Source organism: Streptomyces sp. Q6 (assembly GCF_036967205.1).
GTDB lineage: Bacteria > Actinomycetota > Actinomycetes > Streptomycetales > Streptomycetaceae > Streptomyces > Streptomyces citrinus.
In genome coordinates this window covers 6,829,135-6,886,439 of sequence record NZ_CP146022.1, presented here as the reverse complement: position 1 = coordinate 6,886,439, position 57,305 = coordinate 6,829,135, and the positions used below count along the sequence as shown (strand labels likewise).

The following is a 57,305-nucleotide window of genomic DNA, read 5'->3' as shown; positions in this document are numbered from 1 at the left end:
CGCGGGGCCGGTCGCGGCCGCCGCCGGTGACGACGAGCCGAAGGCGCCGACCGAGGCAGGGACGTCGTTCCGTACGGCGGCGGCGTTCGAGCAGGGGCAGAAGGCGACGGCGAGCGCCTCGACCGGCGACTACCTGTACTGGTCGTTCCCGGCCGACTCCGGGCAGCGGCCGACCGTGCGGGCGAGCGTCGACCTGCCCGAGGCGCAGGCCCGGCACGGCGCGCAGACCTGGCGAATCGACGTGTACGACGGCCTGCGGCGCCGCCAGTCGTGCCAGTACGGGACGCAGGCGCGCACGGTGGCGGCGGACGCGGCCCGGGTCGACCTGGCGTGCACGCTGCGTACGGTGCGGGCCTGGTCGGAGCCGTGGGCCGACGATCCGCTGCCCGGCACGTACTACGTCCGGCTGACGGTGACCTCGCTGGACGACGCGGACCTGGGGCTGCCGGTGTCCGCGTCCGCGGAGGCGACCTCGAAGGAGATCGGCGGCGCGGCGGCGGTCGACGGTTCGCTGTCGACGCCGCTGACCGCCACCACGGCGTCCGATGACCACGACTGGTCGTCGGGCTGGTGGACGAGCCGCTGGCTGTGGACCGGGGCGGGTGCCGTGCTGGCGGCGCTGGCGGGGATCGGCGGTTACGCCCTGACGCGCGGCGCGGGCAGGCCCGCGCGGGTCTGACAGGGCCGCGGGTGCGCCCCGTCGGGCGCGCGGGGAACCGCGCGAGCGACCACGGCGACGGCGCACCCGCGTCTCGTCCCTCGGCCCTTCCGGCATGAAGCCTCGGGGCTCCGCCCCGGCCCCGCTCCTCAATCGCCGGAGGGGCTGGAAGCGCCGGAGGGATTCGAGATGCCGGCGAGGTTCGCGACACCGGAGAAGTTCGCGATACCGGAGAGGTTCACGGCACCGGCGGGATTCGCGACACCGGAGAGGTTCGCGGTGTCCGCGCCTTCGCGGAGGTCGAGCCGCGCGTCCGGCTCCCCCGCGAACTCCCCGTCCCCGTAGACCGGTTCGCCGCCGCCCACTCGGACGTGGAACACCCCTTCGTCGACCCGCACCTCGACGACGCCGGTCACGCCACCGCGCTCCAGCTCGCGGAGCACCGGCAACGCCATCCAGTGCGCCCGGACCGCGTCCGTCGGCCGCCGCTCGGCCAGCTCGGGCGCGCCCCACTCCCCCAGCGCCTGCAAGACGGGCAGCAACGCGCGTCCGCGCGGGGTGAGTTCATACACGTACGCCGAAGCGGGCGCGGGCAGCCGCCGCCGCACGGCGAGCCCGTCGCGTTCCATGTCCTTCAGGCGCGTGGCCAGCATGTCCGTGCTGACGCCGGGCAGATCGGCGTGCAGGTCGGTGTAGCGGCGCGGACCGGCGAGGAGTTCGCGCACGATCAGGAGCGTCCAGCGGTCCCCGACGAGGTCGAGGGCGCGGGCGGCGGCGCAGTACTGGTCGTAGCTTCGGCGTGGCATGGCTCGCAGTCTATGCAACTTGTTGGACTTTCCAAGCTCCCGCTTGGTAAAACCAAGTACCCCAGCAAGGAGGAACGCACATGGAGTTCCGGCAGTCGAGCAAGCTGAGCGAGGTCTGCTACGAGATCCGCGGCCCGGTGATCGAGCATGCGAACGCGCTCGAGGAGGCCGGCCACAGTGTGCTGCGCCTGAACACCGGCAACCCGGCCCTGTTCGGCTTCGAGGCGCCGGAGGAGATCGTCCAGGACATGATCCGGATGCTTCCCCAGGCGCACGGCTACACGGACTCGCGCGGCGTCCTCTCCGCCCGCCGCGCCGTCGCCCAGCGCTACCAGAGCCTCGGCCTGGAGGTGGGCGTCGACGACGTGTTCCTCGGCAACGGCGTCTCCGAGCTGATCACCATGGCCGTCCAGGCGCTCCTGGAGGACGGGGACGAAGTCCTCATCCCCGCACCGGACTTCCCGCTGTGGACGGCCGTCACCACGCTCGCCGGCGGCCGGGCCGTCCACTACATGTGCGACGAACAGGCCGACTGGAACCCGGATCTGGCCGACATGGAGGCCAAGATCACGGACCGGACGAAGGCCGTCGTCATCATCAACCCGAACAACCCGACAGGCGCCGTCTACCCGAAGGAGATCGTCGAGGGCATCCTCGACCTCGCCCGACGGCACGGCCTGATGGTGCTCGCCGACGAGATCTACGACCAGATCCTGTACGACGACGCCGTCCACCACAGCGCCGCCGCCCTCGCTCCCGACCTGGTCGTCCTCACGTTCTGCGGCCTGTCGAAGACGTACCGGGTCGCCGGGTTCCGCTCCGGCTGGCTGGTGGTCACGGGCCCGCGACAGCACGCCAGGAACTACCTGGAGGGGCTCACGATGCTGGCCTCCATGCGGCTGTGCGCCAACGCCCCCGCCCAGTACGCCATCCAGGCCGCGCTCGGCGGCCGCCAGTCCATCCATGAACTCACCGCGCCCGGCGGGCGGTTGCACGAGCAGCGCGACAAGGCGTGGGAGAAGCTGAACGAGATCCCGGGCGTCAGCTGTGTGAAACCGAAGGGCGCGCTGTACGCCTTCCCGCGCATCGACCCGGCCGTGCACAAGATCGTCGACGACGAGAAGTTCGTCCTCGACCTGCTGCTGCGCGAGAAGATCCAGGTCGTGCAGGGCACCGGCTTCAACTGGCCGCGCCCCGACCACTTCCGCATCCTCACACTCCCGCACGCCGACGACCTGGACGCCGCGATCAGCCGGATCGGCCGCTTCCTGAGCGGCTATCGTCAGTGACCGACCGACCGTCGGCGCCGCACCGGGAGCATCCGTGACGTCCAGCTCGACCCGCACCGCCTGCACCAGCTGCACCTTTCCCAGTCATACGCAGTTCGCCTCGGCCGAGCTGGTCGGGGCGATCGTGGCGGGCGAGTTCGACCGGGCGCAGGACCCGGCGTGGCAGGAGTCCGGCGCGGCGACGGTCGAGGACTACGCCCGCTGGTGCGGGCACCTGTGCGGCGCGACCTGTCTGCGGATGGCCCTCGGCGGATCCGGGGCCGAGGCGCCCTCGCTGTTCGAACTCCGCGACGGCGCGCTGAAGTTCGGCGCGTACACGGTGGACGCCGAGGGCGAGATCCACGGCATGATCTACGCCCCCGCGGTCGAGTACGTGCGGGAGGCGCACGGCGTCGACGCCCAGGTGCACCGTGAGCTCACGGTCGAGGAGACCGGCGCGCTGCTCGACGCGGGCCGGGTCGTCATCGCCTCCGTCCACTACGCGATCCGCCGCCCGCACGATCCGGCGCCCGAGCGGAAGGGCGGGCACCTGGTGCTCGTCACGGCCCGCACGCCGGACGGCGCGGGGTTCCACTTCCACAACCCGTCGGGCACGGACGCGGCGACCCGCACGGCGGATCTGCCGGTGACCCGGTTCGCGGACTACTTCGCCGGGCGTGGCATGTCGCTCACGCCGAAGGGCTGACCGGTGGACGCCGCCCTCATAGCCGTACTCGGCACGCTCCTCGGCTCGGTCGTCACGCACTACTTCCAGGGCCGTGCGACGGTGCGCGGCGCGGAACTGGCCCGCGCCGAACAGCTGCGCCAGGAGCGGATCTCCAGCTACAGCGCGTTCGCCGGTGCCGTGCACGACTACCGGCGCGGGCAGAACGACCGGTGGTTCCGGGCCCACGAGAACGCCCCGGACGCCGTGGCCGAGGCATCCCGCTTCGCCTCGTACGAGGCACGCATCACGGCCCGTGCCGCGCTGGTCCGGGTCCAGCTGGTCTGCGACGACCCGCGGCTGCGCCACCTCGCCGACCATGCCTTCGAGTTGACGCACTGCCTGCACGAGGCCACCGACGAGACCGACCGCGACGAGCGGTCCCGGCGCGCGAAGGACGCCCTGAACGCCTTCGTGGCGGCGGTCGCACCGACCGTGCGCTAGGCCCCCTGGCAGGGCCCCGACCGGAGGCCGGAAGACCCCCTGACGGGCCCTAGCCGAACTCGGGGCTGTCCAGGAGCGAGTCGAGGGCCGCCACCGGGTCGGGGCTCGGGTCGCCACGCGGCCACCAGTCGTCGCGGCCCGGGTCCGACTCGTAGCCGTACCACAACCCGTCGCGGCCAAGACGGAGTTGGAACGCCGCGGTGGACAGGTGGTTGCGACGGGGGCGGAACTCGGGAAAGCCCGCGGCGATCAGGGACGGGCGGGCGCGGTCGAAGGGTCCGGCCGGCGGGTCCCACTCCTCCTCCAGGACCGAGAGGCCGTCGAGTCCGCCCTGGCACCCGCCTCTCGCCTCCCAGCGCCCTTCCGGGGACGTCGCTCCGCTGCCTTGTCTCCAGGCCGCGACCGCGCGGGCGAGGTCGCCGGGGGTGCGCCCGGTCCCGCGGGACAGCGAGGCGTACAGGGCGCGGGTCGCCGCGGTGAGCCCGGAGCCGGGGTGCGCCGCGGCGAGGCGGACCGCGTCCTGCCAGGGGTGAGGCCCGCGATCGGGTCGGCCCCCGTGGTCAGCAGGGTATGGGCGCGGGCCGCCGCCTCCGTCGCCAGGAGGTCGAGGGCGAGCGGATCGGGGGCGCCGGGTGCCTGCGGGTACGACGGCGGGCGCTCGGGGTGCTCGGGGGCCGGGAACTCCGGCGGCGGATACGGCAGTCGGTTCGTCGACGCGAAGGCCTCGCGCGCGGGCACCGTGTCCAGGGCGGGGCCCGCCGCCTCGGTCCGCTCGGCCGCCGCGTGCGTCGCGTTGCGCCGGGTCAGGTCCGCGAGCAGCTCCTGCTCGCCGCGGCCGCGCAGCAGGAACAGGAGGAACGGGTCCTCGTCGATGAGCCGCGCCGTCTGGTAGCAGAGCGCCGCCGCGTGCTTGCAGGGCTCGGCGCGGTCCGGGCAGCTGCACTCGGGGACGAGGTCGTCGACCACGGGCAGCAGGTCGACGGCGGCGGCGAGCGCGTGCGGCACATCCTTGTCGAGCAGCGCCGCCATGTGCTCGGGGCGGGCCGCCGCCAGCTCCAGGAAGCGGTCCCAGTCGCCGTCCGACAGGGGGCGCAGCCGCAGTTCGGCCCGGTAGGGGCGGGGCCGGGAGCCGTGGACGTAGGCGACGGCACGGCCCGGGGTGACGGTGATCGCGTCGACATGGCCGCGGTCCGCGTAGGCCCGGCCGCGCGCGAGGCGGGCCGGGTCGAGGGCGGTGTCCTCCAGGGCGTCCACCCACGCGTTCCCCCACCAGGTCAGGGCGAAGGTGCCGCCCGGCTCGGCGCGCGGCGGCAGCGGCGGAAACGTGCGGCGGGTGTCGAGGTGCCGGGCCCGCGCCTGCTCCCCCGACCCGGCGCGGCCGGGGATGTGGGGCCTTCGCTGAGAGCCGCTCATCGGGTCGCCTCCCTGCGCAGCGCCACCAGGTCGGACAGGTCGCGGTCGGAGAGCTCGGTGAGCGCGGCCTCACCGGAGCCGAGCACCGCGTCGGCCAACGCCCGCTTGGTGGCGAGCAGTTCGGCGATGCGGTCCTCGACGGTGCCCTCGGTGATGAGCCGGTGCACCTGGACGGGCTGGGTCTGGCCGATGCGGTACGCGCGGTCGGTGGCCTGCTCCTCGACCGCCGGGTTCCACCAGCGGTCGAAGTGCACGACGTGGCCCGCTCGCGTGAGGTTGAGACCGGTGCCGGCCGCCTTCAGGGACAGCAGGAACACGGGGACCTCACCGGACTGGAAGCGGTCGACCATGCGCTCGCGCTCGGCGACCGGGGTGCCGCCGTGCAGCAGGAGGTGCGGGACGGAGCGGGTGTCCAGGTGGGTGGAGAGGAGCTTGGCCATGGACACGTACTGGGTGAAGACGAGGACCGAACCCGCCGATCCGCCCGCCCGTCGCGCGCCGCCGTCCGTCGAGGGCGGTTCCGCTCCCTCGTAGAACTCGGCGACGATGGTGTCGAGGAGCTCGTCCAGGAGGGCGAGCTTGCCGGAGCGGCCGAGCAGCCGGGGGCGGGTCTGCTCGCCCTCCTTCAGGTACTGCGCCGGGTGGTTGCAGATCTGCTTGAGGGAGGTGAGCAGCTTCATGATGAGGCCGCGCCGCCCGATGCCCTCCGCCGCCTCGATCTGCGCCATCGACTCGCGCACCACGGCCTCGTACAGCGACGCCTGTTCGCGGGTGAGGGGCACGGGGTGGTCGGACTCGGTCTTGGGCGGCAGCTCGGGCACGATGCCGGGGTCGGACTTCTTGCGGCGCAGGATGAAGGGCCGCACGAGCCGGGAGAGCCGCTCGATCGCCTCCGGGTTGACCCCGCCCTGTCCCTGGAGGGGGACCTCGCCCTCGACCGCGCGCGCGTACCGGGCGCGGAACGCCTTGAGGGGGCCGAGGAGTCCGGGGGTCGTCCAGTCGAGCAGGGCCCACAGCTCGGACAGGTTGTTCTCCACGGGTGTGCCGGTGAGCGCCACGCGCGCGGGGGCGTCGATCGTGCGCAGGGCCTTCGCCGTCGCGGAGTTGGGGTTCTTCACGTGCTGCGCCTCGTCGGCGACGACCATGCCCCAGGTGTGCCCCGCGAGCTCGGCGGCGCGGGTGCGCAGCGTGCCGTACGTGGTCAGGACGAAACCGGCGCCCGCGTCCTCCAGGGTGCGGTCGGCGCCGTGGAAGCGGCGCACCGGGACACCGGGCGCGAACCGCTCGATCTCCCGCTGCCAGTTGCCGAGCAGCGAGGCCGGGCAGACGACGAGGGTGGGGGCGGGCCGGTCGCGGCGCAGGTGCAGGGCGATGAGGGTGACGGTCTTGCCGAGGCCCATGTCGTCGGCGAGGCAGCCGCCGAGGCCGAGGGAGGTCATGAGGTCCAGCCAGGCCAGGCCGCGCAGTTGGTAGTCGCGCAGCGTCGCGCGCAGGCCCGCGGGCTGCTCGACGGTGTCGATGCCGCGGGTGAGGCGGTCGCGCAGCTCGGCGAGGCGTCCGGTGGGCACGGCGGCGACCCGCTCGCCGTCCACCTCGGCCTCCCCGGTGAGGGCGACGGCCAGCGCGTCGACGGGCTCCAGCAGCCCCAGCTCCCGCTTGCGGGCCTTGCGCACGAGGTCGGGGTCGACGACGACCCACTGGTCGCGCAGCCGGACCACCGCGCGGTGCGACTCGGCGAGGACGTCCATCTCGCGCTCGGTCAGCGGGTCGCCGTCGAGTGCCAGCTGCCAGTTGAACTTCAGCAGCTCCTCGCTGTCGAAGAACGTCGTGCCGTCGGTGGCCGAGCCGGGCGCGGCCTGTGCCCGTACGACGGCGGTCGCGGTGAGCGAGCGGGCCAGCTCGCGCGGCCAGTGCACGGTGACGCCGGCCTTGGCGAGCCGGGCCGCGCCGGGGCCGAGCAGGTCGATCAGCTCGCTCTCGGCGAGCGCCAGGACGTCCGGCACGTCCTGCTCCAGGAGGCGGCCGAGCGGGGGCCAGGCGGCGACGGCGCGGCGCACCGCGAGCACCGCGTCGATCCGGGCGCGCGGCCCGAAGTGGTCGTCGGCCTCCCCGCCCACAGCCGGCCGGCGTCGACCACGCGCGTGGGGTCGGCGAGGCTGTGCACCTGGACGACCGCGGCCCCGGCGCGCCGGGCCCCGGGTCGTCCGCGGACCCGCTCTCCTCGCCGCCGTCGAACAGCTGGTGCTGGGCCAGGTCGAGCCGGAGCGAGATCCGCACGCCCGCGTCCAGACCGGCCGCCGCCTCGACGGCCCACGGGCGGGCGTGCGGGATGTGCTGGGCCGCGGCGGCGGCGAACGGGGCGCCCGCGGCGTGGGCGGCGGCCGGGGTGCGCGGCAGCGCGTCGGCGACCGCGTCCAGGAACGCGCGGACCAGCGCCTCGGGCTGCGGCAGACACAGCGGTCTGCGGCCCGGCACCGGCGTCGCGTACCCTCGGGCGGCAGGGCCGCGGTGATACCGCGGATCTGCGCGATGTCGTCCTCGTCGAGCGGGCCCGCGCGCCAGGCGTCGTGGTCGGTGGCGGTGAGGCCGGGCAGCAGCCGGCCGCGAGCGACGAGCAGCAGGGCGTGCGCGGCGGCGGCGCCCCAGGCGGCCGTGGCGGGGTGGGCGCCCCGGGTGCGGCGGGCCCGTACGAGCAGCGGCAGCGCGTCCACGACGGGCAGCACGAGCGCGGGCACGGTGCGGCTGCGCACGCCGGTGCCGTGCGGCCGAACGACGGTGATCTCCTGGTCGGCGCCGGGGAACGCGCCGCCCTCGGGCGACCAGAACGCGACGCGGCCCTCGCGCGGCAGCGCGGCGGGCAGGAACACGGCGGCGGCGCTCGGCGCGACGCCCGGCAGCTCGGCCACGGCACCTCCCCTCCGACCCGGTGAACTCGGTGGCCCCGCACTCGCGGGACGTCCACGACCTTACGGGGCAGGTCTGACAATCCCTGATCCGCGGCTCGGGGGACAATGATCACGGCCCTGACCGCATCCTCATGAATTGGCGTGAACCTTGGGAGATCTCCTTCTCGTCCGGCACGGCGAGACCGCATGGGCACTGACCGGTCAGCACACCGGCCTGACCGACATCCCGCTCACCGAGAACGGGAAGGAGGAGGCGCGCCGGGTCGCGCCGCTCGTCGGCAGCTATCACATCGGAGCGGTGTTCGTGAGCCCGCTCCAGCGCACCCGTGAGACCGCCGAGCTGGCCGGGCTGGAGCGGTACACGGAGGATCCGGACCTGCGCGAGTGGGACTACGGCGCCTACGAGGGCGTGACCACGCGGGAGATCCAGCGCACGCGCCCCGACTGGTACCTGTTCGACGACGGGGTGCCGCCGGGGCCGCCCGAGCACCCCGGCGAGTCGCCGGAGGAGGTGGGCGCGCGGGCCGACCGGATGCTGTCCAAGGTCGACGCGGCGCTCTCGAACAACGAGGGCAGCGTCGTCCTCGTCTCGCACGGTCACTTCCTGCGGGTGCTCACCGCGCGGCGGCTCGGGCTGCCGCCGTCGGGCGGCGCCCACTTCCTGCTGGCGACCGGCACGGTGAGCCGGCTGAGCACGGAGCACGGCCGTCCGGTGATCTCGGGCTGGAACCTGCGGCCGTAGGAGCCGGTCACCGGGCTCCGGCCGCGGCCGCGTTGTCAGTGCCGTCGTGCACCATCGTCGGCAGGGGTTTCCACTGGTCCCACGAGACGGGGGTGTCCGATGACCAGACCACCGACCGCCGTGCAGCGGCGCATCATCGAGGCCGCGGATCCGGAGACGGGCCGGATCCGCGGCAGCGAGACCCAGCTCGCGCGGCTCGTGACCCTGAAGCTGGCCTTCCGCCATCCCCGGCCGCCGCACGACCACTTCCTGACACCCGAGGGGCACCGGATCCGCGAGGCGGAGCCGGAGCAGGCGCCGCCCGAGCAGCCCGCCCCGGCCGCGCCCGGCGGGGTGTTCACGGCACGGCTCGGCGGTGAACCGGGTGCCGTCGCCTCGCCCGCGCGGACCCGCGAGGTGCGGACCGCCTGGCAGGGGCTGCTCGAGATACGCCGGATGACGAATCCGGACGGCGCGACGGACCGGCCGTGCGCCTGGGAGCGGGGCCGTCTCGCGCACGCGGCGGCGCTCGCCCTGGAGGCGGCGGGCCGCACCCCGGCGAGCGGCGACGCCCCCGGTTACCGGGTGGGCGAGACCCCGCAGCCCGAGGCGGTCGCCGTCCGGCACCCGGACCCCGGCGAGCTGGCGGCCTGCGCCGAGGCGCTGCGGGCGGCGGGGTGGCAGGTGAGCGAGCACGGCGAGCACAAGGAGACGCGGGGCGGCGGCCGGTACCTGCTGGCGTCCCCCCGCCGGACGTGAACCACCGGCCGGCGCGGCACCCGGTCCGCACGAGCAGCACACCGTACGCGGCACCAGAGCACGCAGCACACGCAGTACACGCAGCAGCACACGTCGACCATCCGTGACTGTCGAAGGGAATGTCGTGGAAGAGCCGTTCTCCGTGCGGATAGAGGTCCGCGGATACGAGACCGACACGCAGGGGCACCTCAACCAGGCGGTGTATCTCCAGTACGCCGAGCACGCCCGCTGGTCGATCCTGCGGCGCGGCGGCATCGAGCAGCAGGACCTCCTCGCCCGAGGCGTGGGGCCGGTCGCCCTGGAGACGAACATCCGCTACCTGCGGGAGCTGCGCGCCGGTGACGAGATGGACGTGGAGTGCGTCTTCGAGTGGAGCGAGGGGAAGGTGTTCCGCATCCGGCAGACGATCCGCAAGACCGACGGCACGGTGTCGGCCGAAGTGACCGCCGTGGGCGGCCTGTTGGACCTGAGCGAGCGCAAGCTCCTCAAGGACCCCAGGGAGGTCTTCGAGGAGCTGGCGTCGGACCCGTCCGTCTTCGGCCTCTAGGGCGAGCTCGGCCCCCGGAACCGGCTGGTCGGTCAGGCGAACGCGTCGCGGTGGTCGCGGGCCCAGTCCTCGAAGGCGCGCGGCGCGCGGCCGAGGATCTGTTCGACGTCGTCCGTGGCGGTCGTGTTCCCGCCCGTCCGTACGAAGTCGAGACCCTCCAGGACACCGTCCGCGAACTCCTCCGGGATGCCGCTCGCGACGAGGAACTCCCGTGACTCCGCGCGGGTCAGGTCGCGCACCGTGAGGTCGCGGCCGATCACCTTCCCGACGATCGCCGTCATCTCCGCCACAGACAGCGGTTCCGGCCCGGTCAGCGTGTACGTGCGGCCGTGGTGGCCGTCCCCGAGGAGCGCCTCGACGGCGACGGCGGCGATGTCCACGGGGTCGATCACGCTCTGCCGCCCGCCGCCGTACTGGTCGGGCACCGGGCGGGACTCCTTGATGTACGACGCCCACCACAGGAAGTTCGACGCGAACATGGTCGGGCGGAGCACCGTCCACTCCGGCGGACCGTCGCGCAGGGCCTGCTCGCCGGGGGCGTGCCAGCCGCTGAAGCTGCCGGAGCGCGGGTCACCGGTGCCGATGGCCGAGAGCTTCACCGCGCGGCGCACACCCGCCGCTTCGGCGGCCGCGAGGAGCGCCTTGTCGTGGACGCCGGGCGCGGCGGTGCCCGGCGCGTTGACCAGGAAGACGGCGTCGACGCCGGTGACAGCCGCCGTGAGCGAGCCGGGGTCGTCGTAGTCGCCGCGCACCACCTCCGTGCCGGGTCCGAACGTGGCGCGTGCCGGATCGCGGGTCATGGCCCGGTGCGGGACGCCGCGCGCGGCGAGGAGGCGGACGACTTCACTGCCGATGGTGCCCGTGGCACCGGTGATGAGGATCATGCGTGCCACGGTGCCGCCGCGCCCCGGGCGGCGGATAGGAAATTCCGGCACGCTTTCGCCGCCCCGAACGCCCGGCGGGCTGGTTACCGTGGGGCGGTGACCACGGTGACCGAGCCTTCCCGTACCGATCTCGCACGGCAGTTGGCGATCAGGACAGCGGCCGGGGCCTCCCAGGTGCCGACGCGTCTGGTCGAGCCGCCCGCCGCGCTGCGCCCGTGGATCAGTGACGTCGGGGTCACGGTGCCCACCGCGGAGGGGCCGCGTTCCGCGGCGCACATGCCGGACGCGGCGGTGCGGCTTGTGCTGCGCACGCGGCCGGGCGGCGGGAGCGACGTGATGGTGGTCGGGCCGCGGACCCGGGCCGTGTACAGCACCGGCAAGCGGCTGCCGCTCTGTCTGGACCTGCGGATCAGGCCCGGCGCCGCGCGGCCGCTGCTCGGGGTGCCGGCCCGTGAGGTCGTCGGCCGGACCGTGCCGCTCGCCGAGCTGCCGGGCCCGCTGACGGGCGGGATGTCCCGCGCGCTGGGTGACCTGGGAGGCGACGCGACGGAGGACGAGGTGCTCGCGGCGCTGGCGCGGCTGCTGCCCGGCGCGTTCGCGTCGCCCGCCCCGGTGGACCGCTCGCGCGGGGCACTGCTGCGTGCGGCGGTGGACGCCCTGTCGGCGCACCCGGACCGTCCGCGCCGGGCGACGGTCACCGAGGTGGCGCGTGAACTGGCGGTCAGCGAGCGTCAGTTGCGGAACCTGTTCACGGACGGCATCGGCGTCTCCCCCAAGCATTTCGCCCGGATCGAGCGGGCCAGGCAGCTGCTCGCGGGGGCCGTCGAGCGGGAGCCGGCGCAGGTGCCGTGGGCGGGCCTGGCCCAGGCCACCGGGTACTACGACCAGTCGCACATGGCGGCCGAGTTCCGCGCCCTGTTCGGCGTGGCCCCGACGGCGTTCGTCAGCGGCCGTCTGCCCGCGGCCACCCCGTGCACGGCGGGATCCGCACTCGACGCGACGTCCCGAGCGGTGAACGGTTCCTGAACGCTCGGTGCGGCACGGCTCCGCCGGCCGCCGCGCCGGGTATGCACGGACCATGCCCCTGGCTCGTCGCACATTCCTGACCGCGGTCGCCGGGTCGGCCGTGGTGTCCTGCGGCGCCGGTGGCGCCCCCGGCCGGAGGGACGACGCCGTGCCGGACCCTGCAGGCACCTCCGTCGCCTCGGCCGACGCGGCGCGCCGCCTGCTGGGCGACCGGGCCGACCAGCTGCGCTTCCGTACGCTGTCCGGTCCGCGCGACAGCTTCCGCGTCGACGGGCGGCCCGGCGCGATCCGTATCGCGGGGACGTCTCCGGCGGTCCAACTCGCCGGACTCCGCCAGTACTTGATGCGGGTCACGCACGCGAACATCTCCTGGGCCGGTGAGCAGCTGAACCTCCCGGCCACCCTGCCCGCACCGCCGCACCCGCTCATCGGCCGGGCGAACGTCCCGCACCGCTTCGTCCTGAACGACACCAACGACGGCTACACCGGCGCGTACCACGACTGGGCGTACTGGGAGCGCGAGCTGGACGTGCTCGCGCTGCACGGCTTCAACGAGGTGCTCGTGCACGTCGGCGCCGACGCGCTGTACCACCGGGTCCTGAGCCGATTCGGTTACGGGGACGAGGAGTTGCGGTCGTGGATCCCGCTTCCCGCGCATCAGCCGTGGTGGCTGCTCCAGAACATGGCGGGCCCGGCGGGCGGCCCGGTGCCGTCCGGCCTGCTCGCGGCGCGGGCCCGCCTGGGGCGTCGGATCGCGGACCGCGTACGAGAGTTGGGGATGGAGCCGGTGCTGCCCGGCTACCACGGGACGGTGCCGCCGGGCTTCGCCGCGCGCAACTCCGGCGCCCACGTGGTGAAGCAGGGCGACTGGTACGGGTACCGGCGACCGGACTGGCTCGACCCTCGTGGCTCGCACTTCGCGGAGGTCGCGGCGGTGTTCTACCGCGCGCAGGAGGAGATGTTCGGCCCGGCCCGGATGTTCCGGATGGACCTGCTGCACGAGGGCGGCGACCCGGGTGACGTACCGGTCGGCGACGCGGCGCGCGGTGTGGAGAAGGCGCTGCGCACCGCGCATCCGGACGCGCTCTGGGTGATCCTCGGCTGGCGCCGCAACCCGCCGAAGGCGCTCGTGGACGCCGTCGACCGGAGCCGGATGCTCGTCGTCGACGGCCTCTCGGACCGCTTCCCCACGGTGACGGACCGGGAGGCGGACTGGGACGGCACCCCGTACGCGTTCGGCTCCATCGGGAACTTCGGCGGCCACACGGCGCTCGGCGCGAACACCCCCGACTGGGCCGGGCTCTACCCCCGGTGGCGTACGAAGCCGGGCAGCGCCCTGCGCGGTACAGCGCTGCTCCCCGAGGCGGCCGACAACAACCCGGCCGCGTTCGAGCTGTTCTCCGAACTCGCTTGGCAGGAGGGCGCGTTGGATCTGACGAGCTGGTTCACGGACTGGTCCGTCGCACGGTACGGGGCCCACGACCGGCACGCCGTGGCCGCGTGGGACGTACTGCGGCGCACCGCGTACGGCACGACGCGGGCGGACTCCTGGGCGGAGGGCGCGGACGGCCTGTTCGGCGCCCGCCCTTCGCTGACCGCCCGCTCGGCCGCGACCTGGTCACCGAAGCGACTGCGGTACGACGGGAGCGAGTTCGAGAAGGCGCTCGGCCATCTCCTTTCGGTGCGCGGGGAGCTGCGGAACTCCTCCGCGTACCGCACGGACCTGCTCGACGTGGCCCGCCAGTGCCTCTCGAACCGCAGCCGGGCGCTCCTCCCCCGGATCAAGGGGGCGTACGACGCCGGGGACGCAGCCGGTCTCGACCGGCTGACCCGCGACTGGCTCGCCCTGATGGACCTCCTCGACCGGCTGCTGCGCACCGATCCCCGTCATCTGCTGGGGAGTTGGGTCGCGCAGGCGCGGGCCTGGGGTGCCGGTGACGCGGAGCGAGAGCGGCTCGCGTACGACCAGTTGTCCCTGGTGACGGTGTGGGGGACGCGGGCGGGCGCCGAGGCCGGGTTGCACGACTACGCGAACCGGGAGTGGGCGGGGCTCGTCGGCGGGCTGTACCGCAGGCGTTGGGAGACGTACTTCAGGGAGTTGCGTGCCGCGCTCGACGCGGGGCGCGCCCCGCATGTCCCGGACTGGTTCGCGCTGGAGGAGGCGTGGATCCGCCACCCAGGGACGCTGCCGGTCCGCGCGAGCGGCGACACGTACACCGTGGCCGCCGAGGTGCGCGACCGGCTGCACCGGGGGCCGGGCGCCGGTTGATCCCGCCGATGGCGCTGACGCGGTGGAACCGGTTCAGGCCCCCGCGGGCCGTACGCGCTCCAGCTCCTCCACCGACCCCGCCATGATCGACCGCAGGTGCTCGGTGATGGTCTCCAACGGCCAGTCCCACCAGGCCAGTTCGACGAGGCGGTCGACGACGGGCGGGTCGAAGCGGTGGCGGATCACGCGGGACGGGTTGCCGCCCACGATCGCGTAGGGCGGGACGTCCTCGGTGAGGACGGTGCCGGTGGCCACCACCGCGCCGTGGCCGACGGTGACGCCCGGCATGACCGTGACCCCGTTGCCGAACCAGACGTCGTGGCCGACGACCGTGTCGCCCCGCGACGGCAGCCCCGTGATCAGGTCGAAGTGCTCCGCCCAGGAGCCGCCCATGATGGGGAACGGGAACGTGGACGCGCCGTCCATCCGGTGGTTGGCGCCGTTCATGAGGAAGCGGACGCCGGTGCCGAACGCGCAGAAGCGGCCGATGCGGAGCTTCTCGGGGCCGTAGTGGTACAGGACGTTGCGGGTCTCGAACTCGGTGGCCGCGTCCGGATCGTCGTAGTACGAGAACTCGCCCACCTCGATGAGCTCCGAGGTGATCAGCGGCTTGAGGAGCACGACCCGCTCCTGGCCGGGCATGGGGTGCAGCACGGTCGGGTCGGGCAGGGTGGCGGGGGTGGCAGACATGTGGTCGATCTTGCCTCGGCACGCCGCCCGCCGCACTCCGATTCCCCCGGACCACATCGACACAGGCGGTCCGGAGGCGCCCCTGACCGCGCGGCATCGCCCTCCGCCGCCCGGGACAGGGCTCGACGGAGGGCGACAACTCGGTTGATCGGTCGAGGACTTGCGGGATGACGGCAGCGCCGTCACGAGACCTCAGTGCACGCCGGCGGCGGTCGATCCCACCCGCTGTTCCGCGATGGCGTCGCCCGACTCCATGGGAGAGGTGACGTCGTCGGCTTCCTTCGTGCGGCCGATGTGGTTGAACAGCAGGTTCAGGACGACCGCCGCCACACAACCGGTGGAGATGCCCGAGTCGAGGATGATCTTCGCGCGCTCCGGGAACGCGTGGTAGAACTCCGGCGCCGCGATCGGGATCAGGCCGACGGCGAGCGACACGGCCACGATCAGGACGTTGTTGTCCTTCTCCAGGTTCGCCTTGACCAGGGTCTGGATGCCGCTGGCAGCGACCGAGCCGAAGAGCACCACGCCCGCGCCGCCGAGCACCGGGCGCGGCACGACCGCGATCAGCGAGGCCGCCATCGGGCACAGGCCCATCAGGACGAGGAACCCGCCGCCGGCCGCCACGACGAAGCGGCTGCGGATCTTCGTCATCGCGACGAGCCCGATGTTCTGGGCGAACGCGCTGCACATGAAGCCGTTGAACAGCGGGCTGATCGCCGAGCCGAGGGTGTCGGCGCGCAGTCCGGCCGCGATGGTCTTCTCGTCGGCGGGGCGGTCGACGATCTCGCCGAGCGCGAGCATGTCGGCCGTCGACTCGGTCATCGAGACGACCATGACGACGATCATCGAGACGATGGCCGCGCCCGCGAACTGCGGGGCGCCGAAGTGGAACGGCGTCGGGAAGCCGACGATGTCCGCCTCACCGATCGGCGAGAAGTCCGTGACACCGAACGGGATCGCGACGACCGTACCGACGACCAGGCCGAGCAGGACGGCGATCTGCTTGACGAAGCCCGAGGTGAAGCGGCGTATCAGCAGCACGATGACGAGGGTGAGGCCGGCGAGCGCGAGGTTCTTCATCGAACCGTAGTCCGGCGCCTGGGTGTTGGGGCCCTGCGCCCAGCCGAACGCCACCGGCAGCAGCGAGACACCGATCAGGGTGATGACCGTGCCGGTGACCACCGGCGGGAAGAAGCGGACCAGTTTCGAGAAGAAGGGTGCGGCGATGAAGCCGAGCACACCCGCGACGATCACGGCGCCGAAGATGATCGGCAGCGCGTCGTCCTTGTCCTTCGTCGAGCCGACGACGGCGAGCATCGGGGCGACGCCCGCGAACGTCACGCCGTTCACGAAGGGCAGCCGGGCGCCGATCTTCCAGACGCCGAGAGTCTGGAGGAAGGTCGCGAGGCCGGCCGTGAACAGGCAGGCGCCGGTGAGGAACGTCAGTTCCTTGGCGCTCAGACCGATCGCGGCGCCGACGATGAGCGGGGGCGCGACCACACCCGCGTACATCGCCGCGACGTGCTGGAGGCCCGTCGTCGCCATCTTCAGCGGCGGCAGGGTCTCGTCGACCGGATGTTTGGTATGTCCCGTCGTGGCCTCTGCGGCCTCGGCGGGGGTGGTGCCTTGCTTGGTGAACCTGGGCGTCGTCGCCACGGCGGCTCCTCCGGTTGTTTTCCAGCCCCGGGCGGTCGCCGGCGCTTTTCGCTTCTGGGAGGTGGTGCAAGGTGCTGTGGTGCTCGGTGTTCAGTTGTTGTGCGCCCAGGTCGTGCTTCAGGTAGTACGCACCGCCCCGGGAACGTGAGGCTTTGGGCCACGTTCCGGGGCGGCACTCGAACTGCCCGCTCGGCAGCTCGAGTCCCCGGTCAGGGGCCGTCCCCCCTGACCGGAGATTTCGGGAATCAGTCCTGCGCGGCGATCCGCGCGAGGCGCTGCGCCTCGTCCCGCGTGGAGCGGGCGATGGCGTCCTCGTCGACGTGCAGGAGGCGGCTGTTCTCCACCACCGGCTTGCCGTTGACGAGGGAGAGGGTGACCGGTGCGGCCGCGCCGAAGACGAGCGCGGTCACCGGGTCGGCGATGGACGAGTGGGCCAGCGTGTCCAGCTTCCACAGGACGAGGTCGGCGAGCTTGCCGGCCTCCAGGGAACCGATCTCGCCCGCGCGGCCCAGGACCTGGGCGCCGCCGTACGTCCCGAGGCGCAGCGCCTGACGGGCGTTCAGGGCGGCTTCGCGGTGGGCGCCGAGGCGGTTGATGAGGAGCGCGTTGCGCAGCTCGGTGTGGAGTTCGCCCGACTCGTTGGAGGCGGTGCCGTCGACGCCGAGGCCGACCGGGACACCGGCGGCGAGCATGTCGGGGACGCGGGCGATGCCCGCCGCGAGACGGGCGTTGGAGGACGGGCAGTGGGCCACACCCGTCTTCGTCCGGCCGAACGCGGCGATGTCGGAGTCGTTCATGTGGACGCTGTGCGCCATCCACACGTCCTCGCCGAGCCAGCCCGTCGACTCGAAGTAGTCGGTCGGGCCCATGCCGAACAGTTCGTGGCAGAACTTCTCCTCCTCGACCGTCTCGCTGCCGTGGGTGTGCAGGCGCACACCGAGGCGGCGGGCCAACTCGGCCCCCTGCTTGAGGAGTTCGGTGGAGACGGAGAAGGGGGAGCACGGCGCGACGGCGATCTGCGTCATCGCGCCGAAGGAGGCGTCGTGGTGCTTCTTGACGGTCTCCTCGGTCGCGGCGAGGGCGCCTTCGAGGGTCTCGACGGCGAAGTCCGGGGGCAGTCCGCCGTCCTTCTCGCTGCGGTCCATGGAGCCGCGGGCCAGGGTGAAGCGCACGCCCATCTCGGAGGCGGCGCGGATGATCGACCCGGACAGGTCGCCCGACCCCTGCGGGAACACGTAGTGGTGGTCCATGGCGGTGGTGACGCCGCCGCGGACCATCATCGCGAGCGAGCCCTGCGCCGCCGCGTACGTCATCCGCTCGTCGATGCGCGCCCAGGTCGGGTACAGCGCCACCAGCCAGTTGAACAGGTTGTGGTCCGTGGCGAGGCCGCGGGTGATCCACTGGTAGAAGTGGTGGTGCGTGTTGACCAGGCCGGGTGTGGCGAGGTGTCCGGTGCCGTCGATACGGCGTACGACGTTCTCGAGTCCTTCGGGGGCCTTGCCCGCCCCGATGGACTCGATGGTGTTGTCGGCGACGACGATGTGTCCCGAGGCGTACTCGGTGTCGTGCGTGTCGACGGTCGCGATGGCGACGTTCTCGATGACGATGCGGGCTGCCGGAGAAGCCGTGGAACTAGCCGTAGAAGGTGCCATGGTGCTTCCTTCATTGCGTGAGTGGCGATTGGGCACGGCAGGACCCTAGGAGGATTTGAGTGCCGCGGCGGCGCCGGCGCTGCCACGGGTGCCGAGATGGTGGAAGAACAGGTTCAGCGATACGGCGACGAGCGCGCCGGCGCTGATGCCGGAGCCGAGCACGGTCTGCGCCCAGGCGGGGAAGTCGGCGTAGAAGGTGGGCGCGGCGAGCGGGATGATCCCCGCGCCGAGCGACACGGCCACCAGGATGATGTTGGAGCTGTCGTCGAGGCCGGCCTCGGAGAGCGTACGGATACCGCTCACCGCGATCGAGCCGAACAGGACGATGCCCGCGCCGCCCAGGACCGGCATCGGCACCATGGAGACGACCGCGCCGAGCACCGGGAACGCGCCGAGGACGATCAGGGTGGCGCCCGCGACGGCGACGACGTACCGGCTGCGTACCTTGGTGAGCGAGACGACGCCGACGTTCTGCGCGAAGGCGGAGGTCGGGAAGCCGCCGAAGACCGGGCCGAGGAAGGTGGCGATGCCGTCGGTGCGCAGGCCGCGGGTGATGGTCCGGCCGTCGCAGTCGCGCTCGCAGATCTCCCCGATGGCCAGCATGCCGGCGCTCGACTCGGTCATCAGGACGAGCATGACGAGGCAGAGCGAGATGATCGCGGCGGGCTGGAACTCCGGTGCGCCGAAGGCGAACGGCGTCGGGAGCGCGGCCACCGGCGCGGACCTCAGCGACGAGAAGTCGGCCATGCCGAACGGGATCGCGGCCAGCGTGCCGATCAACAGGCCGAAGAGCAGGGCGACTTGCTTGACGAAGCCGCGCCCGAAGCGCTGCATCAGGAGGATGACGACGAGGGTGAACCCGGCGAGCGCGAGGAAGCGCATGTCGCCGTAGTCGGTGGACGTCTTGTCACCGCCCTGCGCCCAGCCGACCGGCACGGGCATCAGCGTCACTCCGATGAGGGTGATGACGACACCGGTGACGAGCGGCGGGAAGAACCTCAGCAGCCGTCCGAAGAAGGGGCCGATGGCGAGGCAGAAGACGCCCGCGACCATCACCGCCCCGTAGATGGCGGGGAGTTGGTCGCCGCGCGCGTTCGTCTCGGCGATGGCGAGCATCGGCGCGATGCCCGCCGAGGACGCGGCGTTCACGAAGGGCAGCCGGTTGCCGACGAAGCCCTTCACGCCGAGCGTCTGGAGCAGGGTGGCCACGCCCGCGATGAGCAGCGAGGCGGCGATCAGCCGGGTCTGGCCCGCGGTGTCGAGGCGGACGGCCTGGCCGATGATGAGCGGAGGGGTGACGACGCCGGCGTACATGGCGGCGATGTGCTGGAGTGCGGCGGGGACGAGCCGCGATGCGTGGAGCTTTTCGTCCACCGGGTGCACCTGTCGCGAGGTGCTCCCCGCCGGGTCAGAAGAGTCAGAACACGGGCCCTCGGCTTCAGCCGGCCCCTTTGCTGGCACTGCCATTGCGATGTTCCCTCCGGTGCGGCGCACCCCCGCCGACTGCGGGTGGACGGGGGTGCGCTACCGCGTCAACTACGCCCGAGGCGTCAGAGGTTGGTCATGTCGACCGGGATGCGCTGCTCGGCGCCGTCCCGCAGGATGGTGGCCTCGATCAGGCCGTAGGGGCGGTCGGCGGCCCAGTACACGGCACCGTCCTTGGCCTCGTTCTCCAGGCCGAACGCCGACAGGTCCTGGCGGAAGTGGTGCTTGTTCGGCGCGGAGAAGCGGATCTCGTCGATCTCGCTGCGGTTGTTGATGACGCGCGAGCCCATCTGGAACAGGGTCTGCTGGAGCGACAGCGAGTACGTCTCCACGAAGGCCTGGAGGATGTGCTTCTTGGCCTGCTCGTACGACTTGTTCCACTGCGGCGGGCGCGCGCCGCCCTCTTCGGTCTCGCCGGTCCAGCTGTGCCGCCACCACGTGGAGAGCGACGTGGCGAGGATGCGGTCGTAGTCCTCCTGGAGCGTCGTGTACTTGTCCTTGATGAAGCCCCAGAACTCGGAGTTCGTGGTGTTCATCACGGTCAAGTCCTTGAGCCCGGACAGGACTTCGAACTTCGCCCCCTCCGCGCCTTCGGCGGAGTACGTGATCTGCGCCAGACGCGTCTCCTGCCCCTTGCGGACGAAGGAGTGCTTGACCTCGTCGGCGCCGATGAAGTTGGAGCCGGCGTCGGATCCGGCGATCCGCTCCCAGCTGTACTCCTCGATGCGGATGCGCGCCCGGTGGATGGACGGCTGGCTGTCGACGAAGTGCCGGGCGAGCGCGATGCCGTAGGCCTCGGCCGACTCGATGCCGTGCTCCTTGGCGAAGGCGAAGCAGGTGTTCTTGGTGGTGTCGGTCGGCAGGCAGTTGGCGTTCGACCCGGTGAGGTGGACGTCGTCGAGGTCACCGCTGAGGGCGACCGAGACGTTCAGGTCCTTGATGTGGTGGGTGTCGCCGTCCCGCGTGATCTTGACAACGCGGTTCTCCGCCTTGCCGTACTGGTTCTGTCCCAGGATCGTGGGCATGTCTGCTAGCTCCCTCGGTAAACGGAGTAGCCGAACGGGTTGAGCAGCAGCGGTACGTGGTAGTGCTCGCCCGGCGTGACGGCGAACGTGATCGCCACCTCCGGGAAGAACGCTCCGGTCGTGCCGCTGTCCCGATTCGCGGGGGCGTCCTGCTGCGCATCGGCTTGCTGGGTGTCGAAGTACGCCTCGGTCTCGAAGTCGAGGCGTACGTGGGTGGTTCCTTCCGGCAGCGCCGGAAGGTCCTTGCAGCGCCCGTCGGCGTCGGTGGCGCTGCCGCCGAGCGAGGCCCACGCGGCGCCCGAACCGGCGCGCGCCGCAAGGGAGATGGCGACGCCCTCGGCGGGGCGTCCGATGCTGGTGTCCAGGATGTGCGTGGACACCGACGCTGTGGTCTCGGTGCTCATCAGGCGTGGTCCCCTTCTTCTACGAGGCGGGTCAGGCGGATGCGGTTGATCTTGCCCAGTTCGGCGCGGACGATCTCCCGCTCCTGGTCGGGCGTGTTGCCGATCCGGCCCTGGAGCGCCGCGAGCATCTGCTCCCCGGTGGCGCCGGTGGCGCAGATGAGGAAGACGTGCCCGAACCGGTCCTGGTAGGCCAGGTTGAGTTCGAGCATCTGTGCCTTGAGCTCCTCGGAGGCCCCTGCCATGCCGCGCTGTTCGCGGGACGAGGTCGGGTCGCCGGGCTTCGGGCGGCCGATCGGCGGGTGTCCCGCCATCGCCTCGGCGAGGTCGTCGGCGGTCAGTTCGGCCATCGCGGCGTCACTGGCCTCGAAGAGGGACTCGCTGGTGGCGAAGGGGCGCTGGGCGAGGATCTTGCTCCCCCACGCCGATGAAGCACACACCTCGTGGAGTTCGGCCTGGGCCGCGCTCTCGTCCGAGGCGTTGAACCGGGTGAGCCCCCGATACGTGGCTGACGAACCTGAAGTCACGGGGTGCCTCCGTGGCCTTGTGCTGGACGGGCTGCGGATAGCTAACGCCCTCGGAAACACGGCGTCAACACTTTGTTGAAAACTTGGAGTGACAAAAACCGCCGCCCGGTGAACGGACGGCGGTTCGGGGGTGCGGAGGTTCGCCCAGGTCAGGGGGCCTTCTCACGATTCAGGTAGTTGTAGACGGTGAAGCGCGAAACGCCGAGGGCGCCGGCCACCGTCTCGACGCCGTGCCGCACGGAGAACGCGCCGCGCGCCTCCAGGACGCGGACGACCTCCTGCTTCTCCCTGCGGTCGAGCTCGGCGAGGGGCTTGCCCTCCTTGCGCTCCATGGCCGCCAGGATGTGATCGAGCGAGTCGGCCAGCTGGGGCAGCCGGACGGCTATCACGTCGACACCCTCCCAGCTCAGCACGACGTCGTCCTGGCCCGCCTCCCGCGGCGGCAGCATCTCGCCGCCCATGGCGTCGACCAGCGGCTTGACCGCCCTGACGAAGGGGTCGGAGGCGTCGGAAGCATTACCAACGGGCCCGGTCACTTATCGCCCTCCCCGGACTCGTCGCCGAGCACATTCACCTGGAGCGAGACCCGGGTGGCCCCGGCCGCGAGGGCCTTGCGCAGCAGCGCGTCGACCGCGGTGAGCACACCGTCGGCCTCGCCCTCGGCGGTGTTGCCGAAGGGGCCGACGTCCACCGCGTCGAGGTCTGCGCCCTGGATGACGTCCCGGGCGACCACCGCGTGCGGCGGTGCCTCGTCCAGGTCGAAGGGCTCGGTCGTGAACTCCACTCTCAATCGCACGCGCTCAACCTAATGCCGATCGGCGGTTTTCCGGCAGCCCCTCTTGACAGCTCCCCCGGACCGCAGGCAACCTTCCATCAAGCAGAAACGAACTTCCGTAATGCGGAAGCTCACCCGATCACATCCGACGAGACCACATCGGAAGGGAGCGCCGACCCCGATGCCCGTTTTCGGATCGAGCACAGCCGCAGACCACCGCTTCAACGTCAACCTGTCGATCCTCTTCACGGAACTCCCGCTCCTGGAGCGCCCCGCGGCCGCGGCCGCGGCGGGCTTCACGGCGGTCGAGCTGTGGTGGCCCTGGGTCGACGCCCCCGTACCCGAGCGGTCCGAGCTCGACGCCCTGCGCGACGCGATCAAGGACGCCGGCGTCCAGCTCACCGGCCTGAACTTCTACGCGGGACAGCTGCCGGGCCCGGACCGGGGCGCCCTGTCGATCCCCGGCGAGGAGAGCGAGAAGTTCCGCGCGAACCTCGACGTCGCGGCCGACTTCGCGCAGTCCCTCGGCTGCAAGGCGCTCAACGCGCTCTACGGCAACCGCGTCGACGGCGTGGACGAGGCCGTACAGGACGAACTCGCCCTGGAGAACCTGGTCCTTGCGGCCCGCGCGGCCGACCGCGTCGGCGCCGTGCTGCTCATCGAGGCCCTCAACAAGCCCGAGTCGCCGAAGTGCCCGATCGTGAGCGCCCCCAAGGCGATCGAGATCGTGGACAAGGTGAACGCGGCGACCGGCCTCGGCAACGCCAAGTTCCTGATGGACCTGTACCACCTGTCGATGAACGGCGAGGACCTGCCGCAGGTCATCAGCGCCTACGCCGACAAGACGGCGCACGTGCAGATCGCGGACAACCCGGGCCGCGGTGCGCCGGGCACCGGATCGCTGCCGCTGGACGAGCTGCTCGACCAGCTGAAGAAGGCCGGTTACGAGGGCTACGTGGGCCTGGAGTACAAGCCGGGCGACGCCCCGAGCGCCGAGTCCTTCGGCTGGCTGCCGCACGAGTTCCGCGCCGCCTGAGCCCGCACGGGGCCGTCAACTCATCGCCGTACCAACGCTTTTGGAGTCACCCTCATGAGCAACAACCTTCCCAAGGTCGCATGGATCGGTCTCGGCATCATGGGCTCGCCCATGTCGGAGAACCTGATCAAGGCCGGTTACGACGTCACGGGCTTCACCCTGGAGCAGGACAAGCTGGACCGGCTCGCCGCGGCCGGCGGCACCGCCGCGAAGTCGATCGCCGAGGCCGTCCGCGACGCCGATGTCATCGTGACGATGGTCCCCGCGTCGCCGCAGGTCGAGGCCATCGCGTACGGCCCCGACGGCATCCTGGAGAACGCGCGGTCCGGCGCGCTGATCGTCGACATGTCGTCGATCACCCCGCAGACCTCGGTCGACCTCGCGAAGGCCGCGAAGGACAAGGGCATCCGGGTCCTCGACGCCCCCGTCTCCGGTGGCGAGGCCGGCGCGATCGAGGCCGTCCTGTCCATCATGGTCGGCGGTGAGCAGGCCGACTTCGACGAGGCCGAGCCGCTGCTCGAGGCGCTCGGCAAGACCATCGTGCTGTGCGGTCCGCACGGCTCGGGCCAGACGGTGAAGGCCGCCAACCAGCTGATCGTCGCCGTGAACATCCAGGCGTGCGCCGAGGCCGTGGTCTTCCTGGAGAAGTCCGGCGTGGACCTCAAGGCCGCGCTCGACGTCCTCAACGGCGGCCTGGCCGGCTCGACCGTGCTGACCCGCAAGAAGGACAACTTCCTCAACCGGGACTTCAAGCCGGGCTTCCGCATCGACCTGCACCACAAGGACATGGGCATCGTCACCGACGCCGCCCGCAACGTGGGCGCGGCCCTGCCCGTCGGCGGCGTGGTCGCCCAGCTCGTCGCCTCGCTGCGCGCCCAGGGCGACGGCGGCCTCGACCACTCGGCCCTGCTGCGCTCCGTCGAGCGCCTCTCGGGCAACCAGGTCGCCTAGAGCGACCCCCACGACTCCGGGCCGCGGTGGCGCTGACACCTGTCCTGTCGCGCCCAGGCGTCGCCGCGGCCCGGAACCACCTCCCGACTCCCAACAACTTCAACAAACTGTTGACGTAGCAGTTCAGGGGTCCCTACGCTCCACTCCACTGCCTCTGTAGATGCCCCCATCGTCAGCAGCCACTGCACGGAAGGTCGCCTCCAAACAATGCCGAAGCGTGTGCTCACGACCGAGTCCGGCGCCCCTGTCGCCGACAACCAGAACTCCGCCACCGCCGGCAGCGGCGGCCCGCTCCTCCTCCAGGACCAGCACCTCCTGGAGAAGCTCGCCCGCTTCAACCGCGAGCGCATCCCGGAGCGCGTGGTGCACGCCCGCGGTTCCGGCGCGTACGGCTACTTCGAGGTGACGGACGACGTCACCGGCTACACGTACGCCGACTTCCTCTCCGCGATCGGCAAGCGCACCGAGCTCTTCCTGCGCTTCTCGACGGTGGCTGACAACCTCGGTGGCGCGGACGCCGTCCGTGACCCGCGCGGCTTCGCCGTGAAGTTCTACACCGAAGAGGGCAACTACGACCTCGTCGGCAACAACACCCCGGTCTTCTTCATCAAGGACCCGCTGAAGTTCCCCGACTTCATCCACTCTCAGAAGCGCGACCCGTTCACGGGCAAGCAGGAGCCGGAGAACGTCTGGGACTTCTGGGCGCACGCCCCCGAGGCGACGCACCAGGTGACCTGGCTGATGGGCGACCGCGGCATCCCGGCGTCGTACCGCCACATGAACGGCTACGGCTCGCACACCTACCAGTGGACGAACGAGCAGGGCGAAGCCTTCTTCGTGAAGTACCACTTCAAGACGAACCAGGGCATCCGCTCGCTCTCCGCCGAGCAGGGCGCCGAGCTCGCCGGCAAGGACGCCAACTCGCACCAGACGGACCTGTTGCAGGCCATCGAGCGCGGGGTGAACCCGTCCTGGACGCTGTACGTGCAGATCATGCCGGCGGCCGAGGCGGCCGAGTACCGCTTCAACCCGTTCGACCTGACCAAGGTGTGGCCGCACAAGGACTACCCGTTGCAGCGCGTGGGCCGCCTGGTCCTCGACCGCAACCCGGACAACGTCTTCGCCGAGGTCGAACAGGCCGCGTTCTCCCCGAACAACTTCGTTCCCGGCATCGGCCCCTCGCCGGACAAGATGCTCCAGGGCCGCCTGTTCGCGTACGCCGACGCGCAGCGCTACCGCCTGGGCGTCAACCACACCCAGCTGCCGGTGAACGCGCCGAAGGCGACCACGGCGAACAACTACGGCCGCGACGGTCTCATGGCGACCAACGCCTACGACCGCGCCCGCAAGAACTACGAGCCGAACTCGTACGACGGCCCCGCCGAGACCGGCCGCGCGCTCGCCGCGCCGCTCGCGGTCTCCGGCCACACGGGCACGCACGAGGCCCCGGCCCACACCAAGGACGACGACTTCTTCCAGGCGGGCGAGCTGTACCGCCTGATGTCCGAGGACGAGAAGGGACGCCTGGTCGCGAACATCGCGGGCGGCCTCTCCCAGGTCTCGCGCGACGACATCGTGGAGAAGAACCTCGCCCACTTCCACGCCGCCGACCCGGACTACGGCAAGCGCGTCGAGGAAGCGGTCCGCGCCCTGCGCGAGGACTGAACCCCTGGACCGTGTACGGGGCCTGACGGGAGGTCAGCTCCGTGCACGCAAGCCCGCACCGCCTGGACGACCCGGATGAGGGGTGGTCGCGCCAGGCGGTGACGGGAGACTGCGCCGGCCGAAGCCGCCGGCGCCGAGCGGGGACCGCGGCGGCAGGTGCGAGCCAGTGCGGTGGTGAAGGTACCGGGGTCGCTGTCGACCTGAGGCAGTACGCCCCCGGCAACCGTCGCCCCGCCGCCGCGGTCCCGGCCAACTCCCCCACGGGACAACGGACTCCGTCCGGTGGCGCGCATGCATGTTTCGCCAGTCGCGCGCCGTCGGACGGCACCACCCTCCCAGACAGAGCGCCGAGTTCGGACGGTCCCGAACTCGGCGCTCCTGTGTTCGCTCAGCCCCCGAGGGAGCGGTGGGCGTTGTCCAGGAGTTCCTTGTAGGTGAGCACCTCGACACGGGCGACACGGGCCTGGAACGTACGCAGGGCCTCGCCGATCTCGGCCTCCGGCACATCGGCCCCATCACGTAGCGTCCAGGGTGGTCCTCCGGCGCCTTGCGGGAACCGGGAGTCCCCGCCCCAGGAACTCCTGTGCGGCGGCCCCCCGGCATTCGCGCGCGGCTGCCGTCGAGCTCGCCAGGAAGTCGCGGCTTCGCTCCTTGCGCGCCCCGTCCCGGGAGATGCGGTAGCGCTCCTCGAACTCGCTCCTGAGGGATGCGCTCCTCGGAGTAGTCGATGGAGTCGTGGAGCCACCTCACGACCTTCCACCGCTCCGCGCGGGCCGCGGCCTCACGCGCCGCGCCCAGCAGGCGGACCCTCTCCTTGGCGCCCCGCCGCCTACCGCCGCGCCCACCCTGTATGGGGGGGCAACCACAGCGGACACCGCTTCGTCCACTCCCGCGACCGCTTCGTCCACTCCCGCGTCGGAAATGCCCTTGCGTACGTCCCGCAGCTGCCGGCCGAGCGTCATGTCCACTCGTGTCCGCGTGGGCCGCGTGGGCCGCATGGTGTCGCCCGGGTCTGACATCACGTCGAAGGGGCGGGTCACCGGTGCACCGGTGACCCGCCCCTTCGACGTGATGTCGAGTCCGCGTCAGACCTTCAACGGACGGATCGACGTGGGCGCGTGGCCCGGTTCCGTCGCGATCTCCTCGAACTCCTTGACCGCGCTGATGTCGGCCGTCGGGCTCATCGAGATGTTCGTGACGCGCTCCAGGATCGCCTCGACGACGACCGGGACCTGGTGCTCCTGGGCGAGCTTCTTGGCCTGCTCCAGGGCCTGGCCCAGCTCGTTCGGGTCGGTGACCCGGATCGCCTTGCAGCCCAGTCCCTCGGCGACCTTGACGTGGTCGACGCCGTAGACGCCGAGCTCGGGGCTGTTCTGGTTCTCGAACTCCAGGTTGACCTGGAAGTTGAGGTCGAGGCCGATCTGGGCCTGGCGGATCAGGCCCAGGTAGGCGTTGTTCACCAGGACATGGACGTACGGGATGCGGTGCTGCGCGCCGACCGCCAGCTCCTCGATCATGAACTGGAAGTCGTAGTCGCCGGAGAGCGCCACGACCTGCGCGTCCGGGTCGGCCTTGGCGACGCCGAGCGCGGCCGGGATGGTCCAGCCGAGCGGGCCCGCCTGGCCGCAGTTGATCCAGTGGCGCGGCTTGTAGACGTGCAGCATCTGGGCGCCCGCGATCTGCGACAGACCGATGGTCGTCACGTAGCGCGTGTCCTTGCCGAACGCCTTGTTCATCTCCTCGTAGACGCGCTGCGGCTTCATGGGGATGTCGTCGAAGTGCGTGCGGCGCAGGAGGGTCTCCTTGCGCTCCAGGTGCGAGGCGACCCACGCGGAGCGGTCCGGCAGCTCGCCCGCGGCCTTCAGCTCCTTCGCGACCTCGACGAAGAGGGTGAGCGCGGCCTTGGCGTCGGAGGTGATCCCGTAGTCCGGGGCGAAGATCTTGCCGATCTGGGTCGGCTCGATGTCGACGTGCACGAAGGTGCGGTCGCCGCGGTACACGTCGAGCTTGTAGCCGGTGTGGCGGTTGGCCCAGCGGTTGCCGATGCCGAGGACGAAGTCCGACTCCAGGAACGTGGCGTTGCCGTACCGGTGGCCGGTCTGCTGGCCGACCATGCCCGCGTTCAGCTCGTGGTCGTCGGGGATCGTGCCCCAGCCCATCAGCGTAGGAACGACGGGGGTGTCGGTGATCTCGGCGAACTCGACGAGCAGGTCGCTCGCGTCCGCGTTGATGATGCCGCCGCCGGCGACGATCAGCGGGCGCTCGGACTCCACGAGGAAGCGGATCGCCTTCTCGATCTGCGCGCGGGTCGCGGCCGGCTTGTAGACCGGCAGCGGCTCGTACGTCTCCGGGTCGAACTCGATCTCCGTCTGCTGGACGTCGATCGGCAGGTCGATCAGGACCGGTCCGGGACGGCCCGAGCGCATCAGGTGGAACGCCTGCTGGAAGACGCCGGGGACCTGCGCGGCCTCCAGGACCGTCACGGCCATCTTGGCGACCGGCTTGGCGATCGTGGCGATGTCGACGGCCTGGAAGTCCTCCTTGTGCAGCAGGTGGCTCGGGGCCTGGCCCGTGATGCACAGGATCGGGATGGAGTCGCCGATCGCGGAGTAGAGGCCGGTGATCATGTCGGTGCCGGCCGGGCCCGACGTACCGATGCAGACACCGATGTTGCCCGGGTTGGCGCGGGTGTAGCCCTCGGCCATGTGCGAGGCGCCCTCGACGTGGCGGGCGAGCGTGTGGTCGATGCCACCGCTCTCCTTGAGCTCCTTGTAGAAGGGGTTGATGGCGGCACCGGGCACGCCGAACGCGTTGCTGACGCCCTCGCGCTTGAGGATCTCAACGGCCGCGCGGGCGGCGGTCATTCGAGCCATGAGTGCTCCCGACTTCTGCTGTGACTGACTGCTGTTTGTCCGGCTGTCGGATTCGCGCTCCCGTCGCGCCCCGCGGCGAGCTCTGAATTCCGTCCCCGTCTCCGCTGATCGATCGTTGATAACCGTGCAATTTCACGATGCGGAAACTAGGTTCTGCTATATGGAAGCAATGTAGAGGGGGGTCTCGGAGGCCGTCAAGGTGGATGATGAGACCGACGTCGATCCGGAACGCGCGCCGCGGAGGGGGTGGACCATGGCCGAGCCGGTCCGCGTGCAATGCCCTGCCTGCACGCGCGAGCATGTGTACGTCGCCCCCCGTCCTGCCCTGCGCGTGCGGTGCGCCCGTCGCTCCCCCGCTGCTGCGCGGCGCCGCCGCCGAACCGGTCAGCGACCGCACCTGGGCCGACGACTGGGTCACCCTGCGCTGCCCGATGTGCGGCCGCCGCGACCGCTGGCCCCGCCCCGAGCTGGGCTGCGACTGCGGCACCGTGCTGCGCGTCCCGGTCCAGGGCGACCAGCTCCCGACGCCCTCGCACATACCGCTACCGCGCACGGCGGCGACGCCACGGCCCGCCTTCCAGCCCGTGGCGATCCGCACCGCACGCGACGCGGTGACCGCCGCCGCGCTGTATCTGCGCTGGCTCGGCTACCTGGAGGTGCGCCGCGCCGACCAGCGCCCGCCCTCCGGTATCGGCCTCGCGGCCCGCGGTGTCGTCGCCCAGGTCGAGCCGTCGGTGCGGCCCGCGACGGTGCGCGACGTCGAGTGCCTGTGGCTCCAGGCGATGACGGAGTCCGCGGCCTGCGTCTACTTCTCCCTGGCCGGATACCTGGACGCGGCCCGCACGCGCGCGGACGAACTCGGCATCCCACTGTTCGTCCTGGACCTGGCGGGGATGCCGCAGCCGGTGAACAGCCCGGCGGACGAGCTGATCGCGAGCGGGGCCTAGGTGTATTGACCCGCAGGGTTGTTGACGCGGGTGATGGGTGGCTGGCCGCCACCGGGACGATACTGACCGTATGAGGATCCGTCTCGCCGAGCCCGCCGACCTCCCCCGCCTCCAGGCCATCGAGACGGCCGCCGGGGAGATCTTCCGCACCGTCGGCATGGATCTCGTCGCCGACGACGAGCCGCCCACGACAGGCGCGTTGGAGCGGTTCCGGCGGGCGGGCCACGCCTGGGTCGCCGTCCAGGACGACGGCACGGTGATCGCCTACCTGGTCGGCGAGGCCGTCGAAGGCGCCTTCCACATCGAGCAGGTCACGGTGCATCCGGACGCCGCGCGACGCGGGGTGGGCCGGGCCCTGGTCGCGTACGCCGCCGACTGCGCGCGCGACCAGGACCTGGCCGCTCTCACCCTGACCACGTTCGCCGACGTGCCGTGGAACGCGCCCTACTACGAGCGTCTCGGCTTCCGCCGGCTCACCGAGCCCGAGCTCACACCGGGCCTGCGCCGCGTTCGCTCGGCGGAGGCGGAGCACCGCCTGGACCGGTGGGTCAGGGTCTGCATGCGGCGGGAACTGTAAAGCCCGCTCCCGTCCACGTACTACAACTCCCCGTATCCTTCGCGGAGTTCCACTTTCCGGACCTTCCCGCTCACCGTCATGGGAAACGACTCGAGGATGCGCAACCTGCTGGGCACTTTGTAGTGCGCGAGCCGGTCACGGCAGTACGCGCGCACCTCGTCGAGGGTGAGCGTGTCCGCCGGGTCCCGCAGGATCACGCAGGCGAGGACCTCTTCCCCGTACGTCTCGTGCGGCACCCCGACGACCTGCACATCGGCGATCTTCGGATGCGTGTACAGGAACTCCTCGACCTCGCGCGGGTAGATGTTCTCGCCGCCGCGGATGATCATGTCCTTGATGCGGCCGACGATCTGCGCGTAGCCGTCCTCGCGCAGGACCGCCAGGTCGCCGGTGTGCATCCACCGTCCGGCGTCGATGACCTCGGCGGTCTTCTCGGGCTCCGCCCAGTAGCCGAGCATCACGCTGTAGCCGCGGGTGCACAGCTCGCCGGGTTCGCCGCGCGGCAGCGTGACACCGGTGACCGGGTCGACGACCTTGACCTCGATGTGCGGCAGAACGCGTCCGACGGTGCCGGTGCGCCGCTCCAGGTCGTCGTCGCGGCGGGTCTGGAGGGAGACCGGCGAGGTCTCGGTCATGCCGTAGCAGATGCTCACCTCGGCCATGTGCATCTCGGCGACCACCCGCTTCATCACCTCCACCGGGCACGGGGAGCCGGCCATGATGCCGGTGCGCAGGCTGCTCAGGTCGTACGAGGCGAAGTCCGGCAGGTTCAACTCGGCGATGAACATGGTCGGTACGCCGTACAGTGACGTGCAGCGCTCCTGCTGCACGGCGCGCAGGGTGGCCGCCGGTTCGAAGGACGGGGCCGGGATGACGACGCAGGCACCATGGGACGTAGCGCCCAGATTGCCCATCACCATCCCGAAACAGTGGTAGAAGGGCACCGGCAGACACACCCGGTCCTGCTCGGTGTAGCCGACCGTCTCGCCCACCCAGTACCCGTTGTTGAGGATGTTGTGGTGGGAGAGCGTGGCCCCCTTCGGGAAGCCGGTGGTGCCGGAGGTGTACTGGATGTTGACCGCGTCGTCGCATGACAACGCGGCTTCAGCGGAGGCGAGTTGCTCCTCCGTCACGCCTGCCGCGGAGGCGACGAGCGCGTCCCAGCTCTGCTCGCCGATGAAGACGCGCTCCCGCAGCTCGGGGCAGTCGGGGGCGACCTGGCGGACCTGCTCCCGGTAGTCCGTCCCCTTGTGCCCGGTCGACGCGATCAGCACGCAGACCCCCGACTGCCGCAGCACGTACGCCAACTCGTGTGCCCGGTAGGCGGGGTTGATGTTCACCATGACGGCGCCGATACGGGCGGTCGCGTACTGGACGAGGACCCACTCGGGGCAGTTGACCGCCCAGATCCCGACCCGGTCACCCTGGGTGACGCCGTGCGCGAGCAGTCCGCGCGCCAGCTCGTCGACATCCGCGCCGAACTGGGCGTACGTCCAGCGGCGACCGCTCGGCACGTCGACCAGGGCCTCGCGGTCGGGCCACGTGTCGACGGCCCGCTGGAGGTTCCTGCCGATGGTGTCGCCGAGCAGCGGGACCTCACCGGTTCCGTGCGTGTACGACAACTCCCTTGCTGTCGAAGTCACTTGAAGTCCTCCTCGCGGTACTCGGCGACGGAACCCCTGGCCGTGGCCTCGCGCAGCTCGATGCGGCGGATCTTCCCCGAGACCGTCTTGGGCAGCTCGCCGAACTCGATGCGGCGCAGTCGCTTGTACGGGGCGAGGACCGCGCGGGAGTGCTCGAAGAGCAACTTGGCGGTGTCCGGGCCGGGTTCGTACCCCTCGGCGAGCACGACGTACGCCTTCGGGACGGCGAGCCGCAGCTCGTCGGGGGCGGGCACCACGGCCGCCTCGGCGACGGCCTCATGTTCGAGCAGCGCGCTCTCCAGCTCGAAGGGGCTGATCTTGTAGTCGGACGCCTTGAAGACGTCGTCGGCGCGGCCGACGTACGTCAAGTAGCCGTCGGCGTCGCGTGATCCGATGTCGCCGGTGCGGTAGTAGCCGCCCGCCATCGCCTCGGCGGTCCGCTCCGGGTCGCCGTGGTAGCCGACCATCAGACCGACGGGGTGCGCGGACAGGTCGAGGCTGATCTCCCCTTCGTCGGCGCCGGGCCGCCCCGTGACCGGGTCGAGGAGTTCCACCGTGAAGCCGGGGCTGGGCCGCCCCATGGAGCCGGTCTTCAGAGGCTGGCCGGGACTGTTGGAGACCTGCACGGACGTCTCGGTCTGCCCGAATCCGTCGCGGATGGTGATGCCCCAGGCCCGCTTGACCTGTTCGATGACCTCCGGGTTGAGCGGCTCGCCCGCGGCGACAACTGCCCTGGGAGGTTTGCGGAGTTGGGTGAGGTCGGCCTGGATGAGCATGCGCCACACGGTGGGCGGTGCGCAGAAGGACGTCACCCCCGCGCGGTCCATGGCATCCATCAGCCGGCCCGCGTCGAAGCGCGTGTAGTTGTAGAGGAAGACGGTCGCCTCGGCGTTCCAGGGAGCGAAGAAGTTCGACCAGGCGTGCTTGGCCCAGCCGGGTGACGAGATGTTCAGGTGGACGTCGTCGGGGCGCAGCCCGATCCAGTACATCGTCGCCAGGTGACCCACCGGGTAGGAGACGTGTGTGTGCTCGACGAGCTTGGGGCGGGCCGTCGTGCCGGAGGTGAAGTACAGGAGCAGCGCGTCGTCGGCGAGGGTGACACCGGTGGGCTCGAAGGTGTCGTCGGCCGTGTGCGACTCCTCGTACGCGAGCCAGCCCGCGCCCGGCGCGCCGCCGGAGCCGACGACGATACGGGTGTACTCCCCCGGCACCTCGGCGAACTTCGCCACGTCCTCGGGCCGTACGACGACGTGCCGGGCGCGGCCGCGCTCGATGCGGTCGGTGAGGTCCGCGGGACCGAGCAGCGGTGTCGCGGGGATGACGACGGCGCGCAACTTCATCGCGGCGAGCATGGTCTCCCACAACTCGACCTGGTTGCCGAGCATGAGCAGCACCCGGTCGCCGGCCCGCACGCCGTGGGCGTCGAGCCAGTTCGCGACCTGGTCGGAGCGGCGGCGCAGCGTGTCGAAGGAGAACCGGGCCTCGGCGCCGTCCTCCTCGACGATGTGCAGGGCGGTCTTCTCGTTGCCCTCCGCGATGACGTCGAACCAGTCGAGGGCCCAGTTGAAGCGGTCGGGGCGGGGCCAGGCGAAGCCCTCGTACGCCGTCTCGTAGTCCTCGGCGTGCTGCAACAGGAAGTCGCGGGCGGTGCGGAACTGCTGGGTGGGGCCGTTCGCCGTCGTCATGTGCGCTCCAGGAGTCCTTCTTGTTCGCGTCGTTGCGGACCGTGTCTGACATCGTGTAGTCCGTGACGCAGGTCTCACCACCCCCGAACGGGGGTGAACGAAGCTCGGCGAGGTGATGGAAGGTGTCCGCAGAGGCGGTGGAGGCGGTCGAGATGCGTGCCGCGCTGGTGCGACTGCGCCGGGGCACGGGGCTGCCGGTGGCGTTCGGCGGGCTCACCGCGGGTGCCGGACGGGCCGGGCAGGCGGGCCAGGTACGGATCGCCGAGCTGAGCGGCGCCGCCACGCACGCCCTGCGCGGGCTCACCGTGGCGGCGGGCAACGGCCTGGGCGGAAAGGCGCTCACCCTCGCCCGCGCGTGCGCCGTCACCGACTACCACGGCTCGCGCCACATCAGCCACGAGTACGACTTCGCCGTCGCGACCGAGGGGCTGCGCTCGGTCCTCGCCGTCCCCGTCGTCGTCCGCCGCCGGGTGCGCGGTGTGCTGTACGGGGCCCTGCGCTCGGCCCAGCCGCTCGGCGACCGGGCACTGAGCGCGGCGATGGCGGCGGCGCGCGACGTGGAGCAGGCACTCCTCGTACGGGACGAGGCCCGGTCGCTGCTCGCCGCGGCGGCCGCGCCGGCGGCCGAGGGCGCCGGCGCGTGGGAGGAGGTCCGGGAGGCGCACGGGGCGCTGCGGGCGCTCGCCCCGCGGATCGTCGATCCGGCACTGCGCACCGAACTCCTGGCGGTGTGCGGAAAGTTGGCGTCGGCGGCGACTCCGTCGGAGCGGGAGGCGGCCGTGGTGCTCGCGCCGCGCGAGGTGGACGTCCTCGCGTGCGTGGCGTCCGGCGCGACGAACGCGGCGGCGGCCGAACGGCTCGGGCTGCGTCCGGAGACGGTGAAGGGCTATCTCCGCTCGGCGATGCGGAAGCTGGGCGCGCATACGCGGGGCGAGGCGGTGGCGTCGGCGCGCAGGGCGGGGCTGCTGCCGTAGCCGTGCGGCCCGCCCTGGCGGGCCGCTTTTCGGTGACCTGTTCGGCGGCGGGGTTTTCGTCGGTGGGCTGTGCGTCAATGGGCTGTTCGTCGGTGAGCTGTTCGTCGGCGGATTGTTCCTCAGTGGGCGTGGGCGTGGGCGCTCACCGGCGGGTCACTCACGCCGGTGAGCGCAACGCCGGTCCCGTTGTCGGTGGGATGGTCTTCAATGGTCTGCGGGGGTGAGGCACATGGTGTCGACGGACCGGTACCTGGCGTTCGCGGCGATGTCCTTGTTGGTGATCGTGATCCCGGGTCCGAGCGTGCTGTTCGTGATCGGCAGGGCGCTCGCGCACGGGCGGCGCACCGCGGTGGCGACGGCGGTGGGCAATGTCTTCGGCTCGTACCTGCTGGTGGTGGCGGTGGCACTCGGCGTCGGCGCGCTGGTGGAGCGCTCAGCGGCCCTGTTCGTCGCGGTGAAGCTGGCGGGCGCGGCGTACCTGATCCATCTGGGCATACAGGCGTTCCGGCACCGCCATGACATGAAGGCGTCGGACATCCGCGGTCCGGTGGGCCCGCCGCGCGGCGATCTGCGCACCGTGCTCGACGGGGTCCTGGTGGGCGTCACGAACCCGAAGGGCATCGTGTTCTTCGCGGCGGTGCTGCCGCAGTTCGTCAACCACGAGGCGGGCCGACTGCCCGCCCAGATGCTCCTGCTGGGCCTGATACCGATCTCGATCGGCCTGGTCACGGACACCCTGTGGGGTCTGACGGCGTCGGCCGCGCGCGGCTGGTTCGCGCGCTCCGACCGACGCCTGTCGCTGATCGGCGGCACGGGCGGCTTCGCGCTGATCGGCCTCGGGGTGACGGTGGCGGCGACGGGCCGGGCGGACTGAACGACCGGCGGCGCCCTAGGTACGTACCGTGCCGAAGTCCACCGTGACCGGGCCCGGGGCTTCCAGGACGGTGGCCGTGCGCTCGGCCTCGGCGACGAGTTCGTCGCGCTGGGCGCGGGTGAGCGTGGCGAAGGGTTCCAGGGTGAGGACGGTGCCCGTCGCGCTCTCCTTCAGCGTCCAGAGCCCGGCGAGGAATCCGTCGACGAGGAAGGTCAGGTAGGCGGTGTTCACCTGCCAGTTGCGGCCCCGGTCGGACTCGTGGATGACGCGGGTGCGGTCGGCGTGCGACAGGAGGAGGTTGTCGAACTCGGCGAGCAGCCGGGGCGGCGCGGGGGTGTCCTCGTCGGGGCGCGGCGCGTCGGGCAGGTCGAACAGCTCGACGCCGTGCTCGTCGCGGAACGTCACGAGCCGCGGGCGCAGCCGCTCGAAGACCTCCTTGGTACGGGTCAGCCCCGCCCACTGCTGGAAGTCCTTCACGGAGGCGGGCCCGAAGGCGCCGAGGTAGCGCAGGACGGTGTCGTCGGCGGCGGGCGTCGGGCCGCTCGGCCGCCCCAGCCAGTGTTCGGCGGTGGTGAGCCGTACGCCACCGCTGCGCCGCCACAGCCCGCGCGGGGTGGCCTGGACGAGAGGAAGGGAGCAGCGGGCGGCGATGGTGAGCGCCAGCGGGTCGGCGTCGGGCCACTCCTTCAGGAGCAGCTCCCTGATCTGCTTCGGCGTGCGCGGCTCCTCCTCGACGTACGCCTTGGTCAGCGCGCCGAGCCGGGCCAGGTCGACATCGACCAGACCCGCGCGGAACATCTTCAACTCCCGCTCGCGGGCGGGCTGGACGAGCGGACGCACCGTCATGGCGTCGTCGGCGGTGTGCAGATGGATCGTGGACCGCATGGTGACGAGACGGACCACGCGCCGCGCCTCCAGGCTGTCCGACAGCTGGGCGGGCGTGAAGCCTTCGAGCCGGGCGGCGAGGGCGAGGTACGGCGGCCGGACCTCCTGGGCCTGGAGGCCGACGAGATGGTCGACGGCCTGTTCGACGGTCAGCGGAGTGCGGCGCAGCAGCAGTTGCCGCTCCAGGGTGGCGCGGCCCAGGGCGCGGGTGGTCATCGGCTTCGTCGTCATACGGGGACGGTAGCGGCGATCGAGGTCAGAAGCTGTCCTCAATGCCGGTGCCGTGGTGCGTCACCTTTGCTCGTTACCCTGCCAGGGACCCCACGGCGGAAGGAGGCGGCGATGCCGCGACGGCAGGAGCGACCTGGCCAGGGCGGCCGGCACGGCGGGCGCCGGTACGCCTGGCGCCGTGGCGCGGACCCCGTCCGACGCCCGAGGCACCGCCGGCCCCGGTCGCCGACCCCGGCACCGCGCCGCAGGAGACGGACAGTGTGGTGCACACGGCGCTGTACCGGGACGGGGTCCGCGTGGCGAGCCCCGACACCCTCACGGACACGTACCGCCGGCTGCGCGAGAAGCCGGACACGGTGGCGTGGATCGGTCTGGCCCGCCCCACCGAGGCCGAACTGAAGTCGCTGGCCGCCGAGTTCGACCTGCACGAGCTCGCGGTCGAGGACGCGCTGGAAGCCCATCAGCGTCCGAAGCTGGAGCGGTACGGCGAGACCCTCTTCGTCGTCCTGCGCGCGGCCCGCTACCTGGACGCGTCGGAGGAGGTCGACTTCGGTGAACTGCACGTCTTCGTCGGCGCCGACTTCCTCATCACCGTCCGGCACGGCGCGGCCCCCGACCTCTCGGCGGTCCGCCACCGCATGGAGAAGACCCCCGAGCTCCTGCGCCTGGGCCCCGAAGCGATCCTCTACGCCATCCTCGACGCGGTGGTGGACGGCTACGCCCCGGTCGTCGACGGCGTCCAGAACGACATCGACGAGATCGAGACGGAGGTCTTCTCCGGCGCCCCCGAGGTCTCCCGCCGCATCTACGAACTCTCCCGGGAAATGGTCGAGTTCCAGCGCGCGACCCGCCCGCTGATCGGCATGCTGCACGGCCTGATGGCAGGCTTCGCGAAGTACGGCACGGACGAGGAACTCCAGCGCTACCTCCGCGACGTCGCCGACCACGTCACGCACACCAGCGAACGCGTCGACGGCTTCCGCCAGGCCCTCGCCGACATCCTCACGGTGAACGCGACGCTGGTGACACAGCAGCAGAACGCGGAGATGCGGGCGCTGGCGGAGGCGGGGTTCGAGCAGAACGAGGAGATCAAGAAGATCTCCTCGTGGGCGGCCATTCTCTTTGCACCCACGTTGGTGGGGACGATCTACGGGATGAACTTCGAGAACATGCCGGAGCTGGGGTGGAGCTTCGGGTATCCGTTCGCGATCGGGCTGATGGGGCTGGTGTGCGTGAGCCTGTACTTCGTTTTCAAGCGGCGGGACTGGCTGTAGCGGCGACTCGCGACGCTTGACCGACTTCACGTAAGTGAATGGTTTCGAATGCACTGCGGAACCCTCTGGGGAGAATCTGGGGAGAACGGGCGGCGTTGGGGAGCAGGGCGCCGCACACAGCGCCAGCCCTTGCGCGGGCATCGTCCAGCCGACTTCCGCCGACTTCCCTGCGCAGGCCATCACCCTGCGTGTTGACTGAATGGCCACATGGAACCGCGCGGGCCGGGAGGATCAGTTGGAACCGAGAAGTGCCGCGGAGTCAGGGAAGGACTTCCCCTACACCGCTCGTACGACGTGCTACATCGAGGTCCACGAGGACGGAACGGTGACCCACGGGGACGACCGCGCCGCGTACGAGCGGGCCGCGGCCGGCGAGTCCCGCCTGTTCGCGGTCTGGCCCGGCGAGTGGTCGAGTCACTTGTTCGTGATCGATGACCTGGACGAGTACGCGAAAGCCCACGGCATCAAGCACGACGTCGAGCGCACCGGCCTCAAGGAGCACGTACACGAAGTGCGATGGGAGCCGAACCCCTACGCAACGGACAGCCCTCGAAGCCCGTACATCGGCGTCAGCGTCACACTGGACTGCGGCTGCGAGATCAACGACCTGCGCGCCTTCGCCGCCCAGATGAAGGAACAGCGCGGGTGGAACGTGGCTACGAGCGGCGGCTGGGGCAGCAGCGGCCGCCCCGGGGGAAAGCGGACGTACTCACTGCGTGTTCGCCGCAAGAGCCTCACGGACTGACCCCCATCCGGCCGCCAGGGTCCACACAGCACAATGGGTGGCACAGCCGACGCTGTGCCACCCATTTCTTACCCTCACGCCCGAGTTAGGTTGTCCGGAACGTACTCGGGAACCACACCGAGCAGTGCGTCGACCGCCGCGCGCCCCTTCCCGCCTGCCTCCGGCATGAAGTGCGCGTAGTGGTCGAGCGTGATGGTCGGACTGGAGTGGCCCAGCCATCGAGCCAACGTGACGACGGACTCGCCCGCTTCGAGAATGACCGAGGCGAAGGTGTGCCGGAGCACGTGGAACCCGTCCTTGCGTGACGCCTTCCACCGCTCCCCTTTCTCCCGCAGAGGGATGACCCCGGCCGCGGCGATGGCAGGCTTCCAGACCTCGACGTTGAAGATGTTCGCGCGGATCGCGTTGCCGTACGTCGTCGTCAGGACGAGGGAGAACCGCCGCTTCTCCCTCTCCGGTTCCGGCCCGCCCCACGGCAACTCGACCTCGACCGCCGTGTACTGAAGGAAGTACGCGGCCAGCTCGGCGGCGACCGACCCCGGCATGTCGACGATGCGCGTCTTCCCGCCCTTGGGCAGGGCGAAGTACAGCCGGCCGTTGAGCAGTTGTACCTGTCGACGCACGCGAATGACTCCGCGCTGGAAGTCGATGTCCTCCGGAGAAAGGCCGAAGACCTCCCCTTGGCGCAGCCCGCAGCCGAGAGCGACCACGACCGCGATGCGGTAGCGCGCTTTGATCACGTCCCGCACGCGTTGCGCTGTCTCCAGCGGCCACGCCTCCCGCTGGTCCTCCGGCACCTTGGGCCAGCGCACCGACTTCGCGCGCATTGGGTTGCGTACGAGGCGCTTGTCGTCGATGGCCGTCTCGAAGATGTTCGAGAGGGTCGTGAGGATCTGCCGGGCATAGCGCGGCGCGCACTCGCTTTCGAGCGTAGCGATGTAGCTGCGCAGGACGGTCGCCGAGATGTCCCTCAGGCCCACCGTGAGGAGCCCGGAGGCGTCCGCGATGACGATGATCACGCGACAGTACCGGCCTCGATCCTGCGGCACACAGCGTCAGCCACGGTGTCACGCACCTCGCTCTTGCCGAGGATGCGACCAGCCCCCTCGAAAGTGCGGGAGAAGTGAGGCTCGTCCCAGACCCGGTTCGCCATGGCCGCGAGGTGGATGCCCTGCCGGATGATCTCCGCCTTGCTTATGTTCAGCTGCAAGCTGCCCGGGAACCCTGACGCCTTGGGGAGCGCGGAGCGACTCCGCCTCGCCCATGGGGACGACGACACCGGCTCCTTGATCCTCATGGCCAATTCCGCGACGTTCCGCCTGGGGAAAATCGCCGCCGTTCACAGCCTCAGCCGGTTCGGCGCAACCGGTCTTCCACCCACCGGCGAACCGCGACCGGCACGCCCGCGATCGCCACGGCCCTGCACGGTCACGATCCACCTACGGCTGCGTCACCCGTTGAGCGCCGCGCACTCCCGGAGCACCGGTTCCAGGCGCAACGGAGTGCCCTCGCGGTCGAAGACCTGGAGGGCGTCGAGGCAGTTGACGATCCACCGTGCTTCGTCCTCGTCATCGATCTGGAGCGCGACGGCGGTCACCGCGCCTTCCAGGTCGAAGAGGCCGTCCTTGAATTCGTCGTTGAGGGCCTGGTATCCGGCGGCCAGCAGGGGATCCGCGTACACGCCAGTCGCCTCGGCGAATGCGCGGGCCTCGGCCCGGTCCGCACGGAGGTCGGCCAGACGGCGCAACACCTCGTCGGGGTCGCCCAACTCCTCGTGCAGGCGGTGGCCCTGGTCCACCAGGAGGGGCCAGCCGCCGGTCAGTTCGTGGAGACGGTCCAGCCGGTCCTCCGTGTGGAACATGTTGATGCGCTGGGCCCAGCCGCGCAGGCTGCGGTGGTCATGCCTACGCAGCACCACCGGGGCGGCCGAGGTGGGTTCGGTTCCCGTCAGCAGGGAGCGCCACAGTGCGAGCTGAGCGGGGTCGGTGACAAGGACGACCGCGCGGGTGACCCCCGGGGTGGCGGGCAGCAGCGTCTCGGCCAGGTCGACGGCCTCGCGGCAGGTCTCCGGCCGAACCGGGTCCCGGTAATTGACGAAGTCGCTGATGACAACCCGTCGTTCTCGGGGGCGGCCGCCGGTGAGTTCCTGTTTGTAGACGCTGGGCTTGCCCACGGGCGGCAGCGTCCAGCCGTCGATCGGTCCGGCAACCGTACGCAGGGTCCGAGCGATGTCCGTGACTCCAGTGGCAGTGCTGCCGAGGACGACCCTGGTCCGGTTGGACCGCGCGCCCAGGAGGTCGTCGAGCTGGGTGTTGGTCAGCGGAGCCGGCCGGCCGTCGGGGAGCTCGGGGCGGCCCTCCTGCACGATGCTCTCCTGTAGTTCACAGTCCTGCTCAGCCCTGAGTAGACGTGCCTCCACCTCGTGGGAGGTACCGATCATGCGCAGGGCGTTGGGCCCGCGCAGATGCCAGCCCAGGCCGTCGTGGTTGGGCGCGAGGATGCCGAGACCGACCATCTCGGAGAGGTAGGCGCGAAAACCCTCGGTGTCGAGCTGTTCGAACCCTCTGCGCCAGTACGTCTCACACTCCTCGCGCAACTCGGTGTCGCTCAGCCGCACTTCCAGGCCGTGATGGCGGGCGTGGTACGCCAGCACATTGGCGATCACGTCGTAGCGGTGGTCAAGGCTCAGCGTGTCCTTGAAGGCCGCTGAGATGCCGTCCCGGAGCGCAGCGTCCGACTCCACGATCTCGATGTCGGTCACCTCCACCTCGTAGGGTGTCTCCCCGGCGCCTCGCCGCGTCCGCTTGCGGTGCATCAGCTCCACCAGCCGGTGCCCGAACATCTGCAGCAGGAACGGCTGGTACGAGCAGTAGCCGAGCACCCGGTTGACGAGATCCAGGTCCTTGAACTCGAACCCGAGCGCCCGCATCGGCTCGACCAGCAGTTCCGCAGCTGACTGGGGAGCCAGCGGGCCGATGACCTTCGGGGTCTGGGCGAGGTGGCCGAACGGCCCATTGCTCGCGAGCTTGGAGAAGCGCTGCACGGAGTGAAGGCCGGCGAAGACGACCTTCGCCGCGTCCTTGGTGTCGGACCCGAGGCCCTTGAGCTTCTTGGTCTGGTCGAACCGCGGGGCGTCGGCCTCGAAGAACTGGTCGCACTCGTCGAGCAGGATCAGCAGCCGGCGACGAGAGTCCCCGTCCAGCCAGGCCCGGATGCCGGCGCGCACCCGCTCGGAGGTCTCCTCCTGTCGTTTTCCGCGCCCCTGCGGCCGGTCATCGAGTATCTGTGCCACAGTCAGTTCCCTCAGCAGGACGCTCCACAGCGCCTCCGGCCCACGCGAGCTGCCCTTGCCGATGTTCTCCTGGTCGAGGTTGACGTACACCGTCTGGTGATAGCCAGGGCGCTGCTCCGTGAACCGTTCCCCGGCGTCGGCGAGCAGCGCCGACTTGCCCAGGCCCCGGCCGCCGTAGATGACCTGAGTGCCGCGCGGATCGAGGATGCTCTTGCGTTCGGCGTCGCGGCCGTAGAACATCTCGCCGCCGATCCGACCGCGCTTCTCCCTGATGTACGGGTTGACGCCGGAGAAGGGCAGCAGGGTCTGCGTCGCGGCGCTGACCTGGCGATTGCCACAGGCCGAGAGATAGGCGAGGGCAGCGTCGTCCACCACGAGTAGCGGCTGCAAACGGTCGGAGCCGGCGGCGAGTTCCACTCGGGCCTCACGGCTCAGCGTGCCGAAGTAGATGACGAGAAGGCTCGCTCCGCTGGAGTCGCGCTCCGCCCAACTCATGACGACCTTGGCGGGCGGCCGGCCCCAGACCATCATCACCCGCAGGTTGCCGCCCTGCTCCTTGATCTGCGAGCCGAACGCGGGCGCCTTCGCCCTGCCGTTGATCTCCACACCGGTCGCTTCGAAGAGACGGTATTCCCGCCGGTGCTGGGATCGGTCGTCGAGCGGCCTGGCGCTCTTGGCGTCGTAGCCGAGGAGCTTGAGGAGAGGCGGCACCTGTCGCGTCGGAGCCACCTGGAGCCGGTCCTTGCGTTCTGTGGCGGCAAGCTCGCGCCACTCGTCGAGGGCGTCGGCCGCCAGCGCCGCCTCGTCGGTGGAAAGGCCGCCGTAGTCCAGGACCGGGACCATCGGATGCTTGCCGCCCGACCGGACCAGCTCGATGAGATCATGGTCGATCCCTCCTGGCAGGCCGTCGGGCACAGCCGGGAAGAACTCAGTCAGATGGGACTCGCCGCCCTCGATCTCCGGGACGGGCTCTCCGATCTCCAGGAAGTAGACGAGGTCGGCGGCGGTGGCCAGGTCGTTCGTCTCCAGGCGCCTCAGGACCTGGGCCCGCTCCTCCACGGAGGGGTCCAGGGCGTCGAGGCGTGCCCGGATCCGACCCGCCGCCTGCTCCCGGAAGGCTGGTAGGCCGCTCCGTACCGTGTCGAGCGCCCGCCGCACGTGCAGCAGGTCGTGCCGGTCGGCGCTTTCGAGGCGGTTGTGGACGTCGGCGAGCAACTCCTGAAGGCCCAGGTCCTGGTCCTCGGTCACGGCGCCGTCGGCCTGCGCACGGTGCAGCTCGGCGACGAGTGCGTCATGTACCTTCCTCAACTGCACACGCCGGGCGGTCTCCCTGTCGTCGATCTCGGCTTCCGTGGGCGGGACGAACTCGCCCGTCCCAGCGGCAGGCAACAGCCCTCGTCCGGCGAGGTTGACGATGTCGCGGGCCGCGGTGAAGGCGTCGCGCGCGAGTCGCTCGTCGAGGGCGTCCTGCCAGCTCCGGTCGACCGCGATCAGCAGCTCACCCAGCGACGGCGGTGGCCCGTCGTGGGAGTCCTGGACCTTCAACCTCTCGGCCTCGAGGGCGAGTTCAGCCTCGACCGGGCCACCGTGACGAACGGTCACGGTGTCGCCGGCCAGCAGAGCGAAAAGCTCCTCCATCGAGGCGTGGGCCGCCCAGGCCATCGCGCCCGAGAGGGCGTCCGGGCGCCGCGCCAACCGCTCCAGCTCGCCCAGCGCCGCCTCCCTGCCGTCCAGCAGGAACTGCCGCAGGGAGGAGATCTCCTTGACCGCCCGGCTGCCGTCGGAACGGTCGCCGCGACGGGTGCCGTCGACTGCCAGGCACCACTCCTTGCCCAGGCTGGCGGCCCGCTCCACGAGATGCACCAGGTCCTGGCGCCCGGAGCCCTGGAGCGGCTTGCCGCTGGACGAGCGGTACTTGCGGTCCATGCGGTCGATCTCGCTGTTGACCTCGGCCAATTTCGACAGCCGATCGGCCTGATCCCGCACCTGCTGCAACGCGTCGCGGTTGTCACCGACGACGGTCGTGAGCAGCGATCCGAGCATCCCGTCGTCGGGGGCGAGCCAGCGTTTGGCGATCTCCGTCGCCCGTGCGAACCGCAGCCGCTGCGGCGCGAGCAGGGCACTGCCCTGATCGCGCAGTTCCCGCAGTCGGGCCTCGGTCTCGGAGACGTCAGCGACCAGTGGCGAGGCGATCAGCAGGGCTCCGCTGAGGGCACGGTCGGCGACGGCCGCCGCCGCCTCCCCCAACCTGTCCGGAAGCCTCGGCACCAGCGCCTTGAGCTGAGCGCCCGCAGTGTGGTCACCAGTGATCAGCGCGGTACGCAGCAGGGCGGGCAGCAGGAGAAGTTCGCTCCCCTCGGTATCCTGGCCCGCGTATCCGCCGTACTCCTGGAGCAGGTCCGCCGTCAGCCGGGCGCTCTGGCTGTCCCCGGAGGTGAGCAGCGCTGCGGCACCGGCCAGGCGGATCGCCGCCACCTGGGCCTCGGGGTGGCCGGCGGCCCCCGCCACATGGTGGGCGAGTCCGAAGCGCCGCTCCACGACCAGCTGCGCCAGGACCCCCTCGACCGCGGGCTCATCGGTGGCGTCGTCCGCCGTCGGGGCCGCTTCCTGGACGGGCGTGTCCTCGACGGAATAAAGCGTGGGTGCGGCGGGCGCCTGGACAGGCGCGTCAGGAGACGTGGGGGGCGCCTGGTCGCTGTCGGCGGTCGGCACGGCGTCTGGGTCGGGGGTGTGCGCCGGTGCGGCGGTCATCGTGGATTCCGGCTCGGCGGCGGGCTGGGGCGCGATCGCCTCGGTCGGCGGGGCCGACTGCACGCTTCCGTGTTCTGCGGTCGCCTCGACGTTGGCGGGCCCGGCAGAGCCGTGCGCCTCGTCGCTCCCGGCGGGGTACGGGCCACCGTCCACCGGCTGGTCCAGCGTCAGCTCGGGAGCGATGAGCACCGCCATGGCGCACGTGGGCAGGACCCGTACGACCTGTCCCTGCAGTGTCAGGATCTCCGTCGCGGCATCCGCCTGCCGTCCCAGCCTGATGAGCCGGGCCAGGGCGGCGAGCGCGGCGCTCTCCTCGTATTGCGGCTCCCCCCACGCTGGCACGTCCAGCAGGCGGTGCGCCGCGCCGCGCACTGCCTCGGCGGCAGCGGCGGCAGCGGCGGAGCTGTCCGGGCGGCACGCGACGTCCAGCAATTCCCGCAACGTTCCGCGGACCTGGAGGTCACGCTCGCGCGCTGTCCGGTGTGCGCGGGCGGCGCGCGTCATGTCCTCCAGGCGACGTGGCACCTTCTTGATCCCCGCGGCCCGGAACACCGCGTCCACTTCGTCAAAGACAGTGCTCAGCGCGGCAATATGAGCCAGGTCCTCATCCTGCGGAGGGCGGCCGTCCATGACCGCGTCGGTAACCTTCTCCGCGGCTTGGCGGGCTCCCGCGAGGGCGGCCTCCAGCTGCCGACATACCTCCTCGGGAGCCGTTTCCTCCATGGTCCCGGTGCTGCCGGACGCAGGAGAGGTCTCCTCGTGCGACATGCCAGGGTCCGCCGCCGCGGTCTCCAGAAGGGGGTCGCTGGTGCCTGGCCGGTGGGCGATGTCAGCGCGCCCGGGTTTCCTGTCCTCCGCGAGTGCCAGCTCGTCCTCGTCCGCCGCTCCAGGGGCTAAATCGGGGTACGCCTCCACGAGGGGCCGGGCCGCGGCAGCGACAGCGGCGAGCCGAGCCGACTCTTCCTCGTCGGCCGTCACCCCGAACCAGTCCTGGTCCGCCACCCAGGCAAGGATGTGGGCGTCGGTGACAGAGGCGTTGCACCATGCGAACACGGTGGCCCGGACCAGCGTGGCGCCCCACCGGGCAACAGGGTCGGGAACCGGCTGCCCGTCGCGCGCCAGGACCAAGTCGCCCACCTGGTTCATCACGGTGACCGTGAGGCCCCTGATCCCGCATGTGCAGCTGTGCTGCCGCACCTGGCGCCGCAACCTGGTGAGGACATCCCGACACAGGGCACTGCTCACCCGTCGAGGGGCCGACATGCGGATGCCCAGACTGGAGAGCAACTCCTGGCGGTGTTTGGGCCGCAAGGAGTTGAAGGCGAGTTCCACCATGTCCGCCGTGAGGTCGTTCAGGGCAGCGACGGCCGGGGAATCCAAGGTATTCAGCGCGGCGGCCAGGCCTTCGAGGTCCTCGGCCGAGACGCTCGGCGGGGACCACGGCAGCCCTGTTATGACGCGGTAGTGGTCGTGCATGTACACGCACTCCGTTTCTGTGAGTGATGGGGTGAGTTCCTTGGGCGACGACGAGAAGAGAGGACCGCGGCGGTGGACCCGCGAAAGCCGCGAAAGGTCAGCGGCCGCGAGTGTGCTCGGTCACGAACGTGTAGCCGTACGGCAGTTCCCAGCCGTCCGCCTTGCCGAGCCTGCGGCAGTGCTCCCGGAAGGCGGCGCGCTGAACGTCGCTGGGCAGACACCCCGGCCGCAGGCGGCGCAGATGACCTGCGACAAACTGAGCGCCGCTCAATCCCTCGCCGTCCGGTTCGCCACCGCCCCACGGACGTATCACCCGCTGCCGGATGGGGCGGTAGCCGATGAGGGGAACCGTCTGCTGTCCCTCACGCGGCGGGAAGTGCGGCTGCCCCCAGTCGTCCCGACTGCCGAGGGCCGGCTCCAGAAGACGTTCCGCGAGCAGTTCCGCGACAGCCGCGTCCAGGGCAGCGGCCTGCGATCGGGCCGGCGGGCGCCCGTAGACCGCGCTCGGCAGGACCGACCGGTCCAGCAGAGCATGGCCGTCCAGGGTGAGCAGACCGCAACGGCGCACGGTGCGCATCACCAGTTGCCGGGGGCCCAGTCCGACCGCGCTGTCACCATGGCGGCTGCTGCCCGGCACGTCCTCCCTGGTGAGCACACGAGGGTCGAAACAGTGCCCCGTATCACGGTCACCGGCCTGCACCCGTTCCCGCAACCGCGTTGTGGCCAGCCGAAGCACCTTCTCGCCCCGGAGCTGGCGCAGCTCCAGCATCAGGCCGGGGAAGAAGTCACGGGGCCAGAAGATTCCCGTCAACCGACCCGAGTCGTCACCGAGTTCGGCCGCGACATCCTGCACCACCTCCTTCACGTCCAACGTCTCACCGGCGTGGTCGAGTTCGAGGCGAAGCGTGGGGTGCGCGCCGTGCGCCCGGCAAAGCTCCTCCGCAACCAATGGGGGCAGGTGAAACCAGCCGTCGATGAGATGGGCCAGCCGCAGGGGCGTCAGCCAGACGATCTCCTGCGCGTCGCTCCGTAGGAGTTCGCCGGTGCTGAGGGAGGCGTCGTCGGCGAGGGGCGGATCTACCGGTTCCAGCTCCGTTTCCGTTTCCGGCAGTGCGGGCAGTGTGGAGTTCCAGCCGCGCCCGGCCGGGGACAGGGGGTCCCCGGGTGCCTCCGCGTCACCGGGATAATGAGACCGCCACACCCCTCCACCCTCGAAGGCGTCGTCGAGGGTGACCCGGGAGCCGTTCCCGAACAGGCCCTGGTCGCTGTCCCCTTGAACCACGTCGGCGAGCGCCACGTTAGCCCGGCACACCGCAGCCGCGTACCCCGCCCCCCTGAGCCGCTCCGCCGCCCCGGGAAAACCTCGGAGCCGCGGTCCGACCGCTGTGTACACCGTGACCGGAGCGGCGAGGCCGCGTCGCCGCCTCGCCGGGGTGGCCGCGCGCTCGACCGCGGCCACGAGAGACCTGAGGTCGTCGCCGCCCAACGGTCCGACGTCTCGCCAGCAGTCCGCGAGGGAGGTACGGGTCACGGCGTAGTCGCCCCAGGTGCGCAACACAGCACTGGAGTTGAGGACACCGCGCACGGTGTCGAGGAGACCGAGCAGTCCGGCCAGCAGAACGTCGTCGTGCGTGCCGCCCATCAGGGCGGCTAGGGAAACGGGAACGAAGGGGCTGAGAAGCTGCTCCCGAGCCGTCGTCAGGAGATGGTGCGCATAGGCTGTCAGATCGTCGCGCCGGGCTGCTCGCGAAGACGGATAGCACACGTCGACGGCGATATGCCCGTCCTCATTGATCCATCGCCCGCGCGTGCGCAAGCGATGAAGCTGGGTCGGTGACAGGCTCAGGGCCGGGCCGAAGGCGTGGAGGTCAGGGACCAGTAACTCCCTGCGCCGTGGTTCGGCGTCCGCACCTGGCCTGCCAGGGCCCTCGGCGCCCGCGGGCGCCCCCGACACCCAGGGCGGTACGTCACCGAGCTCGTCCACCTCCGGATGAGCGCCCTCTCGGTAGACGATTTCGGCGTAAAGCGGGTCCGACCCGGTGGCGACACACACCATGGCACCGACCGGTAGCACGGGAGCGCACTCACCGAAGGTGATGACCGGAAAATCATCGAGGCGCAGGGGGCTTCCGCCGTAGCCGTTGCCGCCGAGCTCGTACCCGAAGTACACGGCGTTGAAGGCGACCGTGGTGTGCACCGGCGCCGGACGGGCCGCGACAACCGCTTCGAGATAGCTCCGCAGACGACTGCGATCCTGGCTGGGGACGGCGTCGTAGCCCTCCGTCATGGCAGACGTCAGGAGAGCCTGGTCACCGTACGGATCCGGCACCCCCGCCCGCGCGCGTTCTTCGACCTCTTTTGCTGACACATACGGGTCCCCACCCATGGCACCTCCGCCGCACTACAGGCCGCCCCGGCCCACCTGCGGTGATTCACGCAGAGTATGCCCATCCATGGGTTTCCTGTGGCACTTTCATCACTTTGCGATGTCCCACGACGATCGAATCCACGACCCATCGCGTTGATGAATCCCGTAGCCGCCTGACGAGAAAGATCCCCCGCCCCCTGAGTGAGGCGACAACCTCGGCAGCTCGGAGTGTGGCCGACCGGTCTCCCGGCAGGCGGCGTGGCCATGTCCCCGAAAGCCTCACGCGCTCTGCTGCGCAACCACCCGGGAGCGGGCGGCCCCAGGACGCGGACGTGGCAGGAGTGGCCTGCTCAGCGACCGCGAAAGCGACGTGCTCATCCTGATCACGGAAGTGCTCTCCAACGCCGACATCGGCACCCACATCCACCTGAACGCGGGCACGGTCAAGGACCACGGCAGCTTGATCCTGACCAAATTACGGGTCTCCAGCCGCGCCTAGGCCTCGCTCCTCGCCGAGCGCGCCGGACTGCTCAGCGGCAGCGAGTACAGCGACCCGCAGAACGGGGCGGCGGGCGATGAGCACCGCCCTGACAGTGTGGCGGCGGGTACCGCCCTGGGCCCTCGACACGGCCCTCGTCGCACTGGCCGCGCTCGATGCATGGATCAACCCCTTCAACGAGGACACCGCCTCGTTCATGTGGGCCTGCGCCGCCCTGGGCTGCGCCGCCCTGTTCCTGCGCGGGCGCTTCCTCCCTGACCGTCTTCCTGCTGACCCTGCCCATGCTCGTGTTCATGGACGTGGCAGTCGCGCCGTTCGCCGCCCTGTACACCCTGGCCGCGCACTCCCGTAACCGCCCGCTGCTGGCCGGCTGCGCCCTGCTCAACGCCGCGGTCAGCACTCTGACGTGGCCGCCTGTCCGGCACGTTCTCCGGCGACCAGACCTGGACGCTCGCCCAGTTCGCCTACACGCTGGCCACGGCCGCAGCCCCGGTCCTGATCGGCCAGCTGGTCCAGGCCAGACGCGACGTGGCCCGCCAGCGCGCCGAGGCCGAGGAGGCCCGCGAACACGAACGCGCCCTGTACGCCCAGACCGTCCTCGCCCGCGAACGCGCCCAACTGGCCTGCGAGATGCACGACGTCGTCTCCCCCCAGGTCAGCCTCATCGCCGTACAGCCGGAGCACTCCAGGTCGCCGCCAGCGACCCGCGGGCCCGCGACGGCGCCCGCGCCACCCGCACCCTGAGCGTGAACACCCTCGACGAACTGCGCCACATGGTCACCCTGCTGCGCGCCTCCGGCGGAAGGGAACCCGAGCTCACCCCGCACCCCACCCTCGCCGCCGAGCCCGCTCGGCAAGGCGGATTCGAAGTCGGCCTGCGGGCGCCCTCGCGGCCCGCCTGAGGACGCCCCATCAGAACGAGCGTCACGAGCGTCTTTCGGCGTCAAGGACTGGCCCGTAACGCCCACACCGCATATAACGCGCACACTCAAAACCGCAGCTCAGGCCCCCTTAGCCACCGGCTCGAGAATCGCCACGCACTCCACATGATGCGTCATCGGGAACAGGTCGAGCCGCCTCCACCCTGCGAGCCCAACTGGCACCAACATAGGGGCCCGGTCGTTGCGTGGAGTGACCGGGCAACGGGCCTTCGAGCCCATCCGGCACGGCCCACCAGACAAGCTCGCTGGGGAGAATCTGGGGAGAATCGAGCTTCCTGGGGAGCGCGTGGGGAGAACCGGCCGCATAGAGCTGACCGAGCGTGAAAGACCCAGAAAGAGGCATCACACCAGGTCAAGGCACCCCTGTAGTGCAAATGCCCTGGTCAACGGGGTGCGGTAGAGGACTTCAAGAAGATCTCGTCGTGGGCGGCGATCCTGTTCGCTCCGACGCTGGTGGGGACGATCTACGGCATGAACTTCGAGAACATGCCGGAGCTGGGGTGGGGGTTCGGCTATCCGTTCGCGATCGGGCTGATGGCGGTGGTGTGCGTGAGCCTGTACTTCATCTTCAAGCGGCGGGACTGGCTGTAGCGCACGCCCGAGAAACGGACCGGCTCCACGACGCGTGACCGGACAGCGGTGAGAGCCGCCTCAGCCCTCTCGAACCGTACGTCGCCCCGTCAGGCCCGCGGTCATGCTCTGAATCGATCGTTGATCGGCGGGACGGGTCCGGAGGCGACGCCACTCGCTCGGGGTGGTCCCGTAGGCGGCGCGGAAGCGCCGGGTGAAGTGGCTGGGGCTGGTGAAGCCGCAGCGGGCCGCGACCGCGGAGACGGGCAGCGCGGCGTGGCGGGGTGAGGCCAGGAGCCGGCACGACGCCTCCAGTCGCTCGGCGATGAGCCACTGTTCGAGTCGGATGCCCGCGCGTCCGAGCACGACGTACAGCTGCCGTTTGGAGACGGCGTGTGCCGCGGCGATGCGTTCCGGCCCGAGGTCGGGGTCGGTGAGGTGGCGGCGCGCGTACGCCATGATCCGGGTCGCCAGGGAGTTGTCCATGGCCTCCCTGACCCGTCGGTCCCGTTCGTCGTGTGCCGCCGAGGTCAGCAGGGCGCGTACGAGGTCGGCGGTGGCGTTGGCGAGGGCGCCTGCTCCGGGGTCCGTTTCAAGGCGTCCCGGGTTCCGGAAGAGCGACCGCAGGTGCCCGAACAGCAGGTCGTGCACGGGGCTGGAGCGAAGCCGTACGGAGGCCCGTGTCACCGTGTCCACCGGCAGGCCGAGGTGCTCCGCGTCGACCGTGAGGGCCTGTGAGGCGCCGCGTCCGGACCAGCCGTAGACGCGTGGCGCGAGTTCGTGGAAGACGCAGATGTCCTGCGGGCCGAGAGTGGAGCGGGTGCCCGCCTGTTCGGCCCGGTGGATGCCCTGGGTCTGGAGCGAGACCGACACCACGGGGCGGTCCCGGTGGTGGCGTACGTGTCTGGCCGTGCGGCGGACCTCGAGCCCGGAGCTCCGCATGTCGAAGAGGTCCAGACTGCCCACTCGCCAGCCTTCGATGCGGGCGCTGATCCCCTTCTCGCCCTCCTCGTGGACAATCTCGTTCGGCACGGAATCGGCCGTCATCGCGTGGCGGAACGCGTCCGCCCGCTCGCGCGGCCCGAAGTCCTCCAGGTCCAGCAGCAACACGAACCAGCCCTCCAGCACGGTCTCGGGGTGCGGGGGCGCCCATCCTCCCGGTGACACCGGGCGCCCGGTTGCTCTCCCGTGCACGGGGCTGTTCCTCCCGTGCCCTCGCGGCAGGAGCCGGCCCTGCGTGTCGGGGCAGCAGGCCGGCACGCACAGGCAACCGGCCCGCACACCGGACCTCTAGCTTCGGATGTGCGCCGCTTCACCGCTGCGGCGTGCACCTCGACACGCAGAGAGGCCCGATCCGTGACTGACCACGCATTTGTCGCGCCGGTTCTGGAACCCCAGGCCGCCGCCTTCGCCGCGGCGACCGGCACACCGCCGTTCCTGTTCCAGCTGTCTCCGGACGAGGGCCGCAAGGCCGTCGAGGAGGTTCAGTCCGGCGACGTGGACCTGCCCGCGGCCGATGAGGAGTGGGTGAGCGTTCCTGGCGGCCCGACCGGCGAGGTGCGGGCACGGATCGTGCGGCCCGCCGGCGCCCGAGGCGACCTGCCCGTGGTCGTCTTCGTGCACGGCGCGGGCTGGGTCTTCGGCAGCGCCCGTACCCACGACCGGCTGGTGCGTGAACTGGCGGTCGGCACCGGTGCCGCCGTGGTCTTCCCCGAGTACGACCTCTCCCCGGAGCACCGCTACCCGGTGGCCGTCGAGCAGGTGTGGACCGTGGCCCGCTGGGTCGTCACCGACGGTGCCACACACGGGTTGGACGCCAGCAGGATCGCGGTCGCCGGCGACTCCGTGGGCGGCAACATGAGCGCCGTACTGACCTTGCTCGCGAAGGAACGCGGCGGCCTCACCCTTGCCCACCAGGTGCTCTTCTACCCGGTGACCGACGCCCGTTTCGACACCGACTCCTACCGGCAGTTCGCCGAAGGCTACTTCCTGCGGCGCGACGGCATGCAGTGGTTCTGGGACCAGTACACCACCGACGAAAACCGGCGCAGAGAGATCACCGCCTCCCCGCTGCGGGCCTCTGTCGAACAGCTCAGCGGCCTTCCCCCGGCGCTGGTGATCACCGCCGAGGCCGACGTGCTGCGCGACGAGGGCGAGGCGTACGCCGCCAGGCTGCGGGAGGCCGGTGTCGAGGTGACGGCCATCCGCGTCCAGGGTGTCATCCACGACTTTGTCCTGCTGAACGCGCTGCGCGGCACCCAGGGCGCGGAGGTGGCCATCACGCTGGCCATCGCCACCCTGCGCAAGGCCCTCGCCGCCCGCTGACCGTGGCGGCCGGCGGGTGGGCACCTGCCGCGGGGCGGGTCCTGGCGGCCGAAGCGCGGCTGTTCCCCCGCCCGAGGAGACCCCATGGCCATCGGCGACACCGGCGCCGAGGGGCCCGGTCCCTTGATCCGGCCCGACGGAGGCCGCCACCACGAGGGCGCCCTGCGCGACAGGACCCGCATCACCCTGCGGCCCATCGCCTCGCCATCGCCGCTGGGCTTCTCCACCGTGGCGACCGCCTCGACCGTCGTCGGGCCGCCTCCCGATCGGCCTGTTCGCGGACGGCGCCGAGCACGCCGTCCGCGTGGGCAAGTTCACCGCCCTCGGCGTCGACGCCGAGGTCGTTGCCCGCGGCAGCGGCGCAGCAGGGTTGTCGAGTGGTCCCCAGCCTCAACGACCCACACCTGCACGTCGTCCGGGATGGTCTCCGCTACGTGCGGGGGCTGCGGTGGGCTCCTCCCACCTCCCGACGCACAGCAGGCCCGACGCCGTCACCGACCTGATCCGCTCCACCGCCCACACCGTCAATCCCTGTCCTGCACCACCTCAAGGAGCTGTCCATGTCCTCCCCCGAAGCCCCCGCCTCCGCCTCCGCCTCCGCACGTGACCTCGCCCAGATAGAGGCGGCCAACTCCACCGGCCGCATCCCCGTCGTCTTCATCCACGGCCTGTGGCTGCTGCCCACCAGTTGGAACCGCTGGGCCACCGTCTTCGAGCAGGCCGGCTTCGCGCCGGTCCTGCCGGGCTGGCCCGACGATCCCGACACCGTCGAGGACGCACACGCGCACCCGGAGGTGTTCGCGAACAAGAGCGTGGGCCAGGTCGCCGATCACTTCTGCGACCTGATCGGCCGCCTGGACCGCAAACCCGTGGTGATCGGCCACTCCTTCGGCGGGCTGATCACCCAGATCACCGCCGGACGCGGCCTCTCCCAGGCATCGGTGGCGATCGACCCGGCACCCTTCCGCGGCGTGCTGCCGCTGCCGCTGTCCTCCCTGCGGGCCGCGAGCGCCGTGCTCGGCAACCCGGCCAACTACCACCGGGCCGTGCCGCTCACCTTCGACCAGTTCCGCTACGCCTTCGCCAACGCCGTCAGCGAGGAGGAGGCCCTGGAGCTGTACGGCGCCTTCGCGGTGGCCGCGCCGGGCGAGCCGCTCTTCCAGGCCGCCGCAGCCAACCTCAACCCCTGGACCGAGGCGAAGGTCGACACCCACGCGGCCGACCGCGGACCGCTGCTGATCCTCTCGGGGCAGAAGGACAACACCGTGCCCTGGGCCATTGCCCACGCCGCCTACAAGAAGCAGGCGCAGAACGAGCACGCCGTCACCGAGATCACCGAGATTCCCGACCGGGGCCACTCCCTGACCATCGACAGCGGCTGGCACGAGGTCGCCGACACCGCGCTCACCTTCCTCCGCCGTTTCGTCGACCCCACCACCTGACATCCCGGCCGACAAACCCCCGGACCGCCCCGGCGCACCGCGGGCCCGGTCTGTGAACACCAGGGCGACGCGACGAGCCCCCTCGAAGGAGCCGCCGGAAACCCCTGGTCGCCTGGGCACGACAGGGACGCGTCGGCACGGCCACCACGGTGTCCGCCGCCGGTGTTCTCAACAGCACCCGCCTGTCCACCGTCATCGGCCTCCCGTGCGGAGCGGCGGACTCCATGGGCCACGGCCACCTGTCAGGAACCGGCTCGCCGGGCGGCTACGTGATCCCGCCCGCGCACACGCCCGCCGGGGCGGGGCCGAAACCGGCGCCCTCCGCCCCGCCCACCCCCGGTCACGGGCCGAAAACGCCCTGGCTCCCAGCGCTGCCGGCGTGCAGCGCGCGCCAGTCGCTGGGGGTGATCCCGAAGGCCGTCCTGAAGGCACGACTGAAGTGGGCGGCGTTCGGGAAGCCCCACCGGTACCCGATCGCGGCGATCGACCTGTGCTGTGCCGAGGCGGAGGCGAGTTCCGCCCGACAGCGTTCGAGGCGCTGCGACCGGATCCACTCGCCCAGGTGCACACCGTTTCGGGACAGGACCTTGTACAGCTGGCGCAGCGAGACGTGGTGGTGGGCGGCGACGCGAGCCGGCGTCAGGTCGTGGTCACCGAGGTGGGCCCGGACATGGTCCATGACCCGCAGACACAGGGTCTCGTCCGCGGCCTGGAAAGCCGTGCGCTGCTCACCGAGCCGGGCCGCGACGAGAGCACGCAGCATCTCAATGCCCGGCCTGCCCGCCGCCTCCAAGTCGTGGGCGGGAGACGGCGCGGGCCCCGCCTGCCGGCGGGCGATTCGCCGCAGACACGTGGCGGTGAGGTCGGCCAGCGGGTCCCGGCGACTGAACGGCACCGCGGTCGCCAGCTTCAACAGCCCTTCCGGGAGCGCGAGTTCGGCGCGCGGGATCCGGAAGTAGTGCTGATGGATACCGTCCCTGTTCAGAAGCGTGTAGGGGCGGGTGGTGTCGTACAGCGCCAGATCGCCGGGCCGCAGCACGGCCTCCCTGCCGTCCTGCACGACCACGCTGCTTCCGGTGACCTGCAGCCCGACGAACACGCTCGGCTCCATGTCGTCCCGGGCAAGTACGGGAGTCCGCCTCACGATGGTGGCGTTGGCACGCACCGAGCAGACGGTCAACGGCCCGACACGGCTGATCACCCCTGCGGTGCGGATGAGCCGTGGGTCGGGCTGATGGGTGATCTCCACCCGCACCACGCTGCTCCAGATCACCTCGCGAATCGCCTCCGCCCGCTCGCCAGGCGCCATGACCGTGCTGTCGATCAACATCTGCCGGTCGCCTCCCCCGGCGCCGCTCGACGGGCCGGCGCCTGAGCAAAGTCAAACGGGTGGCGGCACCGGTGACAAGGCACGGTCCGGCTGAGCGTCTCAGCGTGAGTTCGGCTGCGGGCCGTGCCCCAGGCTGCGTATCGATCTTGTTCCTGAAGTCCTGACGCGCCCCCACCCACCACGTCGCCCTGCCCTCACCGTCGGTTCCGAAGCCGAACCAGCGGCGCCCGCTTGCGCCGTCGCCCGTGGCAGGGAACATGGATTCGAGGCTTCGGAGGGGGTGGGCCTCGTCGCGAGGCGTCCGCACACAGTGGAGTACGGATGGAAGCACTCCGACGAGCTCCGCGAGGCCGGGGGCGAGGTCAGAAGAAGCCGACGTCAGAAGACGCCAAGGAGATGCCATGACCGACGATCCCCACGACGCGTGGACCCGGCGCCTGCCGGCCCTCGGTCCCGGGATCTCCCAGGACAGCGCCCGGCAGTTCGTCAGCGACCTCTACGCCCACGCTCAGTCCGGCCTGGACGACGAGCGGGCGGAGGCCGAATTCGAACGGGAGGAGTAGTCCCATGGCCAGTCTGTCGCCCGGCTTCCATGGACGCGGCAGCCGCAGCCTCGTGGATCGCCTGCCGCCGGGCCAGTACCCCACGGAGTCCTTCCCCGTGCTCTCGGCCGGTCCGACCCCGCACCTGCCCACGGAGCGCTGGTCCTTCACCGTCACCGGTGAGACCGGTGCGAGCCGGAGCTGGACGTGGGAGGAGATGACGGCGCTGCCGCAGGAACAGCCGGTCGTCGACATCCACTGCGTGACGCGCTGGTCCAAGTTCGACACCCGATGGCAGGGCGTCTCCCTCGATGTCCTGACCGACGAGGTCCCGACCTCCGCCGACTTCGTCGTCGCGGAGTCCTTCGACGGCTACACCACCAACCTGCCCCGCGCCGACATCACCGGTGGCCGGGCCTGGCTCGTCCACTCCTTCGACGGCTATCCGCTGGCGCCGGACCACGGCGGCCCCGCGCGGCTGCTGATCCCGCACCTGTACTTCTGGAAGTCGGCCAAGTGGGTCAAGGGCCTGCGCTTCACGACCGACAACGAGCCGGGGTTCTGGGAGCGGGGCGGCTACCACGACTACGGCGACCCCTGGCGTGAGCAGCGCTACCGGGGTGACCTGTGACCACCCCTGTCGTCCACCGCGACGCCCCGAAGGGAGGCTGGCGCCGGGCCAGGCTGACCGCGCGGGAGGACCAGACGGCGACCGGTCGCACGCTCCGCTTCCATGTGCCCGGCTGGCCGGGGCACCGGCCGGGCCAGCACCT

The 57,305-nt window shown here is 71.1% G+C and carries 42 protein-coding genes and 7 pseudogenes (2 of these 49 only partly in view); 26 read left to right on the top strand and 23 right to left on the bottom strand.

Going from position 1 to position 57,305, the window contains the following annotated elements; genetic code table 11:
* Positions 1 to 679 carry the 3' portion of a hypothetical protein gene (locus tag V2W30_RS31885; protein ID WP_338701959.1) on the top strand. Its footprint begins 59 nt before the window's first position, so the window shows 679 of its 738 coding nt (coding positions 60-738); the start codon falls outside the window, past its left edge; it ends in the stop codon at positions 677 to 679.
* A 128-nt stretch (positions 680 to 807) separates the two neighbouring features.
* On the opposite strand, the gene V2W30_RS31880 is transcribed toward V2W30_RS31885, so the two are convergent.
* Positions 808 to 1,464 carry a helix-turn-helix domain-containing protein gene (locus V2W30_RS31880; protein ID WP_338701958.1) on the bottom strand — a complete coding sequence of 219 codons (657 nt, stop codon included), beginning with the start codon at positions 1,462 to 1,464 and terminating at the stop codon, positions 808 to 810.
* An 80-nt stretch (positions 1,465 to 1,544) separates the two neighbouring features.
* On the opposite strand from V2W30_RS31880, the gene V2W30_RS31875 reads away from it, so the two are divergent.
* From V2W30_RS31875 to V2W30_RS31865, 3 genes are read left to right on the top strand one after another with little or no spacing between them, the layout of a single operon-like run.
* Positions 1,545 to 2,753 carry a pyridoxal phosphate-dependent aminotransferase gene (locus V2W30_RS31875; RefSeq protein WP_338701957.1) on the top strand — a complete coding sequence of 403 codons (1,209 nt, stop codon included), beginning with the start codon at positions 1,545 to 1,547 and terminating at the stop codon, positions 2,751 to 2,753.
* A gap of 34 nt (positions 2,754 to 2,787) precedes the next feature.
* Positions 2,788 to 3,438, top strand: a complete 651-nt coding sequence (locus V2W30_RS31870; protein ID WP_338701956.1) for a C39 family peptidase — start codon at positions 2,788 to 2,790, stop codon at positions 3,436 to 3,438.
* A gap of 3 nt (positions 3,439 to 3,441) precedes the next feature.
* A complete protein-coding gene (locus tag V2W30_RS31865; RefSeq protein WP_338701955.1) occupies positions 3,442 to 3,900 on the top strand; it encodes a hypothetical protein in 459 nt (152 codons plus the stop codon).
* Positions 3,901 to 3,949: 49 nt separating this feature from the next.
* On the opposite strand, the pseudogene V2W30_RS31860 reads toward V2W30_RS31865, so the two are convergent.
* Positions 3,950 to 5,313, bottom strand: a pseudogene (locus V2W30_RS31860) (SWIM zinc finger family protein).
* A pseudogene (locus tag V2W30_RS31855) lies at positions 5,310 to 8,219 on the bottom strand (DEAD/DEAH box helicase). The pseudogenes V2W30_RS31860 and V2W30_RS31855 overlap by 4 nt, the downstream one beginning before the upstream one ends.
* A gap of 148 nt (positions 8,220 to 8,367) precedes the next feature.
* Between V2W30_RS31855 and V2W30_RS31850 the strand changes: the two are divergent.
* From V2W30_RS31850 to V2W30_RS31840, 3 genes are all read left to right on the top strand, one after another.
* Positions 8,368 to 8,961 carry a histidine phosphatase family protein gene (locus tag V2W30_RS31850; protein ID WP_338701954.1) on the top strand — a complete coding sequence of 198 codons (594 nt, stop codon included), beginning with the start codon at positions 8,368 to 8,370 and terminating at the stop codon, positions 8,959 to 8,961.
* Positions 8,962 to 9,060: 99 nt separating this feature from the next.
* Positions 9,061 to 9,699, top strand: coding sequence for a hypothetical protein (locus tag V2W30_RS31845; RefSeq protein ID WP_338701953.1), 639 nt, complete (start codon positions 9,061 to 9,063; stop codon positions 9,697 to 9,699).
* A gap of 124 nt (positions 9,700 to 9,823) precedes the next feature.
* Positions 9,824 to 10,246, top strand: a complete 423-nt coding sequence (locus V2W30_RS31840; RefSeq protein ID WP_338701952.1) for a thioesterase family protein — start codon at positions 9,824 to 9,826, stop codon at positions 10,244 to 10,246.
* A gap of 32 nt (positions 10,247 to 10,278) precedes the next feature.
* On the opposite strand, the gene V2W30_RS31835 is transcribed toward V2W30_RS31840, so the two are convergent.
* The gene (locus V2W30_RS31835) at positions 10,279 to 11,130 is read right to left on the bottom strand and encodes an SDR family oxidoreductase (protein WP_338701951.1); all 852 of its coding nucleotides are present in this window, start codon (positions 11,128 to 11,130) and stop codon (positions 10,279 to 10,281) included.
* Between the two features lie 96 nt (positions 11,131 to 11,226).
* Between V2W30_RS31835 and V2W30_RS31830 the strand changes: the two genes are divergently transcribed.
* Positions 11,227 to 12,156: an AraC family transcriptional regulator gene (locus tag V2W30_RS31830; RefSeq protein WP_338701950.1), complete on the top strand. Its 930-nt coding sequence runs from the start codon at positions 11,227 to 11,229 to the stop codon at positions 12,154 to 12,156.
* 52 nt (positions 12,157 to 12,208) lie between these two features.
* Positions 12,209 to 14,425, top strand: coding sequence for an alpha-N-acetylglucosaminidase (locus tag V2W30_RS31825; RefSeq protein ID WP_338701949.1), 2,217 nt, complete (start codon positions 12,209 to 12,211; stop codon positions 14,423 to 14,425).
* 33 nt (positions 14,426 to 14,458) lie between these two features.
* Here V2W30_RS31825 and V2W30_RS31820 read toward each other — a convergent pair whose 3' ends face one another.
* The 9 genes from V2W30_RS31820 to V2W30_RS31780 all read right to left on the bottom strand — a co-directional run bounded on the left by V2W30_RS31820 (position 14,459) and on the right by V2W30_RS31780 (position 22,657).
* Positions 14,459 to 15,115, bottom strand: a complete 657-nt coding sequence (locus tag V2W30_RS31820) for a CatB-related O-acetyltransferase (RefSeq protein ID WP_338701948.1) — start codon at positions 15,113 to 15,115, stop codon at positions 14,459 to 14,461.
* 192 nt (positions 15,116 to 15,307) lie between these two features.
* Complete coding sequence (locus V2W30_RS31815; protein WP_338703842.1) at positions 15,308 to 16,660, bottom strand: nucleobase:cation symporter-2 family protein; 1,353 nt, start codon at positions 16,658 to 16,660, stop codon at positions 15,308 to 15,310.
* Positions 16,661 to 17,016: 356 nt separating this feature from the next.
* Positions 17,017 to 18,423 carry an 8-oxoguanine deaminase gene (locus tag V2W30_RS31810; protein ID WP_338701947.1) on the bottom strand — a complete coding sequence of 469 codons (1,407 nt, stop codon included), beginning with the start codon at positions 18,421 to 18,423 and terminating at the stop codon, positions 17,017 to 17,019.
* Between the two features lie 45 nt (positions 18,424 to 18,468).
* Entirely contained in the window at positions 18,469 to 19,890 is a 1,422-nt protein-coding gene (locus V2W30_RS31805; protein WP_338701946.1) for a nucleobase:cation symporter-2 family protein, read from the bottom strand.
* A gap of 83 nt (positions 19,891 to 19,973) precedes the next feature.
* Positions 19,974 to 20,933 carry a factor-independent urate hydroxylase gene (gene pucL, locus V2W30_RS31800; RefSeq protein WP_338701945.1) on the bottom strand — a complete coding sequence of 320 codons (960 nt, stop codon included), beginning with the start codon at positions 20,931 to 20,933 and terminating at the stop codon, positions 19,974 to 19,976.
* A 5-nt stretch (positions 20,934 to 20,938) separates the two neighbouring features.
* Positions 20,939 to 21,337, bottom strand: a complete 399-nt coding sequence (uraH, locus tag V2W30_RS31795) for a hydroxyisourate hydrolase (protein ID WP_338701944.1) — start codon at positions 21,335 to 21,337, stop codon at positions 20,939 to 20,941.
* Positions 21,337 to 21,861: a 2-oxo-4-hydroxy-4-carboxy-5-ureidoimidazoline decarboxylase gene (gene uraD / locus V2W30_RS31790; protein ID WP_338701943.1), complete on the bottom strand. Its 525-nt coding sequence runs from the start codon at positions 21,859 to 21,861 to the stop codon at positions 21,337 to 21,339. The genes uraH and uraD overlap by 1 nt, the downstream gene beginning before the upstream one ends.
* Positions 21,862 to 22,010: 149 nt before the next feature.
* Positions 22,011 to 22,322 (bottom strand): helix-turn-helix domain-containing protein, encoded by a 312-nt coding sequence (locus V2W30_RS31785; protein WP_338703841.1) that lies wholly within the window; start codon positions 22,320 to 22,322, stop codon positions 22,011 to 22,013.
* Between the two features lie 71 nt (positions 22,323 to 22,393).
* Positions 22,394 to 22,657, bottom strand: a complete 264-nt coding sequence (locus V2W30_RS31780; protein WP_338701942.1) for a hypothetical protein — start codon at positions 22,655 to 22,657, stop codon at positions 22,394 to 22,396.
* Between the two features lie 160 nt (positions 22,658 to 22,817).
* Between V2W30_RS31780 and V2W30_RS31775 the strand changes: the two genes are divergently transcribed.
* The 3 genes from V2W30_RS31775 (at position 22,818) to V2W30_RS31765 (ending at position 26,288) form a co-directional block, all read left to right on the top strand.
* Positions 22,818 to 23,672, top strand: a complete 855-nt coding sequence (locus V2W30_RS31775) for a TIM barrel protein (RefSeq protein ID WP_338701941.1) — start codon at positions 22,818 to 22,820, stop codon at positions 23,670 to 23,672.
* Between the two features lie 54 nt (positions 23,673 to 23,726).
* Positions 23,727 to 24,623, top strand: a complete 897-nt coding sequence (locus V2W30_RS31770; RefSeq protein ID WP_338701940.1) for a 2-hydroxy-3-oxopropionate reductase — start codon at positions 23,727 to 23,729, stop codon at positions 24,621 to 24,623.
* 207 nt (positions 24,624 to 24,830) lie between these two features.
* Positions 24,831 to 26,288: a catalase gene (locus V2W30_RS31765; protein ID WP_338701939.1), complete on the top strand. Its 1,458-nt coding sequence runs from the start codon at positions 24,831 to 24,833 to the stop codon at positions 26,286 to 26,288.
* A 1,085-nt stretch (positions 26,289 to 27,373) separates the two neighbouring features.
* Here the strand turns inward: V2W30_RS31765 and gcl are convergent.
* Positions 27,374 to 29,152, bottom strand: coding sequence for a glyoxylate carboligase (gene gcl, locus V2W30_RS31760; RefSeq protein ID WP_338703840.1), 1,779 nt, complete (start codon positions 29,150 to 29,152; stop codon positions 27,374 to 27,376).
* 262 nt (positions 29,153 to 29,414) lie between these two features.
* On the opposite strand from gcl, the pseudogene V2W30_RS31755 reads away from it, so the two are divergent.
* Positions 29,415 to 30,108 (top strand): annotated as a pseudogene (locus V2W30_RS31755) (hypothetical protein).
* Between the two features lie 70 nt (positions 30,109 to 30,178).
* Positions 30,179 to 30,685 carry a GNAT family N-acetyltransferase gene (locus tag V2W30_RS31750; protein WP_338701938.1) on the top strand — a complete coding sequence of 169 codons (507 nt, stop codon included), beginning with the start codon at positions 30,179 to 30,181 and terminating at the stop codon, positions 30,683 to 30,685.
* 20 nt (positions 30,686 to 30,705) lie between these two features.
* Here the strand turns inward: V2W30_RS31750 and V2W30_RS31745 are convergent, their stop codons facing one another.
* A complete protein-coding gene (locus tag V2W30_RS31745; protein ID WP_338701937.1) occupies positions 30,706 to 32,328 on the bottom strand; it encodes an AMP-binding protein in 1,623 nt (540 codons plus the stop codon).
* A complete protein-coding gene (locus V2W30_RS31740; RefSeq protein ID WP_338701936.1) occupies positions 32,325 to 34,013 on the bottom strand; it encodes an AMP-binding protein in 1,689 nt (562 codons plus the stop codon). The genes V2W30_RS31745 and V2W30_RS31740 overlap by 4 nt, the downstream gene beginning before the upstream one ends.
* A gap of 152 nt (positions 34,014 to 34,165) precedes the next feature.
* Between V2W30_RS31740 and V2W30_RS31735 the strand changes: the two genes are divergently transcribed.
* The gene (locus tag V2W30_RS31735) at positions 34,166 to 34,987 is read left to right on the top strand and encodes a response regulator transcription factor (protein ID WP_425244712.1); all 822 of its coding nucleotides are present in this window, start codon (positions 34,166 to 34,168) and stop codon (positions 34,985 to 34,987) included.
* A gap of 229 nt (positions 34,988 to 35,216) precedes the next feature.
* A complete protein-coding gene (locus V2W30_RS31730; RefSeq protein WP_338701934.1) occupies positions 35,217 to 35,861 on the top strand; it encodes a LysE family translocator in 645 nt (214 codons plus the stop codon).
* 15 nt (positions 35,862 to 35,876) lie between these two features.
* On the opposite strand, the gene V2W30_RS31725 is transcribed toward V2W30_RS31730, so the two are convergent.
* Positions 35,877 to 36,977, bottom strand: coding sequence for a winged helix DNA-binding domain-containing protein (locus tag V2W30_RS31725; RefSeq protein WP_338701933.1), 1,101 nt, complete (start codon positions 36,975 to 36,977; stop codon positions 35,877 to 35,879).
* Between the two features lie 111 nt (positions 36,978 to 37,088).
* Here V2W30_RS31725 and V2W30_RS31720 point away from each other — a divergent pair.
* Positions 37,089 to 38,251: pseudogene (locus V2W30_RS31720) on the top strand (magnesium and cobalt transport protein CorA).
* Between the two features lie 235 nt (positions 38,252 to 38,486).
* Positions 38,487 to 38,996: a hypothetical protein gene (locus V2W30_RS31715; RefSeq protein ID WP_338701932.1), complete on the top strand. Its 510-nt coding sequence runs from the start codon at positions 38,487 to 38,489 to the stop codon at positions 38,994 to 38,996.
* A 74-nt stretch (positions 38,997 to 39,070) separates the two neighbouring features.
* Here V2W30_RS31715 and V2W30_RS31710 read toward each other — a convergent pair whose 3' ends face one another.
* The 4 genes and pseudogenes from V2W30_RS31710 to V2W30_RS31695 form a co-directional block, all read right to left on the bottom strand.
* Positions 39,071 to 40,015 (bottom strand): site-specific integrase, encoded by a 945-nt coding sequence (locus V2W30_RS31710; RefSeq protein WP_338701931.1) that lies wholly within the window; start codon positions 40,013 to 40,015, stop codon positions 39,071 to 39,073.
* Positions 40,012 to 40,194 (bottom strand): annotated as a pseudogene (locus V2W30_RS31705) (hypothetical protein); the annotation flags it as partial. The gene V2W30_RS31710 and the pseudogene V2W30_RS31705, both read right to left, overlap by 4 nt.
* 252 nt (positions 40,195 to 40,446) lie before the next feature.
* Complete coding sequence (locus tag V2W30_RS31700; RefSeq protein ID WP_338701928.1) at positions 40,447 to 46,515, bottom strand: hypothetical protein; 6,069 nt, start codon at positions 46,513 to 46,515, stop codon at positions 40,447 to 40,449.
* Between the two features lie 97 nt (positions 46,516 to 46,612).
* On the bottom strand, positions 46,613 to 48,901 hold the full coding sequence (locus V2W30_RS31695; RefSeq protein ID WP_338701926.1) for a hypothetical protein: 2,289 nt from the start codon (positions 48,899 to 48,901) through the stop codon (positions 46,613 to 46,615).
* Between the two features lie 352 nt (positions 48,902 to 49,253).
* Here V2W30_RS31695 and V2W30_RS41705 point away from each other — a divergent pair, with 352 nt between their 5' ends.
* From V2W30_RS41705 to V2W30_RS31680, 3 genes and pseudogenes are all read left to right on the top strand, one after another.
* Entirely contained in the window at positions 49,254 to 49,382 is a 129-nt protein-coding gene (locus V2W30_RS41705; protein ID WP_425244619.1) for a LuxR C-terminal-related transcriptional regulator, read from the top strand.
* Positions 49,383 to 49,458: 76 nt separating this feature from the next.
* Positions 49,459 to 50,221, top strand: a pseudogene (locus V2W30_RS31685) (histidine kinase); the annotation flags it as partial.
* Positions 50,222 to 50,722: 501 nt separating this feature from the next.
* Positions 50,723 to 50,914 (top strand): annotated as a pseudogene (locus V2W30_RS31680) (CorA family divalent cation transporter); the annotation flags it as partial.
* Between the two features lie 60 nt (positions 50,915 to 50,974).
* Here the strand turns inward: V2W30_RS31680 and V2W30_RS31675 are convergent.
* Entirely contained in the window at positions 50,975 to 52,087 is a 1,113-nt protein-coding gene (locus tag V2W30_RS31675) for a helix-turn-helix domain-containing protein (RefSeq protein WP_338701924.1), read from the bottom strand.
* Between the two features lie 162 nt (positions 52,088 to 52,249).
* Here V2W30_RS31675 and V2W30_RS31670 point away from each other — a divergent pair, with 162 nt between their 5' ends.
* Both V2W30_RS31670 and V2W30_RS31665 read left to right on the top strand, forming a co-directional pair.
* Positions 52,250 to 53,218 (top strand): alpha/beta hydrolase, encoded by a 969-nt coding sequence (locus V2W30_RS31670; protein ID WP_338701922.1) that lies wholly within the window; start codon positions 52,250 to 52,252, stop codon positions 53,216 to 53,218.
* 560 nt (positions 53,219 to 53,778) lie between these two features.
* Entirely contained in the window at positions 53,779 to 54,660 is an 882-nt protein-coding gene (locus V2W30_RS31665) for an alpha/beta hydrolase (protein ID WP_338701920.1), read from the top strand.
* A 340-nt stretch (positions 54,661 to 55,000) separates the two neighbouring features.
* Here the strand turns inward: V2W30_RS31665 and V2W30_RS31660 are convergent, their stop codons facing one another.
* Positions 55,001 to 55,990 carry a helix-turn-helix domain-containing protein gene (locus V2W30_RS31660; protein WP_338701919.1) on the bottom strand — a complete coding sequence of 330 codons (990 nt, stop codon included), beginning with the start codon at positions 55,988 to 55,990 and terminating at the stop codon, positions 55,001 to 55,003.
* A 401-nt stretch (positions 55,991 to 56,391) separates the two neighbouring features.
* On the opposite strand from V2W30_RS31660, the gene V2W30_RS31655 reads away from it, so the two are divergent.
* The 3 genes in view from V2W30_RS31655 to V2W30_RS31645 are tightly spaced (at most 4 nt apart) and all read left to right on the top strand, a layout consistent with a single transcriptional unit that may run on beyond the window.
* Positions 56,392 to 56,553: a hypothetical protein gene (locus tag V2W30_RS31655; protein WP_338701917.1), complete on the top strand. Its 162-nt coding sequence runs from the start codon at positions 56,392 to 56,394 to the stop codon at positions 56,551 to 56,553.
* A gap of 4 nt (positions 56,554 to 56,557) precedes the next feature.
* Positions 56,558 to 57,163, top strand: a complete 606-nt coding sequence (locus tag V2W30_RS31650) for a sulfite oxidase-like oxidoreductase (protein ID WP_338701916.1) — start codon at positions 56,558 to 56,560, stop codon at positions 57,161 to 57,163.
* Positions 57,160 to 57,305 carry the 5' portion of a ferredoxin reductase gene (locus tag V2W30_RS31645; RefSeq protein WP_338701915.1) on the top strand. Its footprint extends 592 nt past the window's final position, so the window shows 146 of its 738 coding nt (coding positions 1-146); it begins with the start codon at positions 57,160 to 57,162; the stop codon falls past the right edge of the window. Before V2W30_RS31650 ends, V2W30_RS31645 begins: the two co-directional genes overlap by 4 nt.

Excerpts from the sequence above, each read along its gene's own strand:
- V2W30_RS31700 (WP_338701928.1), bottom strand. The coding sequence starts at position 46,515 with ATGCACGACCACTACCGCGTCATAACAGGGCTGCCGTGGTCCCCGCCG.
- V2W30_RS31660 (WP_338701919.1), bottom strand. The coding sequence starts at position 55,990 with ATGTTGATCGACAGCACGGTCATGGCGCCTGGCGAGCGGGCGGAGGCG.
- V2W30_RS31835 (WP_338701951.1), bottom strand. The coding sequence starts at position 11,130 with ATGATCCTCATCACCGGTGCCACGGGCACCATCGGCAGTGAAGTCGTC.
- V2W30_RS31805 (WP_338701946.1), bottom strand. The coding sequence starts at position 19,890 with ATGGCAGTGCCAGCAAAGGGGCCGGCTGAAGCCGAGGGCCCGTGTTCT.
- V2W30_RS31665 (WP_338701920.1), top strand. The coding sequence starts at position 53,779 with ATGTCCTCCCCCGAAGCCCCCGCCTCCGCCTCCGCCTCCGCACGTGAC.
- V2W30_RS31730 (WP_338701934.1), top strand. The coding sequence starts at position 35,217 with ATGGTGTCGACGGACCGGTACCTGGCGTTCGCGGCGATGTCCTTGTTG.
- gcl (WP_338703840.1), bottom strand. The coding sequence starts at position 29,152 with ATGACCGCCGCCCGCGCGGCCGTTGAGATCCTCAAGCGCGAGGGCGTC.
- V2W30_RS31815 (WP_338703842.1), bottom strand. The coding sequence starts at position 16,660 with ATGGCGACGACGGGCCTCCAGCACGTCGCGGCGATGTACGCGGGTGTG.
- V2W30_RS31825 (WP_338701949.1), top strand. The coding sequence starts at position 12,209 with ATGCCCCTGGCTCGTCGCACATTCCTGACCGCGGTCGCCGGGTCGGCC.
- V2W30_RS31725 (WP_338701933.1), bottom strand. The coding sequence starts at position 36,977 with ATGACGACGAAGCCGATGACCACCCGCGCCCTGGGCCGCGCCACCCTG.
- V2W30_RS31740 (WP_338701936.1), bottom strand. The coding sequence starts at position 34,013 with ATGACGACGGCGAACGGCCCCACCCAGCAGTTCCGCACCGCCCGCGAC.
- V2W30_RS31785 (WP_338703841.1), bottom strand. The coding sequence starts at position 22,322 with ATGGGCGGCGAGATGCTGCCGCCGCGGGAGGCGGGCCAGGACGACGTC.
- V2W30_RS31875 (WP_338701957.1), top strand. The coding sequence starts at position 1,545 with ATGGAGTTCCGGCAGTCGAGCAAGCTGAGCGAGGTCTGCTACGAGATC.
- V2W30_RS31735 (WP_425244712.1), top strand. The coding sequence starts at position 34,166 with ATGCGTGCCGCGCTGGTGCGACTGCGCCGGGGCACGGGGCTGCCGGTG.
- V2W30_RS31775 (WP_338701941.1), top strand. The coding sequence starts at position 22,818 with ATGCCCGTTTTCGGATCGAGCACAGCCGCAGACCACCGCTTCAACGTC.
- pucL (WP_338701945.1), bottom strand. The coding sequence starts at position 20,933 with ATGCCCACGATCCTGGGACAGAACCAGTACGGCAAGGCGGAGAACCGC.
- V2W30_RS31810 (WP_338701947.1), bottom strand. The coding sequence starts at position 18,423 with ATGGCACCTTCTACGGCTAGTTCCACGGCTTCTCCGGCAGCCCGCATC.
- V2W30_RS31880 (WP_338701958.1), bottom strand. The coding sequence starts at position 1,464 with ATGCCACGCCGAAGCTACGACCAGTACTGCGCCGCCGCCCGCGCCCTC.
- uraH (WP_338701944.1), bottom strand. The coding sequence starts at position 21,337 with ATGAGCACCGAGACCACAGCGTCGGTGTCCACGCACATCCTGGACACC.
- V2W30_RS31655 (WP_338701917.1), top strand. The coding sequence starts at position 56,392 with ATGACCGACGATCCCCACGACGCGTGGACCCGGCGCCTGCCGGCCCTC.
- V2W30_RS31770 (WP_338701940.1), top strand. The coding sequence starts at position 23,727 with ATGAGCAACAACCTTCCCAAGGTCGCATGGATCGGTCTCGGCATCATG.
- V2W30_RS31650 (WP_338701916.1), top strand. The coding sequence starts at position 56,558 with ATGGCCAGTCTGTCGCCCGGCTTCCATGGACGCGGCAGCCGCAGCCTC.
- V2W30_RS31845 (WP_338701953.1), top strand. The coding sequence starts at position 9,061 with ATGACCAGACCACCGACCGCCGTGCAGCGGCGCATCATCGAGGCCGCG.
- V2W30_RS31820 (WP_338701948.1), bottom strand. The coding sequence starts at position 15,115 with ATGTCTGCCACCCCCGCCACCCTGCCCGACCCGACCGTGCTGCACCCC.
- V2W30_RS31750 (WP_338701938.1), top strand. The coding sequence starts at position 30,179 with ATGAGGATCCGTCTCGCCGAGCCCGCCGACCTCCCCCGCCTCCAGGCC.
- V2W30_RS31695 (WP_338701926.1), bottom strand. The coding sequence starts at position 48,901 with ATGGGTGGGGACCCGTATGTGTCAGCAAAAGAGGTCGAAGAACGCGCG.
- V2W30_RS31765 (WP_338701939.1), top strand. The coding sequence starts at position 24,831 with ATGCCGAAGCGTGTGCTCACGACCGAGTCCGGCGCCCCTGTCGCCGAC.